At 68.6% G+C, this 57,671-nt stretch carries 45 protein-coding genes, 1 tRNA gene and 1 pseudogene (2 of these 47 running past the window's edge); 23 read left to right on the top strand and 24 right to left on the bottom strand.

Annotation, left to right across the window (positions count from 1 at the left end; translation table 11 throughout):
- A protein-coding gene (locus ACI2LP_RS06950; protein ID WP_404723490.1) for a response regulator crosses the window boundary here: on the bottom strand, positions 1-413 show its 5' portion. Its footprint begins 310 nt before the window's first position; only the first 413 of its 723 coding nucleotides appear in the window; its start codon is at positions 411-413; its stop codon lies off the left edge, out of view.
- A gap of 307 nt (positions 414-720) precedes the next feature.
- On the opposite strand from ACI2LP_RS06950, the gene ACI2LP_RS06945 reads away from it, so the two are divergent.
- Genes ACI2LP_RS06945 through ACI2LP_RS06930 form a run of 4 tightly spaced genes read left to right on the top strand, consistent with a single transcriptional unit; the run spans position 721 to position 4,855 of the window.
- Positions 721-1,716 (top strand): alpha/beta fold hydrolase, encoded by a 996-nt coding sequence (locus tag ACI2LP_RS06945; RefSeq protein WP_404723489.1) that lies wholly within the window; start codon positions 721-723, stop codon positions 1,714-1,716.
- On the top strand, positions 1,709-2,878 hold the full coding sequence (locus ACI2LP_RS06940) for an acyltransferase (RefSeq protein ID WP_404723488.1): 1,170 nt from the start codon (positions 1,709-1,711) through the stop codon (positions 2,876-2,878). The genes ACI2LP_RS06945 and ACI2LP_RS06940 overlap by 8 nt, the downstream gene beginning before the upstream one ends.
- Positions 2,871-4,187 carry a sensor histidine kinase gene (locus ACI2LP_RS06935; protein ID WP_404723487.1) on the top strand — a complete coding sequence of 439 codons (1,317 nt, stop codon included), beginning with the start codon at positions 2,871-2,873 and terminating at the stop codon, positions 4,185-4,187. Before ACI2LP_RS06940 ends, ACI2LP_RS06935 begins: the two co-directional genes overlap by 8 nt.
- Positions 4,184-4,855: a response regulator gene (locus ACI2LP_RS06930; RefSeq protein WP_404723486.1), complete on the top strand. Its 672-nt coding sequence runs from the start codon at positions 4,184-4,186 to the stop codon at positions 4,853-4,855. Before ACI2LP_RS06935 ends, ACI2LP_RS06930 begins: the two co-directional genes overlap by 4 nt.
- A 118-nt stretch (positions 4,856-4,973) precedes the next feature.
- On the opposite strand, the gene ACI2LP_RS06925 is transcribed toward ACI2LP_RS06930, so the two are convergent.
- From ACI2LP_RS06925 to ACI2LP_RS06910, 4 genes are all read right to left on the bottom strand, one after another.
- A complete protein-coding gene (locus ACI2LP_RS06925; protein ID WP_404723485.1) occupies positions 4,974-6,269 on the bottom strand; it encodes an FG-GAP repeat domain-containing protein in 1,296 nt (431 codons plus the stop codon).
- A gap of 216 nt (positions 6,270-6,485) precedes the next feature.
- Entirely contained in the window at positions 6,486-6,875 is a 390-nt protein-coding gene (locus ACI2LP_RS06920) for a TraR/DksA family transcriptional regulator (protein WP_404723484.1), read from the bottom strand.
- Between the two features lie 190 nt (positions 6,876-7,065).
- Positions 7,066-7,290, bottom strand: coding sequence for a cold-shock protein (locus tag ACI2LP_RS06915; RefSeq protein WP_404723483.1), 225 nt, complete (start codon positions 7,288-7,290; stop codon positions 7,066-7,068).
- A 487-nt stretch (positions 7,291-7,777) separates the two neighbouring features.
- The gene (locus tag ACI2LP_RS06910; RefSeq protein WP_404723482.1) at positions 7,778-8,386 is read right to left on the bottom strand and encodes a TetR/AcrR family transcriptional regulator; all 609 of its coding nucleotides are present in this window, start codon (positions 8,384-8,386) and stop codon (positions 7,778-7,780) included.
- 129 nt (positions 8,387-8,515) lie between these two features.
- Here ACI2LP_RS06910 and ACI2LP_RS06905 point away from each other — a divergent pair, with 129 nt between their 5' ends.
- The gene (locus ACI2LP_RS06905; RefSeq protein WP_404723481.1) at positions 8,516-9,277 is read left to right on the top strand and encodes an SDR family NAD(P)-dependent oxidoreductase; all 762 of its coding nucleotides are present in this window, start codon (positions 8,516-8,518) and stop codon (positions 9,275-9,277) included.
- 43 nt (positions 9,278-9,320) lie between these two features.
- The gene (locus ACI2LP_RS06900; protein ID WP_404723480.1) at positions 9,321-10,010 is read left to right on the top strand and encodes a type 1 glutamine amidotransferase domain-containing protein; all 690 of its coding nucleotides are present in this window, start codon (positions 9,321-9,323) and stop codon (positions 10,008-10,010) included.
- 213 nt (positions 10,011-10,223) lie between these two features.
- Here the strand turns inward: ACI2LP_RS06900 and ACI2LP_RS06895 are convergent, their stop codons facing one another.
- Both ACI2LP_RS06895 and ACI2LP_RS06890 read right to left on the bottom strand, forming a co-directional pair.
- Positions 10,224-10,691 carry a cupin domain-containing protein gene (locus tag ACI2LP_RS06895; RefSeq protein ID WP_404723479.1) on the bottom strand — a complete coding sequence of 156 codons (468 nt, stop codon included), beginning with the start codon at positions 10,689-10,691 and terminating at the stop codon, positions 10,224-10,226.
- Between the two features lie 255 nt (positions 10,692-10,946).
- A complete protein-coding gene (locus ACI2LP_RS06890) occupies positions 10,947-11,123 on the bottom strand; it encodes a CocE/NonD family hydrolase (protein WP_404723478.1) in 177 nt (58 codons plus the stop codon).
- A gap of 105 nt (positions 11,124-11,228) precedes the next feature.
- On the opposite strand from ACI2LP_RS06890, the gene ACI2LP_RS06885 reads away from it, so the two are divergent.
- A complete protein-coding gene (locus ACI2LP_RS06885) occupies positions 11,229-11,618 on the top strand; it encodes a helix-turn-helix domain-containing protein (RefSeq protein ID WP_404723477.1) in 390 nt (129 codons plus the stop codon).
- A 62-nt stretch (positions 11,619-11,680) separates the two neighbouring features.
- Here the strand turns inward: ACI2LP_RS06885 and ACI2LP_RS06880 are convergent.
- Positions 11,681-11,753, bottom strand: a tRNA-Arg gene (locus ACI2LP_RS06880).
- 316 nt (positions 11,754-12,069) lie between these two features.
- On the opposite strand from ACI2LP_RS06880, the gene ACI2LP_RS06875 reads away from it, so the two are divergent.
- From ACI2LP_RS06875 to ACI2LP_RS06860, 4 genes are all read left to right on the top strand, one after another.
- A complete protein-coding gene (locus ACI2LP_RS06875; protein ID WP_404723752.1) occupies positions 12,070-13,671 on the top strand; it encodes a dynamin family protein in 1,602 nt (533 codons plus the stop codon).
- Between the two features lie 5 nt (positions 13,672-13,676).
- Positions 13,677-15,461 (top strand): GTPase, encoded by a 1,785-nt coding sequence (locus tag ACI2LP_RS06870; RefSeq protein WP_404723476.1) that lies wholly within the window; start codon positions 13,677-13,679, stop codon positions 15,459-15,461.
- Between the two features lie 131 nt (positions 15,462-15,592).
- Positions 15,593-16,144: a single-stranded DNA-binding protein gene (locus tag ACI2LP_RS06865; RefSeq protein WP_404723475.1), complete on the top strand. Its 552-nt coding sequence runs from the start codon at positions 15,593-15,595 to the stop codon at positions 16,142-16,144.
- A 310-nt stretch (positions 16,145-16,454) separates the two neighbouring features.
- Positions 16,455-17,795: an LAETG motif-containing sortase-dependent surface protein gene (locus ACI2LP_RS06860; RefSeq protein ID WP_404723474.1), complete on the top strand. Its 1,341-nt coding sequence runs from the start codon at positions 16,455-16,457 to the stop codon at positions 17,793-17,795.
- A 147-nt stretch (positions 17,796-17,942) separates the two neighbouring features.
- On the opposite strand, the gene ACI2LP_RS06855 is transcribed toward ACI2LP_RS06860, so the two are convergent.
- Entirely contained in the window at positions 17,943-18,701 is a 759-nt protein-coding gene (locus ACI2LP_RS06855) for a hypothetical protein (protein WP_404723473.1), read from the bottom strand.
- 238 nt (positions 18,702-18,939) lie between these two features.
- Here ACI2LP_RS06855 and ettA point away from each other — a divergent pair, with 238 nt between their 5' ends.
- The 3 genes from ettA to ACI2LP_RS06840 are packed head-to-tail and all read left to right on the top strand — an operon-like array spanning position 18,940 to position 21,716.
- On the top strand, positions 18,940-20,604 hold the full coding sequence (gene ettA / locus ACI2LP_RS06850) for an energy-dependent translational throttle protein EttA (protein WP_360875998.1): 1,665 nt from the start codon (positions 18,940-18,942) through the stop codon (positions 20,602-20,604).
- Between the two features lie 9 nt (positions 20,605-20,613).
- Positions 20,614-21,054: an acyl-CoA thioesterase gene (locus tag ACI2LP_RS06845; RefSeq protein WP_404723472.1), complete on the top strand. Its 441-nt coding sequence runs from the start codon at positions 20,614-20,616 to the stop codon at positions 21,052-21,054.
- Entirely contained in the window at positions 21,051-21,716 is a 666-nt protein-coding gene (locus ACI2LP_RS06840; RefSeq protein WP_404723471.1) for a hypothetical protein, read from the top strand. The genes ACI2LP_RS06845 and ACI2LP_RS06840 overlap by 4 nt, the downstream gene beginning before the upstream one ends.
- 41 nt (positions 21,717-21,757) lie before the next feature.
- Here ACI2LP_RS06840 and ACI2LP_RS06835 read toward each other — a convergent pair whose 3' ends face one another.
- Entirely contained in the window at positions 21,758-22,162 is a 405-nt protein-coding gene (locus ACI2LP_RS06835) for a globin (RefSeq protein ID WP_404723470.1), read from the bottom strand.
- 184 nt (positions 22,163-22,346) lie between these two features.
- On the opposite strand from ACI2LP_RS06835, the gene ACI2LP_RS06830 reads away from it, so the two are divergent.
- On the top strand, positions 22,347-23,333 hold the full coding sequence (locus ACI2LP_RS06830) for a methyltransferase domain-containing protein (protein WP_404723469.1): 987 nt from the start codon (positions 22,347-22,349) through the stop codon (positions 23,331-23,333).
- 73 nt (positions 23,334-23,406) lie between these two features.
- Here the strand turns inward: ACI2LP_RS06830 and ACI2LP_RS06825 are convergent, their stop codons facing one another.
- The 13 genes from ACI2LP_RS06825 to ACI2LP_RS06765 all read right to left on the bottom strand — a co-directional run bounded on the left by ACI2LP_RS06825 (position 23,407) and on the right by ACI2LP_RS06765 (position 41,304).
- Positions 23,407-24,609 carry an FHA domain-containing protein gene (locus ACI2LP_RS06825; protein WP_404723468.1) on the bottom strand — a complete coding sequence of 401 codons (1,203 nt, stop codon included), beginning with the start codon at positions 24,607-24,609 and terminating at the stop codon, positions 23,407-23,409.
- Positions 24,610-24,689: 80 nt separating this feature from the next.
- Complete coding sequence (locus ACI2LP_RS06820; RefSeq protein WP_404723467.1) at positions 24,690-26,048, bottom strand: VWA domain-containing protein; 1,359 nt, start codon at positions 26,046-26,048, stop codon at positions 24,690-24,692.
- Positions 26,049-26,181: 133 nt separating this feature from the next.
- Positions 26,182-27,594 (bottom strand): protein phosphatase 2C domain-containing protein, encoded by a 1,413-nt coding sequence (locus ACI2LP_RS06815; protein ID WP_404723466.1) that lies wholly within the window; start codon positions 27,592-27,594, stop codon positions 26,182-26,184.
- Between the two features lie 3 nt (positions 27,595-27,597).
- The gene (locus tag ACI2LP_RS06810; protein ID WP_404723751.1) at positions 27,598-30,252 is read right to left on the bottom strand and encodes a tetratricopeptide repeat protein; all 2,655 of its coding nucleotides are present in this window, start codon (positions 30,250-30,252) and stop codon (positions 27,598-27,600) included.
- A 50-nt stretch (positions 30,253-30,302) separates the two neighbouring features.
- On the bottom strand, positions 30,303-31,643 hold the full coding sequence (locus ACI2LP_RS06805) for a hypothetical protein (protein ID WP_404723465.1): 1,341 nt from the start codon (positions 31,641-31,643) through the stop codon (positions 30,303-30,305).
- A gap of 104 nt (positions 31,644-31,747) precedes the next feature.
- Positions 31,748-32,755 (bottom strand): glutamate ABC transporter substrate-binding protein, encoded by a 1,008-nt coding sequence (locus tag ACI2LP_RS06800; RefSeq protein WP_404723464.1) that lies wholly within the window; start codon positions 32,753-32,755, stop codon positions 31,748-31,750.
- Positions 32,756-32,766: 11 nt separating this feature from the next.
- Entirely contained in the window at positions 32,767-34,158 is a 1,392-nt protein-coding gene (locus ACI2LP_RS06795; RefSeq protein ID WP_404723463.1) for a hypothetical protein, read from the bottom strand.
- A 366-nt stretch (positions 34,159-34,524) separates the two neighbouring features.
- Positions 34,525-35,508: an N-acetylglucosamine kinase gene (locus ACI2LP_RS06790; protein WP_404723462.1), complete on the bottom strand. Its 984-nt coding sequence runs from the start codon at positions 35,506-35,508 to the stop codon at positions 34,525-34,527.
- Positions 35,499-36,764: a 6-phospho-beta-glucosidase gene (locus ACI2LP_RS06785; RefSeq protein ID WP_404723461.1), complete on the bottom strand. Its 1,266-nt coding sequence runs from the start codon at positions 36,762-36,764 to the stop codon at positions 35,499-35,501. Before ACI2LP_RS06785 ends, ACI2LP_RS06790 begins: the two co-directional genes overlap by 10 nt.
- 8 nt (positions 36,765-36,772) lie before the next feature.
- Positions 36,773-37,666 carry a carbohydrate ABC transporter permease gene (locus ACI2LP_RS06780; protein ID WP_404723460.1) on the bottom strand — a complete coding sequence of 298 codons (894 nt, stop codon included), beginning with the start codon at positions 37,664-37,666 and terminating at the stop codon, positions 36,773-36,775.
- Positions 37,667-37,669: 3 nt separating this feature from the next.
- On the bottom strand, positions 37,670-38,638 hold the full coding sequence (locus ACI2LP_RS06775; RefSeq protein WP_404723459.1) for a carbohydrate ABC transporter permease: 969 nt from the start codon (positions 38,636-38,638) through the stop codon (positions 37,670-37,672).
- A 22-nt stretch (positions 38,639-38,660) separates the two neighbouring features.
- Complete coding sequence (locus ACI2LP_RS06770) at positions 38,661-39,998, bottom strand: ABC transporter substrate-binding protein (protein ID WP_404723458.1); 1,338 nt, start codon at positions 39,996-39,998, stop codon at positions 38,661-38,663.
- A 103-nt stretch (positions 39,999-40,101) separates the two neighbouring features.
- Positions 40,102-41,304 carry an ROK family protein gene (locus ACI2LP_RS06765; RefSeq protein WP_404723457.1) on the bottom strand — a complete coding sequence of 401 codons (1,203 nt, stop codon included), beginning with the start codon at positions 41,302-41,304 and terminating at the stop codon, positions 40,102-40,104.
- 489 nt (positions 41,305-41,793) lie between these two features.
- Here ACI2LP_RS06765 and ACI2LP_RS06760 point away from each other — a divergent pair, with 489 nt between their 5' ends.
- The 8 genes and pseudogenes from ACI2LP_RS06760 to ACI2LP_RS06725 all read left to right on the top strand — a co-directional run bounded on the left by ACI2LP_RS06760 (position 41,794) and on the right by ACI2LP_RS06725 (position 56,850).
- A complete protein-coding gene (locus ACI2LP_RS06760) occupies positions 41,794-45,354 on the top strand; it encodes a LamG domain-containing protein (protein WP_404723456.1) in 3,561 nt (1,186 codons plus the stop codon).
- Between the two features lie 204 nt (positions 45,355-45,558).
- Positions 45,559-51,966 (top strand): RHS repeat-associated core domain-containing protein, encoded by a 6,408-nt coding sequence (locus ACI2LP_RS06755; protein WP_404723455.1) that lies wholly within the window; start codon positions 45,559-45,561, stop codon positions 51,964-51,966.
- A gap of 34 nt (positions 51,967-52,000) precedes the next feature.
- Positions 52,001-52,438: an SMI1/KNR4 family protein gene (locus ACI2LP_RS06750; RefSeq protein ID WP_404723454.1), complete on the top strand. Its 438-nt coding sequence runs from the start codon at positions 52,001-52,003 to the stop codon at positions 52,436-52,438.
- A 516-nt stretch (positions 52,439-52,954) separates the two neighbouring features.
- Entirely contained in the window at positions 52,955-53,632 is a 678-nt protein-coding gene (locus tag ACI2LP_RS06745; protein ID WP_404723453.1) for a hypothetical protein, read from the top strand.
- 353 nt (positions 53,633-53,985) lie between these two features.
- A pseudogene (locus ACI2LP_RS06740) lies at positions 53,986-55,235 on the top strand (helix-turn-helix domain-containing protein).
- Between the two features lie 131 nt (positions 55,236-55,366).
- Complete coding sequence (locus ACI2LP_RS06735; protein ID WP_404723452.1) at positions 55,367-55,657, top strand: hypothetical protein; 291 nt, start codon at positions 55,367-55,369, stop codon at positions 55,655-55,657.
- A gap of 52 nt (positions 55,658-55,709) precedes the next feature.
- Positions 55,710-56,132 carry an ATP-binding protein gene (locus ACI2LP_RS06730; RefSeq protein WP_404723451.1) on the top strand — a complete coding sequence of 141 codons (423 nt, stop codon included), beginning with the start codon at positions 55,710-55,712 and terminating at the stop codon, positions 56,130-56,132.
- Between the two features lie 121 nt (positions 56,133-56,253).
- On the top strand, positions 56,254-56,850 hold the full coding sequence (locus ACI2LP_RS06725; RefSeq protein ID WP_404723450.1) for a Uma2 family endonuclease: 597 nt from the start codon (positions 56,254-56,256) through the stop codon (positions 56,848-56,850).
- A 59-nt stretch (positions 56,851-56,909) separates the two neighbouring features.
- Here the strand turns inward: ACI2LP_RS06725 and ACI2LP_RS06720 are convergent, their stop codons facing one another.
- A protein-coding gene (locus ACI2LP_RS06720; RefSeq protein WP_404723449.1) for a mechanosensitive ion channel family protein crosses the window boundary here: on the bottom strand, positions 56,910-57,671 show its 3' portion. Its footprint extends 303 nt past the window's final position; the window shows 762 of its 1,065 coding nt (coding positions 304-1,065); its start codon lies beyond the right edge, outside the window; the stop codon is at positions 56,910-56,912.

Below are 57,671 nucleotides of genomic sequence, written 5' to 3'. Positions count from 1 at the left end.
CCGGCGGCGACCAGGTGCAGGGCACGCAACAGCCGTTCGGGTGCGGTGTCCTTGAGGAGAAAGCCCGAGGCGCCGGCGCGCAGCGCGGCGTAGACGTACTCGTCGATGTCGAAACTGGTGAGCGCCAGCACTCGGGGCCGGGCGCCCTCAGGGGCGGCGGAGAGAATGCGCGTGCAGGCTGCGACACCGTCGAGCTCGGGCATCCGCATGTCCATCAGCACCACATCGGGCTCGGCGCGGGCCGCCTGGGCGACGGCGTCGAGCCCGTTCACCGCCTCCCCGACGACGTCAAGACCGGGGGCCGCGCGAATGAGCGCGGCCAGCCCTCCGCGAATCAGATCGTGGTCGTCGGCGATCAGCACCCTCGCCGGGCCTTCGTGCGGCACGGGTAAGGCATGGCTGCTTCCGGTCATGGTGCTCTCCCCCTGAGCGAGTCCGGCTGTGCCTCGGGTCCATGGTGCGCCGCAACTCGCCTCGGGAGGCGGCCGGTTGCTCCCTTCATCACAGGATTGGTGCAGAGTCACAGTCTTGCGACGATCCCCGCCCGGCGCCGACGGCACCTCGTGGCCGCACAACTCGCCGTGCTGACGCGCCCCTACCCGTAGTACTTCAGAGCCAGGCGGAAGGTGCACTCCCCGGCGGGACGCCGACTACCAGGCGTGATCCATAACTTCGGTACCGGAAGCACGACGGACATCCGGTACGGAAGGACCAACCTCCATGGCGTCCCGCCCGCGCAGCAGCAACTCGTGCAGCAGCAACCCGCGCAGCAGCCGTCTGCGCCGCGCCCTGCTCGCCGCGCTCGTCACCGTCTCGGTGGCGGTGCCGGTTGCGGGTGCGGCCCGCCCCGCGGCTGTCCCGGCGCCCGCCCCGGCTGTCCTCGCCCCGCTGCGAGCCGCGACCCCCGCCGCCCTCGACGAGCGGTACGCCGCCACCCGCGACGACATCCGAGCCGCCGAGCGGATGGCAGCGGGCCACGGAGACCGGAGGCGAGCCGCCGTGCTGCGCGCCTTGGCGGACCCGGTGCGCCACTTCCTCTCCTTCGACGGCCGCGACGGCGGCCGTACCGCCGAGGTGTTCGGTGACCTCTCCCGGGCCGAGCGGATCGCCGTGCTGGTGCCGGGAGCGGACACCAGCCTCGACAGGTACGAACGCTTCCGGGCCGGCGCGGTGGCGCTCCAGCAGGAGCTGGACGGCAGGACCGCCGTCGTCGCCTGGCTCGGCTACGGGACGCCGGGCACGGTGAGCCTCGAGGCACTGACGCAGGGGCGGGCCGATGAGGCGGCTCCTCAACTCAAGGATTTCGTACGTGAGTTGAGCGCTGCTGCCCGGCCTGTCGCCCGGACTTCGCTGCTCTGCCACTCCTACGGCTCGGTCGTCTGCGCCCGGGCCGCCTCGGGCCTGCGGGTCGCCGACATCGTCCTGTACGGCAGCCCCGGCACCGGCGCGGACAATGTCGCCGCGCTGCGCACCCGGGCCACCGTCTGGGCGGGCCGGGGCGGCAACGACTGGATCGCCGACGTACCCCACACCAGGCTCCAACTGCCGTTCATCACCGTAGGCCTGGGGGCCGACCCGGTGTCGAAGGGGTTCGGCGCCCGCATCTTCGACGCCGGCGACGGCGGCCACAGCGACTACCTGAGGCCCGGATCCGTATCGCTGGCGAACATCGCCCGGATCGTGAACGGACAGACCCCGGAGGCTCCCCGTGCGTGAGCTCGCCCGTTGGATCGACTCCGCCACCCCGCCCGACCGCGACCGCGCAGTCGACGCCCTGCGCGCCCTTGCCATCCTCGGCGTGGTGCTCGGCCACTGGCTGGTGACCGCCCTGGTTGCCGACAGCGGCACGGTGCATCCGGCCAGCCCACTCCAGTACCGACCCCATCTTGCCCCGATCTCCTGGGTGTTCCAGACCTTGGCGGTCTTCTTCCTGGTGGGCGGGCAGGTGGGCGCGAAGAGTTACGCGTCCGCCCGCACCCGAGGCCAGACGTACGGCCGGTGGCTCGGCGCCCGGACAGGGCGGCTGTTCCGGCCGGTGGCCGCCGTGCTGGTCGTGTGGACCGTGGCGGCGGGCCTGATGCTCGCCTCCGGGGCGCGGTTCGAGACCGTGTACGCATTGGGCAAGCTGGTGCTGTCCCCGCTCTGGTTCCTGCTGGTTTTCGCGGCGCTGACGGCGGCGACCCCGCTGGTGGCCAGGCTGCACCCGCTGTGGCCGCTCGCCGTGGTGCTCCACGTCGACCTGATCCGGTTCGGCCTGGACGGCACCTCCCGGTACGAATGGCTCGGCTGGATCAATGTGGCGGCCGGCTGGCTCGTCCCGTACTGCCTGGGCGCTGCCTGGGCCCGGGGCGCCCTGAGGATCCGTACGACCGGCTGGGCGCTGCTGCTCGTCGGCGCCGCGGCCACCAGCGCACTCGTCCTCTGGGCCGGCTATCCCGCGTCCATGGTCGGGGTGCCCGGCGCCGGGATCTCCAACCTCAACCCGCCTACCCTGGCCGCCGTCACGTTCGGCCTTGCCCAGTGCGGGGCGGCCCTGCTGCTGCTCGGTCCGCTGCGGCGGGTGCTGCGGCGGCCTGTCGCATGGGCGGGGGTGGCGCTGGTGAACCTCTCCGCGATGACCGTCTTCCTCTGGCACCAGACCGCGATGATCGCGGTCACCGCCGTCGGCCTGCTCGCGGACACGGCTCTGCCCGGACTGCACACCGTCCCCGACGGCTCCGGCTGGGTGCTCGCCCGGCTGGCCTGGCTGCCGGTGTTCGCCGTGGCGCTGATGGTGTGCCGGGCGGCGTTCCACACCTACGAACAAGGGAAGCGGGGTCGCACCACGGTGGTGCGCGAACGGCGGCCCGCACGGACGACGGAGGTGCGGAATGCCTAGGGTTGACCACGTGAAGACGGGGGACAGAGAGCGGTTGGCCGCCGCAGTGCGCTCGGTGCCGCGCGTCCTGCGCGCGGACCTGTGGACGGTGGCGCGCGACCCGCTGCCGCGCCAGCGCTGGCTGGGCCGGCTGCCGCACGGCCACGCGGTGCTGTTCGCGGTGCTCATGGGCATGCTCATGATGTCCGAGTACGAGCAGGTGTACGAGCCTGCTCCGAAGACCATGTGGCTGCTCGTCGTGCTCCAGGTGGCGACCGTCCCCCTCGCGTTGTCCCGCCCGGTGGCCGCCTGGTGGCTGTCGACGATCGTGCTCTTCCTGACCGCGCAGGTCGCGGAGGGCAGAGTCGGCCACGACATGGTGTGGCCCTGGAGCATCGGGGGGATCGCACTGCACACCCTCGTGCTGCTCCTCCTCGCGCTGCGGGTCCGTCCCCGGATCGCCGTCGAGGCACTGCTGATCACCCTCCTTTCGGGCCTGATCAACATGGCTTTCGCAGCCCATGACCACAACCAGGTCCTCACACGGGGCACCCTGGCCTTCGCGACCGCGGTGGTGGTCGGCGCCTCACTGCGCATCAGCCGAGTGGCGCAGACGCGACTGGTCGAGCAGGAAGTGCTGACCGCCGAGGAGCGGGCCCGGCGCACCCTCCTGGAGGAGCGCGGCCGGATCGCCCGCGAGCTGCACGATGTGGTCGCCCACCACATGTCGGTGATCTCCATCCAGGCGCAGGTCGCCCCGCACCTGGTGAAGAACCCTCCCGAGGAGCTGAGGGAGAACCTCGCGGGCATCCGCCAGAACGCTGTCGAGGCGCTGACCGAGCTGCGCCGGGTCCTTGGGGTGCTGCGGTCGGAGGATCCCTCGGCCGAGGGCGTACGGCACGCACCGCAGCCCACCCTCGACCGGCTGGCCGAACTGGTCGACAACGTACGGGGTGCGGGTCTCACGGTCAGCGTCGAGACAACGGGCGAGCCGCGCCCGCTGTCACCCGGTGTGGAGCTGTCGGCGTTCCGCATCGTGCAGGAGGCGCTCAGCAACGCGATGCGGCACTCGCCCGGCGCTCAGGTGCGGGTGGCCATCGGACATCAGCCGTCCGGGGTCACGGTCCGGGTCACCAACGCCGCGCCGGACCGGCCCGCCCCGCCCTCGCAGGGCACCGGACACGGTCTCCTCGGCATGCGGGAACGTGCTGCCATGCTGGGCGGCGAACTGGCCAACGGGCCCACGCCGGACGGCGGTTACGAAGTGACCGCGATCCTCCCCGCCGACGCCCCCGAGCCATCCGCCCAAGCTGCCGGGGGAACCCCATGACGACCATCCGTGTCCTGATCGCCGACGACCAGATCATGGTCCGCCAGGGCTTCACGGTGCTGCTCAACGCCGAACCCGGCATCGAGGTGGTGGGCCAGGCCGTGGACGGCCTCGACGCGGTCGCCAAGGTCGCCGAACTCGCCCCCGACGTCGTCCTCATGGACATCCGGATGCCCGAACTCGGCGGCATCGAGGCGACCCGCCGCATCACCGGACCCGACGGGTCCGCCGCCAAGGTGCTCGTACTGACCACCTTCGACCTCGACGAGTACGTGTACGAGGCGCTGCGCGCGGGCGCGTCCGGGTTCCTCCTGAAGGACGCCTCGGCCGCTGAACTCGCCCAGGCCGTACGGGTGGTGGCGGCCGGTGACGCCCTCCTGTCCCCGAACATCACCAAGCGCCTGATCACCGAGTTCTCCCGGACGGCCGGCGCTCCCCGTGCCCCGCTCAAGGAGCGCCTCGGTGATCTGACGGAACGCGAGACCGAGGTCCTGTCCCTGATCGCGCAGGGCATGTCGAACGCGGAGATCGCCGGGCGGCTGGTGGTGGCGGAACAGACGGTGAAGTCCCATGTGAGCCGAATCCTGGTCAAGCTGGGCCTTCGCGACCGTACTCAGGCGGCGGTCTACGCGTACGAAACGGGACTGGTGCGCCCGGCCGGGTACTGACCCGCTCGACTCGCCCCGCAGAGGCCCAGCCCTCCATGCTCGGAGCTCCTGTGCATGCCAACGGCCTGCCCGGCCTGTGTCGGGGCAGGCCGTTGCCGCGGTGGCATGGAGCGGTGCACTACATCCAGGCGGTGTACGGGTACGAGTCCGCCGCGGCGTACGACCGCTGCGCCAACGGGCTCGTCGCGATGCCCGTGCCCCGGAACCACCACAGCGCGCCGGCCTTGTCGCGGACGAGGAGGGCGCCCTTGCCGATGTCCGAGCCGTCGCCCGGCGCGATGATCGCGGTGTACGCGTTCCAGCCGGTGGCCACCTTGATGCGGGGGGCGTACGGCCTCGCCGCGTCGCCGGTGCCCCGGTAGAGCCACAGCACGCCGGACGTGTCGCGGGCGAACAGGTCCGCGATGCCGTCCTTGGTGACGTCGATGCCACCGGTCAGGGCGTTGTAGATGTTCCAGCCCGAGCCGACCTTGGTCCGCGCCGCGAACGGCTTCGACTCGACGCCCGTGCCCCGGTACAGCCACAACACCCCTGCCCTGTCACGGGCGATGAGGTCCGCGTGACCGTCACGGGTGACGTCGCCGGTGCCGCGCACGGAGGTGTAGCTGCTCCAGCCGGTGCCCACGCGCACGCGGGGCTTGAACACGGCGGAGGTCCACTTCTTGCCCGAGGTCGGGTAGTACCACAGGAGGCCGGAAGGCTCTCGGGCCACGACGCCCCCGCCCCGGTTGTCCATGCCGATCGGGGACAGCTTGGTCAGCGCGTCGAAGCCGTTCCAGCCCGAGCCGTGGTCCTGGCGCCAGCTCTTGAGGAGCGACGGGAATTCCACCGGAAAGGTCTGGTGCGAGTAGAGCCGGCCAGCCGTGTCCCGGCCGAGGACGCGGTACGACATCTCCACCGGATTGTCGCTGAGCACCGAGAAAACGCTCATGGCCTTCGTCTTCTCGGTGCTGCCCGTCGCCTGGAACGAGGCCTGCGCCTCGACCTTCCACGCCTCGATGTCCGCAGCGGCGCTCAGGGTGTACGTGAGAGTGCTCTCGCCCGCCCCGACGTCGCAGACCACGAGGCGTTCCGTGTTCGGGTACGGCTCCTCGCGGCACGAGGCGTTCGGGCCGCCGTCGACCTGGCCTCTGCGGAGGTCGGCGGCCTCCGTGCCGATGTCCCAGAAGCGGTAGCCCTCGCCCGGCTCCATGAACAGCGTGAACCGGCCCTTCACCGGCACGTTCACCTTCACGGTGTGCGCGACCGAGCCGCCGGCGGCGATGTCCGGAGTATCGAGCGTGATCGTGGGCGGCCCCGGGGCGACCGTCGGTGCGGCGTGCGCCAACCCGCCGCTCGCCAGGAGCGCCGCGGCAGCCGCCACCATGACGGCGAACCGCCGCAGGACGCGCCCGGAGTGTCGCTGCCAACGCATACGTCTCCTCTGCTGTTCCCCCGCCCGGCGGTCGACCGCCGGGCCCTTGCACAGAGGAGACCTGCTGGTTGATCACATGGTTGTACGCCTCAAGGCCGCGGCACCCGGACGGCCTGCGTGGAGCAGTCCTCGCTGCACCTGCCTCCGGGCGCATGGCCGGCACATCGAGGTGCGCTTACGCGCCCGCTTCCCGCGACCGTCATGGGGACGCCCCGGTCAGCGGGGGCGGGCCGCGGCACAGCGCACGCAGGTGCTCGCCGCCGGGCGCGCCTCCAGACGTTCCGCCGGGATCGGCTCGCCGCACCCCTCGCACCGCCCGTAATCGCCTCGCTCAAGCCGTTCCAGCGCCCGATCCAGCTCGGCCAGGTGGTCGCGCGCCTGTGCCAGCAACGCGGCGACATGGGCCCGCTCGAAGGCAGTGCTCGACCCCTCCGGGTCGTGCTCGTCGTCGACCGCCACCAGGGCATTCGCTTCGACGATCGCGTCGAAGTCACGGCTCAAGGCCGCGATCTGCGCGTTCGTGCCGGCCCGCTCGGCCGCCAGCCGCTCGCGGACGGACGCACGCTCGATCGGCGGGAAACCGGCATCCGACGACGGTTCGCTCACCAAAGCGACAACATCAGCACTCGGGTTCGCATTCCGCGCACCCCACGCCATGGGTGCCGGTCGTCAGATCAGGTCCCAGGGGACCTCGGCCCAGGCGGTGTTGTACGTCCGGGGCACCTGACCTGGATGTCTTGGCTCCTGTGCCTTGGGCTTTGAGATTTCCTCGAGACGCATTCGACCGGCGTGATTGTCAGGCCGACCGAGGCACGATGCTCACAGCGCGGTAGTCGTACCCGTCCTGTTTGAAGCCGGGGGCATCCCACGTGAGGTCCACCTGCTGCCCGGGCGACAGCGTGCGGAAACCCGCCATTTGGATGGCGGAATAGTGGCCCCAGCACCCGCCGGGAGTCTCGGGAGAGTCGAGCACGCCCCACCCTTCCTCCTCACGCCACTCGCGGACGGTCGCAGTCACCATGGTGGCAACCTTACGGGGCCTGGCGGCTCCGACGGGACGCTGAGGAGCTGAGCTGTGACCTCCTGCTTCGCCTCCGCCAAGTCAGTAGGTGTGGAGCGGCAGCGGGCCGGCGGCCGCGGGTCTGCACGCCCCAGTTGGTCGATCTTGCCTTGCCGCGGCAGTCGACGGCGACCCTATGGATGCGTCATGGATGGCCCTCCGAGCCAGCGGCGTGAGCCGGCCGCGGACCGGTGAGGGATGCCACAAATGGGCCGGCGAGTGGCGCGCGAACGCTGAGGGGGCTACCGTCGACAGGGAGAACGACCGGTCTTCCTACCTCTTGTGGAACGGCTCTCGGCCTTCCGGGCGGGACTGCCTCCATGCAGAGATCTGTTGGTGGGCCCCGGTGCACGTCGAAGAGAGATCAAAAAGTTCTATGAAAGCAAACCGCGCCCCGGCCTGGCCGGGGCCTCGCAGAGGGCCGCTGTTTCGCGCGGCCCTGATGGGGTCAGCCGTCCGATCGGATGAGCCGGACCGCGTTCAGCAGGGTCTTGTGGGCGGCCGTCGAGTCGTCCAGGTAGCCGGCGGCCATCGCGCCGTCGTACAGCATCAGCAGCGCACCGGCGGCCGACCTCGGGTCGGCGTGACCGAGCCGGGTGAGCAGATCCTGGAAGAGGGTGCGGATCCAGTCCCGATGGGACGTCACCAGGCCACGGACAGGATGGCCGGCGTCCGGGTACTCGGCGGCCGCGTTCATGAACGGCGATCCGCGAAAGCCGCGCTCGCGGGCGTGCTCGGCGATGGCATCGAAGATCAGGTCGATCGCCTCCGCGGGCGGGTGCCCGGCGGCCAGTGGTTCGGCCACCTCACGGTAGTAGGCGTCCTTGGTCAGAAGGTAGGCCACGACCAGGTCGTCCTTGGAGGCGAAGTGCCGGTAGAAGGTCGCCTTCGTCACCCCGGCCTCGGCGATCAGCCGCTCCACGCCGATCGCGCGGACGCCCTCGTAGTAGAACAGCCGCGACGCGGCCCGGACCAGGCGTTCGCGAGGCGGTAGTTCTCCCTCGGTCTTGGTCTCTCGACGCGTGCTGTCGGTGGTCTTCTGCCCAGTGCTGCTCACTTCCCCATTGTGCCCTCGGCCCTGCCTTGAGCGGTCTCCACCCCCGTACGGCCCACACCCATAGGGCCGTCCTCCCCTCTCCCGTACGGCCCGCAGCAGCGTGGCCGTTCATCGAAAGGCTTTGAACCCATGAATCGTCGTCTTGAAGGAACCGTCGCCCTGGTCACCGGAGCATCCAGCGGTATCGGCCACGCCACCGCGTTGGAGCTTGCCCGCGAGGGCGCCTCCGTGGCCCTGGTCGGCCGGCGCGAGGACCGGCTCACCGGCCTCGCCGCCGAAATCACCGGCGCCGGTGGAAAGGCCCTGGTCGTGCCCGCCGACATCACCACCGCCCAGGCCGCCGCGGAAGCGGTCGAGCGGACCGTCGAGGGCCTGGGCCGCCTGGACACGCTGGTCAACAACGCCGGCCTCATGCTGCTCGGGCCCGCCCCCAGTGCGGACCTGAACGACTGGCGGCGCATGATCGACATCAACCTCATGGGGCTGATGTACACCGCCCACGCGGCCGTCCCCCACCTGGTCAAGGCCGCCGCCGAGGAGCCGCGTCAGGTCGCCGACATCGTCAACATCGGCTCGCTCGCCGGCCGCAACGCCTACGCCATGTCCGCCGTGTACAGCGCCACCAAGTTCGGCGTCGGTGCCTTCAGCGAGGCACTGCGTCAGGAACTGGCACGGCAACACGTCCGCGTGTCCGTCATCGAGCCGGGCAGCGTCGACACCGAACTGCGCACACACAACCCGGCCGCCATCCAGCAGCACATCGTCGCCGCCCTGGGCGACATCGAGCGGCTGCAGAGCCAGGACATCGCCGATACCGTCGGCTACATCGTCACCCGCCCCCGGCACGTGGCCGTCGCCGAGCTGCTCGTACGGCCCACCGAGCAGGCCTGAACACCAAGCCCGTGGCCAACTCCGCGGCAAGCAAGGAGTCGTGATGGTGATGAGGCGGATCCTCGCCGTGGTAACCAACCAGGCGACCTACGGGACGAGCCCCCATCGGACCGGACTGTGGATCGGAGAGCTGGTTCACTTCGACGTTGGGGTCCGCCAGGCCGGCTTCGAGGTCGACCTTGTCAGTCCAGAAGGGGGACCGGTGCCGCTGGATCCGCGCAGCACCAAATGGGCCGACAAGGCGGTACGCGACTACATGAACGATCGCGCGTTCATGTCGAGCCTGGACCGCACCCCCAGGGCGGCCGACATCGACCCGGCCCGGTATGCCGCGATCTTCTACACCGGCGGGCACGGCGTCATGTGGGACTTCCCCGCCAATGCCGCGCTCCAGCAGGTCGCGCGGGAGATCTACGAGAACGGCGGCGTGGTCTCCTCGGTCTGCCATGGTGCCTGCGGACTGCTGAACATCACGCTCTCCGACGGCTCCCTGCTTGTCGACGGCCGCACGGTCACCGGGTTCTCCACTGCGGAGGAGCGAGTCGCCATGGTGAAGAAGCGGGTGCCGTTCTTGCTGGAGGAGGAACTCCGCAAGCGGGGCGCGCACTATGCCGGGAACACCATCCCTATGACCCCCTTCGCCACCGCTGACGGCAGGCTCGTGACGGGACAGAACCCCTACTCCACCAAGGCCGTCACCGCCAAGATCATCGAGACGCTGCACCGCCTTTGATCGGTCAAGGCAGCCGCCGTGCGGGCCACGGCCGCACGCTCCCTCAGCTCGTGGGCGGTTGCCGTCAAACACTGCCGTCAAGACAAGGTCAGAGGCCTGGGCGGTGATGACGACTACCCGGCTCCTGCTGCACGATCACCACGCTGAGCGGGCGGGCCGTCCTGCCGTTGATGCGGGACGGCGGGCGGAGGCGGACGCGGTGAGGGCGGATGGTCAGCGAGGTGGTCCGATGATGCGGTTGCCGCGCAGGGCGGCGGCTTCGGCGAGCTTGGCTTTGGTGATCTCGAACCCGTCGGGGCGGGGGGTGGTGACGTCACGTCCGGCGTGCCGGAACATTTCCTCTATGCCCGCGGGGGTGGCGATGAGGAGGAGGTCTGCGCGGTCGGACGTGATGCGGTAGCCATGGGGGATGTTGCGGGGCAGGTAGACGACGCCGCCTTCGGACAGTTCGTGGCGTGCGTCTCCGACCCACACGAGTGCCTCGCCCTTGAGGAGGAGGAACACCTCGTCCTCGCGGGTGTGGAGGTGGAAGGGCGGGGCCTCGTCCTTGGGGATGTCGAACCGTCCGACAGTGAGCTGTCCTTCGGTGGCCTGGCTGTCGAGCAGGATCGTGAACAGCCCGCCGTCGAGCCATTCAAGGGTCTGCTGCTGGTCGGGTTGGGCGAGGTAGGCCATGGTCATAACGGGCTCCGGGGTGGGTGCGGCGGCTCGCGTGGGGCGAGTTCGGCGGGGAGGAGGCCGACGCCGGCGTCGGCGACGACCTGGACGCGGGGCCCTGTTGAAGGGCGGTAAGCATGGGGTAGACGCTGCAGACGTCGTTGGTGACGCCGACGATCGCACTACGAGCTCTTCGGATGGCCTGAGCCGGGCGTCAGGATCGGCGCAGTGACGTGATCACGAATGCGGGGATCACCGCCGCGCCGACGAACAGGTGCATCAGGGCCAGCAGGAGCTAGTCGGATGTCGTGACGCCGGCAGGTACAGCAGGTCCTTCTGGTAGGGCGCTACCGCGTACAACGCCGGGAACGGGCCGTCCCCGTCGGGCACGTACACATCGACGCAGATCCGGACGCCGTCGGACGCCGCGATCCACTCATCCTTGAAATCGCGCATGATCAACTCCTAATTTCCTCGCATGTGGAAACTAATTTCAGCATATGCTGAAACTGTCGCGGACGGAAAGTCTCTTCACTGACCTGTTAGGGAAGGTGATGCGGTGTGACTGGGCGAGGTCTCCGGGGAGAGCGCGGAGAGCAGGCGGACAAGATCATCACCGCTGCCCGCAGATCCTTCGCCACCCGTGGCTACGCCGCGACCTCACTGCGGTCGGTCGCCCAGGACGCCGACGTCGACCCCGGCCTGGTGCACTACTACTTCCGCACCGAGACCGGGCTGCTGGAAGCGGTAATGCAACCCCCGAGGCGTTCGGCGCAGCCGTGGCCGCCGCCGAGCAGCCCATACACCAGCGCGGACGCGCGTTCGTGCAGGACACCTTTCCTGCAGGCGCAAGGCCGCAGAATCCCGGTGACAGCCGGACGGCGCCGGACCACGCTCGTGATCACCGAGAGCGGTCGGGTGCTTACGCGTCCGCTACGCCCGCCCCGCTAAAGTGCCCCTGAGCAGCAAAAAGGCCCTCCCGGGAGGAGGGCCGAACCATCGCGCCGATTGTGCGCCCCCGGCAGGACTCGAACCTGCGGCCAAGCGCTTAGAAGGCGCCTGCTCTATCCACTGAGCTACGGGGGCCGGATCGTGGCCTCGGTGGCCTGGAGCCCCTGATGGGTGGTCCGTGACCTTGCCGGGGACAAGGATAGGGCTCCGATCGCCTTGACCCGGTTGCTTCACCTGCGTGGCACGATGTGGAGGTTCGGTGAAGCGAACCGATAATCGCAGGCAGGTGCCTTTCCCGCACCGCTTTTGACGCCTCACGTCTCGGGTGTTGTGCACTCGTTATGCCTGCGCCCCACTCGTCCCGTCTGTCCCGTGCGTTCGACCGGCGCGCAGAGAGTGCCATACGCTTCAAAATCCCACCAGAATTGGGCATTCTTCGCATGTGGTGACCTTGGATGCACGGCCTCAGCTGATTGACGCACTATCCGCCCTCCGCGACCGTGTCGCCGCCGTGCGTCTCCCTCTCCCCCTTCCCGGTGCTCCGCGTGCCCGGCAGACACGTGATGAGCTGCTCGCACAGCTCGACGACTATCTCGTGCCCCGGCTCAAGGAGCCCGAAGCGCCCCTGCTCGCTGTTGTCGGCGGGTCCACCGGGGCCGGGAAGTCGACGCTCGTCAATTCCCTTGTGGGCCGGCGGGTCAGCGAGGCCGGGGTGCTGCGGCCCACCACGCGGATTCCCGTGCTCGTGTGCCATCCGGACGATCACCACTGGTTCGCGGGGATGCGGGTGCTGCCCCAGCTCACCCGCGTATGGCTGCCGCAGCAGGACGAGACCCAGCCGGCGGAGGACGGCGGGCGCGCGGCCGGGGAGGAGGGATCGTTGCGGATCGAGACCGCCGTCACGCTGCCCCGTGGTCTTGCGCTGCTCGACGCGCCCGACATCGACTCGCTCGTCGTCGAGAACCGGCTGCTTGCCGCCGAGTTGATCTGCGCCGCCGACGTCTGGGTGATGGTGACGACGGCCTCGCGGTACGCGGACGCCGTGCCGTGGCATCTGCTGCGTACTGCGAAGCAGTACGACGCCACGCTGGTCACGGTGCTCGACCGGGTGCCGCACCAGGTCGTCGAGGATGTCTCGCGGCAGTACGCGGCCCTGCTGACCAAGGCCGGGCTCGGCGAGGTGCCACGGTTCACGATCCCGGAGCTGCCCGAGTCCGCGGGCGGCGGCAGCGGGCTGCTGCCCACCACGGCCGTGGCCCCGCTGTTCGCCTGGCTGGCCCACCGGGTGCAGGACCCGGCGGCCAGACAGCAGGCCGTGGGGCGCACGGCGGCGGGCGTGATCGACTCGCTCAATGCGCGGATGCCCGAGCTCGCGGCGGCCGTGGCCGGGCAGTACGCCGCGGCGCTGCGGCTCACGGCCACGGTCGAGGAGTCGTACGAGAAGGAGCGCGAACGGGTGCGCAGGCAGCTCCGGTCGGGCGCGGTGCTCGCCGGGGACGCCCGGACCCGTTGGCGCGGCTTTCCGCGTGACAGTTCCGCGGGCGAGGTGCTGGACTCCCTGGTCGGCAGCCTGTCCGCGCTGTTGCAGTGCGCCGTCGCCGCCGCCGACGAGCGCGTGCAGGAGGCCTGGCGGCGGGAGCCGGCCGCAGGGGCAGTCGTCGCACAGGGGCGGCTCGATCTGGAGGCGGCTGAGCGGATCGGGATCGCTGTACGCCGCTGGCGGCGGGAGCTGGAGGAGCTCGCCGACGAGGAGGCGCGGCGGCTGGAGCGGACCGTGGCGCCCGACCCCGAGACATTGGCCGCGCTGGTCGCGGCCGCGCTGCTCGGCGGGCGGCGGGCCCGCGGCGCGGGGGAGCGGCTCGCCGAGCGGATCGGGGCACAGGGTGCGCTGCGGCTGCGCGACAAGGGCGGCGAGCTCATGGCGACGTACATCGACGGCGTGCTCCACAGCGAGCGCGACCGCCGTCTCGCACCCCTCGACGCACTGGAAGTGACCCCCGAGCCACAGGCCGAGCTGATCGCCGCGCTGTCCGTACTGCAGAAGGAGAGGTGACGGCGGTGACCGCCATCACTGACGACGAGAACGAGACCGGCGACCGCTGGGACGACGGGCTGATCGCCCGCCGGGCAGGCGGCGCGGACGCCACAGTGGCGGAAGAGGAAGCAGCGGAGACGGAGGCCGAGGAGGAGGACGAGCCGATCGGCGGGGCGTACGTCGGGCCGCTGCGAGTACGTCTCGACGCGCTGCGCGAGCTCGTCGGTCTCTCACGCACCCGGCTGGACGGGAAGACCCTTGCCGAGGCGGGCCGGGTCCTGGACGAGGCCGCCGCCCGCCAGCGGCTCTCCTCGCGGCACACCGTCGTCGCCATCGCGGGCGCAACCGGGAGCGGGAAGTCCACGCTCTTCAACGCACTCGCCCAGGTGCCCATCTCGGAAACCGGTCTGCGCAGGCCCACCACCACAGGACCGATCGCCTGTGCCTGGTCGGAGGGCGCAGCCGGACTGCTCGACAGGCTCGCCATCCCGCCGCGCCTACGGCGCAGGCCCCTGGCGGGCGGCGACGAGGAGCTGTCCGGTCTTGTGCTGGTCGATCTGCCCGATCACGACTCGGCGGTGGTCAAGCACCGGGAGCAGGTGGACCGGGTCGTGGCGCTGGTGGACGCGGTGATCTGGGTGGTCGACCCGGAAAAGTACGCGGACGCCGCACTGCACGAGCGGTATCTGCGGCCGCTCGCCGGGCATGCGGAGATCACCTTCGTGGTGCTCAACCAGGTGGACCGGCTGCCCGGCGAGGCCGCCGACCAGGTGCTCGACGATCTGCGTCGGCTCCTTGACGAGGACGGAATCGCCCTTGGCGAGCACGGTGATCCGGGTGCCACCGTGCTCGCGCTCTCCGCGCTCACAGGGGAGGGCGTTGACGAACTGCGCGACCTGATCGGGAAGTTCGTACAGGAGCGTGATGCCGCCGCGCGACGGCTGTCCGCCGATGTGGACGCGGCCGCGGCGAAGCTCCGCGGCGTCTATGTGGCCGACGGGCGGACCGGTCTCGGTGAGCGTTCGCGTGAGGACTTCGCGGCCCGGCTGGCTGAGGCGATCGGCGCGAAGGCGGCCGGTGAGACGGCGGAGCGCGAGTGGCGCAGGCACGCGAGCCGGGCGTGCGGAACGCCGTGGCTGCGGCTGTGGCGCTGGTACGAGGGCACGGGCCTGCCGGGGGATGCCGTGTCCGGGGCCGCGACGCCGGTGGAGGACGAGCTCACCGCGCGGCAACGGGTCGAGCAGGCGGTGCGTACGGTCGCGGACGAGGCGGCCGCGGGGCTGCCGGCGCCGTGGGCGCAGGCGGTGCGCGAGGCGGCGGTGCGGGGGGCAGAGGGGTTGCCGGAGGCGCTGGACGAGCTGGCGGCGGGCGAGGCGGAGGTGACGAGCGGGCGACCACTGCGGCCCGCTTGGTGGCCGGCCGCGGTACTGGCGCAGGCGTCGATGACACTGCTTCAGATCTACGGCGGGCTGTGGCTGGTCTGCCAGATCATCGGCGTACTGGAGCCTGGGCTGCTGCTTCCGGCGATGCTGATGCTCGCGGGGATCGTGGGCGGTCCGCTGGTGGAGTGGGCGTGCGCGGCGGCCGCTCGGGGGCCGGCGCGGCGGTACGGGCAGGATGCGCAGCGGCGGCTGAGGGAAGCAGCGGCAGGATGCGGGCGGGCAAGGGTGCTCGATCCGATCGCGGGGGAGCTCATGCGCTACCGGGAAGTGCGGGAGCAGTACGCGACGGTGTCGGGGAAGGCGGGGGCGGGCGTCGGCCCGCGGCCCTCCGTGGGCGGCGGTGGGACGGTACGGCTTCTGGGGTGACGGAGTTGTCCACAGCGACGCTGTCGTCCACAGGCGTCAGCGGGTTCTTCCCGTCCGGTCCAGCATGGAGATCGGTCAGTACGGACTGGCCGAGGTAACCGGACGGGGAGGTGGCCGTCGTGAACGACACGATGGTGACGGTGGTGGGCAATGTCGCCACGAATGTGGAGTACCGGGAGACGGCGACAGGCGGGGTGGCGCGATTCCGATTCGCGGTGACGCCGCGACGGTTCGACCGGCAGAGCGGAAGCTGGACGGATGGACACACCAGCTTCTACACGGTGTTCGCCTGGCGCTCTCTGGCCATCAATCTCGCCGGATCGGTCTCGGTCGGTGAACCTCTCCTCGTTCATGGGCGGTTGAAGGTGCGTGAGGAGGAACGGGACGGGCAGCGCAGGACGTCGGCCGAGATCGACGCGGTTGCGGTGGGGCACGATCTGACGCGCGGGACCGCGGCATTTCGCCGCGTGGTGAAGGCGGAACCGAATCCGAGTGCGCGTCCTGCGGAACGCCCTGTGGCGCGTCCTGTGGAAAGGACCGCGGATCGGGCCGGCGAACGGACCGGGGAGGGCTCCGGGGAACGGACCGCGGAAAGTGCCTGGGATCGTCACGCTGAGCGCCCCTCAGAGCACCCTGCGGGACATTCCCCGGAGGTGCGTATGGCGCCGACACCCGTGGCCTGACCTGGAGTTGTGGAGATTTGTCGATTCAGGAAGGGGGGAACGGCGATGGCCGGACAGTTCGCGATAACGATTCCGAGTCGGAATGGTTGTCTGACGGTATGACGGGGGACTGGGGTGCGCGGCCTCTCTAGGATTTCGGCGTACTCACGGGGCACTTGAGTCTGCAGGCGAGGCACTCCCCCCACGCGTCACGCGCGAAACGCGCACGCGACCACGGCCTCGCCCGGAGGGGAATTCTGTGTTTGCTGTGTTCTCTGCGTCAGCTGTACGCAGGCGGGGCGCTGCTCGTCGGCTTACTGCCGCGGCGTTGATGGCGGGCGTCATTGCGACGGGCTCCATGGCCGGTGCGGGAACGGCCGCCGCCGACGACGGCGTTCAGCACCAGGGCGGCGCAGTCGCCACTCTCGACGGGCTGAAGACCTTCGACCGGGCCGTGCTCCGCACGAAGGGCAAGACTCACGAAATACCCGCCGGGGTGTTCGAGATGACCGTCGACGGCGGCGGCCGGCTGAAGACGTACTGCATTGACATCCACAACCCGACCCAGGACCAGGCCAAGTACCTGGAGACCCCCTGGAACCAGACGTCGCTGGGCGGCAACAAGGACGCGGGCAAGATCCGCTGGATCCTGCAGCACTCCTACCCCCAGGTCGACGACCTGGCTGCGCTGGCCAAGGAAGCGGGCACCGGACAGCTCTCCGAGCGGACCGCCGCAGCGGGCACGCAGGTGGCCATCTGGCGCTACTCGGACGACGCGGACGTCGATGCGCTCGACCCCGCCGCGGAGAAGCTTGCGGACTGGCTGGAGAAGGAGGCCAAGGACGTAGCCGAGCCGAAGGCCTCGCTCAGCCTGGAGGGGAACTCCGTCTCCGGCAAGGCGGGCGGTCGGCTCGGCCCCGTCACGGTCCGCACCGACGGGGGGCAGGTCACCGTGACCCCGCCCGCCGACGCGGCCGCCAGCGGAGTCAAGATCACCGACGTGGCGGGCAAGCCCCTCACCGCCGTCGTCAACGGCGCCCAGCTGTACTTCGACGTCCCGGCCGGCGCCGCGGACGGCTCGGCCACGTTGACCGCACAGGCCACCACCTCCGTCCCGGTGGGCCGGGCGTTCGCCGGGGTGACCAAGAGCCAGACCCAGATCCTGGCCGGCTCCAGCGAGTCCACGGTCTCCGCGAGCGCGACGGCCACCTGGGCGAAGGCGGGCGCGATACCGGCGCTCTCGGCGAAGAAGAACTGCGCCAAGGGCGGCGTGGACATCACCGCCAGCAACAAGGGGGACGCTGCATTCACCTTCGAGCTGATGGGCTTCAAGCACACGATCCCGGCCGGTGCGTCCAGGACGGTAACGATCCCGGTCGCCGAGGACCAGGCGTACGACTTCACGATCACCGGGCCCGGCGGCTTCAAGAAGACCTTCAAGGGGGTCCTCGACTGCAAGACCAAGGGCCCTGCGGGCCCGGACACCCCCTCGTCCCAGCCCAGCCCGGCCTCGGCCGGGGGCACGGCCGCCGGCCTTGAGGGCGACCTCGCCGAGACGGGCAGCTCCAGCGCCACCCCGATGATCGCGGGCATAGCGGTCGCCCTCGTCGTGATCGGCGGCGGCGCGATCTTCTTCCTTCGCAAGAAGAAGCCGACGGACACCGAAGAGTGAGCGCACCTGAGCGCAATGTGACGCTGCGCTGACGACGGCCCCGGTATGCCTGCGCCTGCCGGGGCCGTTGCCGTCGCTGGGGCGAGTCCGTAGAGAAAGGCCGCCTCACGCCGCGTGGGCCGCCTGGGGGCCGTCGAAAGTTGATCCTCACCGAGGATCCCAAGGGCACGTTTTGTTTGAGGTGCGCTCCACATGGATCTCATCGATCTGGACAGCACCCCCGATGGAGCCAAACAGGTTCGAGTTCCAGCCCTTGCGGTCGCCGCGCAGCGTGAGAGCAAGGATGCTTCCAGCGGCTACTGGCAGCAGGAACACGTTGATCCAGAACTGTTTGCCAGTGTCTCCTGGCAGGCCCACGCCATACACGGGCGTTTGCCACGTGCCGTTCGCCAGGCTCGCCCGCTGCAGGTTGTAGAGGCGAGCGGTGTTCGGGGCGCCCCTTGCGTCGGACAGGTTTGCCACCCAGATTTCGTAGCCAAAGGGGATCGTGCCCTTCCCCGACACCGAGGTGCAGGTGCCGACGGCGGCGTTCTGGGCGGGCTGAATGCTCTGCCTCAGTTGAGCGACAGCTTTGTCCAGATCAACCTCTAGTGCCGTTGCCTGACCGGCCGCCGTCGGCTTTGCATCGGTGCCACCAAGTAGTGAGCGTCCAGGCCAGAAGAGAGCGACGCAGAGTGCAGTGATCACAGCGGTTGCGCCGAGCATCAACTTACGAGTCAGGTCGGCCCGGCTGATCGTGAGGAACTTCCAAACGAGTCCACAACTCGCTGCGCCCGCGACGGTGATGGCCAACGGCCGCGCAGCGTCCGGCAGATCGGTGAAGGCGCCGGCGAGGATGGTCGCTGCCGAGAGGGCGTTGGCCGTGACACTGGAGATGATCAGCGCGCGGTCTGTTGCTGTGGTCATGGTTTCGGTTGTAGCGGAAGAGGGAGCTGGCAAGTGCCCTATGTGTGCGACTGACTCCCCTGTGTTACTGAATCAGGACTGATCGCCTGCCCCCTTCCGGGGCGAGGGCTCGCGAGTGCCGGGGCAGCCGGTTTTCAGGCCGGATCAGAGCCGCTGACAGCGCTGGTTTCCATCGGGGGATGGACGTACGGCAAGATGGGGTGTATCTGCCCACCCACTTCTTGCCGGACGGTTTCTCTTGGCTGAGTACATCTACACGATGCGCAAGACGCGCAAGGCGCACGGCGACAAGGTCATCCTCGATGACGTGACGCTGAGCTTCCTGCCCGGTGCGAAGATCGGTGTGGTCGGCCCCAACGGCGCCGGTAAGTCCACCGTGCTGAAGATCATGGCCGGTCTGGAGCAGCCCTCCAACGGAGACGCGTTCCTCTCGCCCGGGTACACCGTCGGCATCCTGCTGCAGGAGCCGCCGCTCGACGAGTCCAAGACCGTCCTGGAGAACGTCGAGGACGGCGTTCGCGAGGTCAAGGGCAAGTTGGACCGGTTCAACGAGATCGCCGAGCAGATGGCGACCGAGTACACCGACGCGCTGATGGAGGAGATGGGCAAGCTCCAGGAGGACCTCGACCACTCCAACGCCTGGGACCTCGACGCCCAGCTGGAGCAGGCCATGGACGCGCTGGGCTGCCCGCCCGGTGACTGGCCCGTCACCAACCTCTCCGGTGGTGAGAAGCGCCGTGTGGCCCTGTGCAAGCTGCTGCTCGAGGCCCCCGACCTGCTGCTCCTCGACGAGCCCACCAACCACCTGGACGCCGAGTCCGTGCAGTGGCTGGAGGCGCACCTCGCCAAGTACCCCGGCACTGTCGTTGCCATCACCCACGACCGGTACTTCCTCGACAACGTCGCCGAGTGGATCCTGGAGCTCGACCGCGGCCGCGCCCACCCCTACGAGGGCAACTACTCCACCTACCTGGAGAACAAGTCCTCCCGTCTCAAGGTCGAGGGTGCGAAGGACGCCAAGCGCCAGAAGCGTCTGAAGGAAGAGCTCGAGTGGGTCCGCTCCAACGCGAAGGGGCGGCAGGCCAAGTCCAAGGCCCGTCTCGCCCGTTACGAGGAGATGGCCGCCGAGGCCGACAAGATGCGGAAGCTGGACTTCGAGGAGATCCAGATCCCGCCGGGCCCCCGGCTGGGCAGCGTCGTCGTCGAGGTCGAGAACCTCTCCAAGGCCTTCGGCGACAAGGTCCTCATCGACGAGCTCTCCTTCTCGCTGCCGCGGAACGGAATCGTCGGTGTGATCGGTCCGAACGGCGCCGGCAAGACCACGCTCTTCAAGATGATCCAGGGCCTGGAGCAGCCGGACTCCGGTGCGATCAAGGTCGGCGAGACGGTCAAGATCTCGTACGTCGACCAGAGCCGCGCCAACATCGACCCCAAGAAGACCCTGTGGGCCGTCGTCTCCGACGAGCTCGACTACATCAACGTCGGCCAGGTCGAGATGCCGTCCCGCGCCTATGTGTCGGCGTTCGGCTTCAAGGGCCCGGACCAGCAGAAGCCGGCCGGTGTCCTGTCCGGCGGTGAGCGCAACCGCCTCAACCTGGCGCTCACCCTGAAGCAGGGCGGCAACCTGCTGCTCCTCGACGAGCCCACCAACGACCTCGACGTCGAGACGCTCTCCTCCCTGGAGAACGCCCTGCTCGAGTTCCCCGGTGCGGCCGTGGTCGTTTCCCACGACCGCTGGTTCCTCGACCGCGTTGCCACGCACATCCTGGCGTACGAGGGCGACTCCAAGTGGTTCTGGTTCGAGGGCAACTTCGAGTCGTACGAGAAGAACAAGGTCGAGCGGCTCGGCCCGGACGCGGCCCGTCCGCACCGTGCCACGTACAAGAAGCTCACCCGGGGCTGAGGTTCACCAATGGCCCGTCATATCTACCGCTGCCCGCTCCGCTGGTCGGACATGGACGCCTTCGGGCATGTCAACAACGTCGTCTTCCTGCGCTACCTGGAAGAGGCGCGGATCGACTTCATGTTCCGGCTGGCGCCCGGGGACGGCTCTCCGTCGTTCTCGGGCGGGTCCGTTGTGGCCCGGCACGAGATCGAGTACAAGCGGCCGCTCGTCCACCGGCACGAGCCGGTGATCATCGAGTCGTGGGTGACGAAGATTGGCGCGGCTTCGCTGACCATCGCGTACGAGGTCAAGGACGCCGAGGGTCCCTCGCAGGTCTATGTGCGGGCCTCGACCGTCGTCGTGCCCTACGACCTCTCCGCCGAACGTCCGCGCCGGATCAGCGCGGAGGAGAAGTCCTTCCTCCAGAAGTATCTGGACGACGCCGATGACGGTGCCCTCGCCGCATGAGCGTGCCCGTGCAGAGTCTGCACTTCGCTGATGCGAGGGAGGCGGAGGATCTCGCCGCCTTCCTCGCCCGGCTGATCCACTACGACCGCGCTGCCGCCGTCCGGCTCCAGGCCGGCGGTGGCGCGCTCGCCGTTTTCGGACGCCCGCCCTCCTTCGAGGTGCTCGCGATCCGTACGGCACGGCTCGGCGACCCCGTCGAGCTGGATGTCACCGTCTCCGCGGGTGAGCTGCTCGAGTCCCTGGAAGGCGCGGAGTTCAGCGTGCCCGCCCCCGTCACCGGGCCGCCGTGGGCCGGACTGCTGCCGCCGCGCGGCGGCTGGCGGGAGCTTCCAGGGCTCCCTGAGGTGACGGCGATGCGTGGCGCTGTCGCCGCTGCCGTCGCCGAATTCCGCACCCGTGACGAGCAGTTGCCCGCCGAGCGCCGCACCCGCGCCGAGCGGGACCGAATCGGGCGCGAGATCTGGTCGCGCACCGTCGGCACCACTGGGCTGCCGCTGCGTGCCGTACACGCCGCCCAGTCGCTCGGCTTTCTGCGCCCGGATGTTCCGGTTGCCCTGCTGTCCACGGGCGCATGGCTCAGACTGCGTACGCCCTTCGGGTCGATCGCCGTACGCACCAATGGTCTTGGCGGCCTGAGCGTCACCCCCACCCGGCACGGTTGACCTCCGCCGGCCCGGCGCTCAGCCGGCTCAGCCAGCCGTGTTCAGTCGGCGGTGTTCACCATCGAGGCGGCTGCGTAGGTGAGGTAGTCCCACAGCTGCTTCTCGTGCTCCGCGGAGAGTCCCAGCTGGTCGACGGCCGTACGCATGTGCTTCAGCCAGGCGTCGTGCGCGGCCTTGTCGACGGTGAACGGCGCGTGGCGCATCCGCAGCCGGGGGTGGCCGCGATGGTCGCTGTAGTGGCGTGGGCCGCCCCAGTACTGCATCAGGAACAGCACGAGCCGCTCCTCGGCCGGGCCCAGATCCTCCTCCGGGTACATCGGCCGCAGCAGCGGGTCGTCGGCGACGCCCTGGTAGAAGCGGTGGACGAGGCGCCGGAAGGTCTCCTCGCCGCCGACCTGCTCGAAGAAGGTCTGCTGCTGAAGCGTGCCGCGCGGAATCTCGTTCACGTGAATAAGCCTCGCAATGTGTCTCTGGTCAGCCCCGAGGTGTGCCGGCCGGGGTCCGGGGTTGTCCCCCGGGGAGTGCGGCACACGTACATCGTCTCAGACGGACCAGCCGAGGACAGAGGCCCTGGGACCCACCCCCTCCCGGGTGCTCGCGCCGACGGCGGCCCCGCAGGACAGTGGATGCATGAGTACGGAGCTGGAGCGGTTCGCCGAGCCCGCCGCCGAGGCGCGGCGCTCGCTGGTGCAGACGATTGTGGCCGAGGGCGGGCTGGGCGATCCGGCCTGGCGGGCGGCGTTCGAGGAGGTGCCGCGTCATCTGTTCGTGCCGTACTACTTCGTGAGCCGGGCCGGTGCGTACGAGCGTCTGTGGTGTGAGGACCCCGATCCGCGGCGCCGTGCCCGATGGCTGAGCGAGGCGTACATGGACGGGCCGCTCGCGACCCGGGTGCGCGACGGCCGGCTGATCTCGTCCAGCAGCCAGCCCTCGCTGATGGCCCGGATGCTCGAAGAGCTGGAGGTACGGGACGGGCACGCGGTCCTGGAGATCGGCGCGGGCACCGGCTACAACGCCGCACTGCTCGCGCACCGGCTCGGCGACGAGCTGGTGACGACCGTCGACGTGGACCCGGAGATCACCGAGTCGGCGCGCACGCATCTGGCGGCCGCGGGTTACCACCCGGCCGTGATCACCGGGGACGGCGCACGTGGCTGCCCGGCACGCGCTCCCTTCGACCGCATCATCGCGACCTGCACGCTGCCGTCCGTGCCCTTCGACTGGCTGCCGCAGTGCCGGCCGGGGGCCCGGATCCTGGCCCCGCTGTCCACCGGGCTGATCGCGCTGCGGGTGCGCGACGACAACCGCGGCCGGACCGCGGAGGGACGTTTTCTGCGGACCTCGGCGTACTTTGTGCCGCTGCGCGGCGGTGAGGCCGTACGGGAGGGGCACATCGGCGGCCTGCCGAGGCGCGCCATCGAGAACGACCTCTTCCGCTTCCTGCTGACGCTGACCGCGGGGAGCCTCGATCCGCGTGAGGCGCTCTCGCTGTGGGAGCGTGAGCGGCGGCCAAAGCGGGACCGCTTCGGGGTCACCGTCAGGGGCCACCACCAATGGGCGTGGCTGGACGAACCCGAGGGGCCTTACGCCTGGCCGCTCGGGCATCCGTCCAGTTAGAGGCCCGTGTTACAGGCCCATGTTGGAGGCCCCCTGCCGGCGGCCCGTGTGGAGGCCGCCTGAACGGTCGCGGCTAGCCGCGCCGGATCGTGATCGTCGTCCAGGCTCCGACGTGCACCCGGTCGCCGTCGTTCAGCGGGATCGGGACATACGGCTGGATCGGATCCTCGGCGCCGTTGAGCGTGGTGCCGTTGGTGGAGTTCTGGTCGACGACGGCCCAGGAGCCGTCGGGCTGCTGGACCAGCACCGCGTGCTGGTGCGAGACGCCCGGGTCCTCCGGCGGGACGGACAGGTCGATGTCCGGGGATTCGCCGGTGGAGTGCCTGCGGCGGCCGATGGAGATCTGGTTGCCGACGAGCGGGAGGTGCTGCTCGGGAGAGTACGCAGGCAGGTTGAGGCCGCTGGCGTCCGGGCCGCTGCGCTGCATCATCGCCATGAAGTACTCGCGGTCGGGCCCGATCACGGCCGTCCAGCCCGCGGGGGCCTCGCCCCGGCCGGCCTGCTGGTACGGCGGCTGCTGGGACTGCTGGTTCTGCGGGGGGCCGGGCTGCTGCGCGTACGGGGGCGGCTGCTGTTGATACGGCTGCTGCTGGAACGGTTGCGGCGGCTGAGGAGCCTGCGGTACCTGGGGTTGCTGCGGCGCCTGCGTATGCGAGGGCGGCGACAGCATCCAGTCGTCCCCGCCGCCCGTCTGCTGCGGCTGCGGCGGCGCGGGCGGAGCCGACTGCTGATACCCGGGCGGCGCAGGCGGTCCGGGCTGCCCCGGCGGCTGCTGGAAGGACGGCGGAGGCGGCGGACCCGGCTGCTGGAAGGACGGCTGCTGCGGCGCCGACGGATCGTTCGTCAGCGGCTCGGCGGGCCTGTTCATCTGCGAGGGCCGCGAGCTCTGATACTCGTACGGATCATGCTGCCGCGGAGCAGGCGGCGGCGGTCCGGGTGCCGGCTGGGACTGGAAGCCCGGTGGCAGGTTCAGCCCGCCGACCGGCTGCTGGGGCGGAGCCACCGGGGTGTACGACGTCGCCGTGTGCGTGAGGAAGTTGTACCGGCACTCCTCGCAGAACGGGGCCATGGCCTCGCGCGGGGTGCGGCACTGCGGGCAGAGCTCGGCCTGAGCGGTGGCGTTCGGGTCGCCGGGGCCGGGGTAGCCGTAGGCCGGCGGCGGGGGAGGCGGCGGCGGAACGGCACCCGCGGGAGCGCCAGGACCGGCCATGCGGTGGCCACAGACCTCGCACCAGTCGTCGGAACCCGACTGGTGTCCGTTCGGGCAGGTCGGCATGTCGGCGCTTCCCCCTCTCCTCGTCCGGCCCGAGGGCCGTTTCACATCTGTGTTTCTCGTGATTCCAGGCGTGCGGCAGGCTACTTCTTCACGCGAACCGTCTTGGTGGAACGCGTTTCGAGGGTCATCTCGTCAGCCTCCGCGACCTTCGCTTTCAGTCGCACAGTACCCGTCGCCGCATCGACGACGTCCACCACCTTCGAAAGCAGTTTCGCAGTGTCTTCGTTCCCCGAGTCCGCCGCGAGCTGCACCGCGCGGCCCAGCTTCGCCGTCGCGCCGTCGATGTCACCCGACTTGCGGGCATCCAGCCCCTGTTGGATGACTTGTGCCAGTTCGGCCTGGCCTGTGTAGTGCGCGACCTGGGGGTTGATCGAGGTGGACGCCACCATGTCGTCCGTCCACACCGCGCGTACCAGCCCCTGCGACAGCACTTGCGGAGTACCACCGTCCGCGGCCGGAACGATCAGCGAGACCCGGGCCGCCAGCATCTCCCGGCCGATTCCGGCCTCCGGCACCTTGACGCATACGTGGTAGTCGCGGGACTCGTCGCCCCAGGAACCGGTCGGATAGTCCCCGGACCGCGGCCCGGACTCGGTGCGCCGCCCGGTCAAGTCCTCGACCGTCGGCGCCACTTGCTTGACGAACTTGATCTCCACGCCGACCGGCGTCCACAGCCGCAGCGCAACGTCCGCGACCTCCTTGCCCATCGCGTTCTCCATCATGCCGGTGAAGTCCGCGGCCAGCTCGTCCGGGTTCGCGACGATGTCGGCGGTGCCGAGGAGTGCGGAGGCGATGCCGGTGACCTCCTTGACCTCCCAGTCGGTGCCGACCCCGCGGGCGTCGCAGGTGAAGCGGCCCGCGCTGGCCTCCAGACTCGCCTGCAGATCCTCCGGCGACTCGTGCTCGTTACGGCCGTCGGTGAGCAGGATCCCGTGCCGGATCGCCCCGTCAGAGGTGGCGAGCAGCCGGTCGGCCAGTCGCAGCCAGGTGCCGATCGCGGTGCCGCCGCCCGCGGTGAGCCGCCGCAGGGCGTCCTTGGCCTGGGCACGGGTCCCCGCATCGGCGACCGCGAGCCGGCCGCCTCCCGGATAGACCTCGCTCGCCACATGCGTACCGGCGACCACGGCGAACGCAGTGCCGTCGCGCAGGGTGTCGATGGCGGCGGCCGTGGCATCGCGCGCATTGCGCATCTTGGTCGGGGGATAGTCCATCGAGCCGGAACAGTCGACCATGATCACCACAGCGGCGCCCGGCGACTGTGCCGGTATGGCGGAGGGGGAGGCGGCTGCGCCGGTGAGCGGAACCCGGCCGCCGGTGCCGCCTCCGGTGGAGGTGACGGTGACGATCGCGTTCACCTCGCGGCCGCCCTCGGGCAGATATTCGTTCTGATACACCTCGACGGAGAACTGCGGCACCTGGGACTTGGAGAAATTGGCCATCGGATCGGCTCCTTGAGGCTCCACTCGGGCAGAGTTGGTCAGCGTGAAATGACACGGGCGTCCGCGGGCGCGAGCGTGGCGGACCGTTTCGGCGGACGGAAGAAGTGGACGGAAGAGGCGGACAAATAGGGGCTCAAGCCTTGTCGTAGGCCGATCCTGCCCCTTGCTGCGGCACGGTGAACGGCAGGACAGCCACTGTTACGTTGTCGTGGCCCCCGCCGTCGAGCGCGTGGCCGACCAGAACCTGTGCGCTGTGCAGTGGCCGGTCCGCGGCGTCGGCCGGGATCGACCGGGCCATGTCCTCGGCACCCTCCGCGTAGTTCCACAGGCCATCCGTACAGACGACGACCACACCGGAGCGGTCCGGCTTGAACGACGCCGTGTGCGGCTCCAGTTCGTACGCATCGGCCCCGAGCCAGCCCGTGATGGCATGGGCGCGCTCGTCGGCGTACGCCTCCGCCTCGCTCATCAGGCCTGCCGCCACCATCTGGGCGGCCCAGGAGTCGTCCTCCGTCAGCCGGGCGGGCGGGCCACTGCGGTCGTCGGGCACCCAGTAGGCGCGGCTGTCACCGACCCAGCCGATCACCAGCAGGCTGCCTGCGGCCACCGCGCCGACGATGGTGCACGCGGGCGCGTTCTGATGGCGGTGCGTATCGTGCTCCATCGCCCCGCCCTGGCCGGGGTCCGCGGCAAGGGAGTTGACCGCCTCGGAAGCGGCGACGATCGCCTCGTGCATGGCCTGCTGGGGGTGGGTGCCGCGCGGCAGTGTCTCGAGCAGCAGCTCGTTGGCGGCGCTTGCGGCGGCCTCGGAGGCATCGTCGGGGCGGGTCGCCGACGACACCCCGTCGCAGACGATGGCGACGACGGCGGGCGAGCCGTCGGGCAGGGCCGTGGAGGAGACCGCGAACGAGTCCTCGTTGCGATGGTGGCGCAGGCCGCGGTCGCTGACCGCCGCGACAGAGCCGAGTTCCTGCTCCATGTGATCGCGCTCGCGGGGCTGGGCGTGGCCGCAGTTCTCGCAGTAGCCGTCTGTGTCGACATGGCCGGCGCGGCAGGCCACGCACACCTTGCCTCCGGAAGGGGGAGTGACGGGGTCCACGGCGCGTGGGTCGGTGGCGACGGCGCTGCCCGGGTCCGGAGCGGCGAGCTCGAAGTCCCCGCCGGAGTCGGGCGAGGCGCTGGGCGAGGCCTGCGGCGAGGCGTCGGGTGAGGCGTTGGGTGAGGCGTTGGGCGAGGATCGTGGTGAGGAGCTGGGCGGGCCGTCGTACCGTACGGCCGAGGCGGGCAGCGGGCCGCCGCCCGAGTCCGTCCCCGGCAGATCGCCGGGCCGTTGCACCGGCGCGGGCATGCCGGAGCTGTCCGTCCCGCTCGCCGTCGGCCACGCGACGGGCGCGCCGACGGCCATGGTGGGACGGTCGGGCTGCGGCGCGGGCGCTGCGGCGAGGTTGTACCCGCACGCACCGCAGAAGAGGTCACCTGTCTCCAGCGGTTCCGCACAGCCGGGGCATGTCGACCCGGCGGCCGGCCGATGCATCTGCGACGCCATCAATCACACCCACGTCCGGGGGCGGAAGCGGTTCGCCCGCTCCACCAGCTCTATCCGCTCCTCGCCGCGCTGGGCGAGCCGGGCGAGCACCCGGTAGGAGCGTTCCAGCCCGAAGCGCAGGCCGCGCTCGTCCAGTTCACTGCCGAGCAGCACGGTCTGCGCGCTGCCCGGATGCGGTGCGTGCGGTGCGTTTGGCACGGACGGCGGGGCTCCGGGACTACCGGAGAGTACCCAGTCGAGGGCCGTGCCGAGTACCTCTGTGGACAACTGCTCGCGGCGCACCGCGTCCAGACCGAAGTCTTTCAGGGCGTCCACCTGCGCCGCGGCCGCCGACAGGTCGTCGATGAGAGGGTCGTGCGCGGCGCGTCGCCGCAGCCGCGCCCGTACGGCGGCGACACGGGCGGCCGTGTAGTGGATCGACGCCTCCGGCACGGACTCCAGAGTCCGTACGGCTCCGGCGCGGTCGCCTGCCGCGAGCTGCACCCGTGCCAGGCCGAACGCTGAGCTGACATAGCTCGGGTCGGTCGTCCACACCAGGCGGTAGTACTCCGCGGCGTTGTCCAGTTGGCCGAGCACCTCGGCGCAGACGCCCAGTGCCAGCTTGGGCGCGGGCTCGCCGGGAAACGCGTCGTAGATCGCGTCGAAGGAGAGCGCCGCGACCTCGTTGTCCCCGGACACCAGGGAGGCGAGGCCGCGGTACCAGACGATCCGCCAGTCGTCGGGGTGCTCGCTCTCCAGGGTGGCGAGCGCCCTCGCGGCGGAGTCCAGCTCGCCCATCTCCAGCCGGGCGCGCAGCTCGCGCAGCCGGGTTTCCGGGGATGCGGCGGACACCGTATGCAGCGCGGCGATCAGCTCGGCGGGCGCGGAGGCCAGCAGACCTGCCAGGAACCCGGCGTTGGGGTCATTCGGATCGACGCGTGGCACGGGCAGGGCGAGGGAGGTTGCCCGGGCGTCGAGGGGCGCGAGGTGGGGAGCGAGGGCGGAGGCATTGGCGGCTCCGCCGCTCACGATCCCGGCGCCACCCGGCACCGGCGCACCGCCCCCATTCCCGGCCGTGCCGGGCCCGTATCCGCCATGCCCGTATCTGCCGGCTCCGCCGCCCTGTTGGAGGGCTTCCCCGCCCACCCGCGCACCCGGCACCAGCGGGCCGCCCGTAATCCCGGCTGCGCCGCTCACGATCCCGCTGCCTCCGGCATGCTTGCCGCGTCCGCGGCCGGAGGTCCCCTCAGCGCGGGCCCCCAGCTGCGAGACATCCCCTGTCAGCTCCGCGAACAACTGTGTGTCCGTCACCCGCAGTTCCGGCCCGAACAGCGTCGACAGCGATGGCCGCGGCCGGCCCGTCTGGATCGCGACGACCTCCCTCAGCACCCCCGTCAGCTGCTCCGCCATCTCCTGCGCCGAGGCGAACCGCCGTGCCGGATCCGGGTCCGTCGCCCTCACCAGGAGCCGGTAGAAGGACTCGTACGTCTGGAAGACCTTGATGTTCTCGGGGTCCGGCAGGGAGTCCACGAACACATTCGTGTAGCCCTGGAAGTCGAACGTCAATACGGCCAGCGTGCGCGCGACGGTGTACAGGTCGGAGGCGATCGAGGGGCCGACCTCGGCGACCTCCGGGGCCTGGTATCCGACCGTGCCGTAGATCGCGGACTCGTCGTCGTCCATCCGGCGGACCGCGCCCATGTCGATCAGCTTGAGCTGGTCCTGCTGCTGGATGGCGTTGTCGACCTTGAAGTCGCAGTACAGCAGGTTTCTGCTGTGCAGATGCCCGAGCGCCTCCAGCGCCTCGATGCCGTACGCACACGCCTGATCGACCGGCAGCGGATCGCGCTTGCCCACCGGGTTGCGCCGCTCGTTGGCGATCTCCTTCAGCGACTTGCCGCCGACGTACTCCATGACGATGTATCCGTCGAGCGAGCCGGTCCGCTGGTCCAGATGCTCCACGAAGTTGTAGATGCGGACGATGTTGGAGTGCTCGATCTCGGCCAGGAAGCGGCGCTCGGAGATCGCCGCGGCCATCGCGTCCTGGTCGCCGGTGTCCAGCAGGCCCTTGAGCACCACCCACCGGTCGGAGACCGCGCGGTCGACGGCCAGATAGACCCAGCCCAGGCCGCCGTGGGCGAGACAGCCCACCACCTCGTACTGCCCGTGCACGACGTCGCCCTGGGCGAGCTTGGGCACGAACGAGTACGGGTGGCCGCACTTGGTGCAGAACCCTTCCGTACGCCCCGGCCGCTCTCCGCGCGAACGCCCCACCGGCGCCCCACAGTCGGAGCGCGAGCAGAACCGCTTGCGCTCGGGGACCTCGGGGTTCTCCATCACAGCGGAACCCGGATCGGGTCGCGGTACCTCCGGCACCGTGACCAGGCCCGCGCCCAGCCGGTTGCGTCCGGACGCGCCCGTGGAGCTGCCGGAGCTGCGCACCGACACCGAGCGGGTCGAGGTGCTGCTCCCGGTCAGCGAGCGCGAAAGCCGCCCGGAGACGGAACGGCGCGAGGTCGACGAACGCGACGAGGCACGCGAGGAGCGCGAACTGCTCCGCGCGGAGCTGGACCCCCGGCCGCCGCCGGTCATGCCGGTGGGCTGCGAGGACACCATGCCGTTCGACGAGACGACGGGCGCGAGCCCGCAGGTGTCGCAGTACAGCTCGCCGCTGCCCATGTCCTCGTAGGAGCCCTCACAACCGGGGCGCTGGCACTGCTTGTTCTCGCTCACGAATCCCCCCTGCGGTCATTGGGCCCGCTCGGTCCCGGCTGCCTCGGCCCCAGTGCTTCCGCGGCTGCCTGCTGATAGCGCAACACCGACTGCTCGGCGACGCGCAGATCGCACGGCGCGCTCCACAGCATCCGGCGGGCCGCGTCGTACCGCTCGATCAGCAGCGGATCCTCCGCTAGGCCGTGCCGGGCCACCTTCGCCTTGTACGCGTCCAGCCGGCCGCGCAGCTCGGCGCGGACCGCGAGGGGAGCGGTGACCGCCGTCAACGACTCGCGGGCGCGCAGCAGCTCGTCCTCGGCCTCGCGCTCCAAGGACTCCAGAAGCGGCGAGAGCCGGTTCCACTGGGAGTGCCTGCGGTATTCGGCGGCGGTAGCGAGTCGTTCCTGCAGTGCGGTCGGCGGTCCGCTGACCGCGGGCACCTCGGAGGCCGCGATCTTCGCCAGCACCTCGCCGCGCGCGGAGCGCGCCTCGGTCAGCGTCCGGTCGGCGCGCGAGAGCACGTCACGCAGCCGGATCAGCCGCTCCTCGGAGTCCTGCCGGACCCGCAGGACGGCCTCGATCTCCCGGCGGATGTCCTCGAGGGCGCGCGCCGCACGGTCGTAGCGGTCGGTGTCGGGGCGGCCGCCGCCCGGCGCCGAACTGCCGGGCGCGGACCGCCAGAAGGCGAGCGGGTCGGAGATCACCTGTGCGCGCAGCGTGGACAGCTCATGGGTGATCGACTCCAGTTCGTCGCCGGACGGGTGTTCCCCGGGCCGTACGCCGACGGAGTGCGCGAGTGAGCGGGTGCGCTGCAGCTCGGCCGAGAGCAGATCTATCCGGGCTGGCAGCGCCGACCACACCGAATCGGCCGTGACCACCATGTCCAGCGAGCTCGCATACAGCTCGTTCATCCGGGCGACGAGCTCTTCGAGCGTGAACTGCTCGGACAGCTTGGCGGGTCCGTTGATCGAGGGCGAGGGGTGGGCGGCGGAGCTGGCGACCGTGACGCTGCGGCCGCGCAGCCGGTCGGTCAGCTCCACCAGGTCGTCCCGGCCCGGCCAGCGCCGCCCGGCACGCAGCTCACGGGTGTCGTCCAGGGCGGCGCTGTACGCGTCGAAGTACCCCCACAGCAGGCTGATCGCCTGCTCGGTGGAGGCCCAGCGGTCCTTGGTGACGCCCGTGAGCTCGGCGCCTTCGAGGAGTCTGCGGCCCGCGTGGTCCTGGAGGGCGAGGAGCGACGTCTCGATCGCCTCGTGCTCCGCACCGAGCCGCGCCAGCGCACGGTCAACCTCGTCCCGGTCCATTACCGGCCCCGGGGGTCCCCCCGCGAAGCTGGGGGAGGATCCCGCCGCGCCCATCGATCACCTCTCCGCTCTTCCCTGCAGGACAATTGTGCAGCCGTGCGGCCTCTTCAGCCGCTCTGCCTGTTCAGCCGTTCTGCCTGTTCAGCCGTGCGGCTCGTTCAACTCCGGTACTTCGGCGCGGGCGGCCCGGCTATCCCGGGCAGATCGGCGGCCAGCCATTTGTTGTACGCCTCGGTCCACGGGCCCTTGCGATAGTTGTCGAGCACGTTGTTCACCCGGCGCACCAGGTCGTCCTTGCCGAGCTTGGTGGCAACACCGTAGAACTCTGTGGTGAAGGGCTTGCCGCCCTTGAGCTCGACCGCCGGGTCCTGGGCCGCCTGGCCGGCCCCGAGGGCGTTGTCCGTCACGACCGCGTCGACAAGGCCGAGCTGGAGCCGCACCAGACAGTCCAGCTGGTTGGACACGGTGAGCACGTCCTCGTCCCCCGGCTGCCCGTCGTGCTCGTCCTGGAACGTGGCGCCGAAGGACTTCTTCTCCAGCTCTTCGTAGGCCGTCGAGCCCTCTGCCGTGCAGACCCTCTTCCCGGCGAGGGACTTGTCGTACCCGGTGATGGACGAGCCCTTGGGAGCGAGGACCTGCTGGCCCGACTGGAAGTACGCCGTGGAGAACGCGACCTGCTTGATGCGGGCGCAGTTGATCGTCATCGTGCGGACGACGATGTCCACCGTGCCGTTGTTCAGTGCGGGGATGCGCTGGTTGGTCGGGATGGCGCGGAAGATGACGGCGTCGGGCTTACCGAGGATGTCCTTGGCGATGGCATGGGCGAGATCGATGTCGAAGCCCTCAAGACCACCGGTGGCCGGATTGCGGTAGCCCCAGCGGTAGCTGTTCTGGTCGACGCCGACGATCAGTTTGCCGCGCTGCACGATCGCGTCGATGTTCGGCCCGCCGGCTGCCGATGACGGCAGGGAGCGTTCCGGTTCCACGCAGCTGTCCGCCTTCGCCGGCGTGGTGCGGGCCGCGCCCTGGCCGACCGACTCGGAGCCGAGGGCGTCCGCGCCGCTGCGGGACAGCGGCAGCAGCGTGACGGCAGCGGTCAGCGCACAGGCAGCGGCCATCCCCGCGACGCCGCCCCAGCCGCGGAACCTGGTCCTCGTGCTCGTCATCTCTCCCCCTCTCACCGGTACTCCGAAAGCCTGCGGTTGATGCCGATCACGGCGCCCGCTCCACCCAGCACCGCCAGAGCGGCTGCACCGATCGGCAGCCCCGTCAGCGCGCCGCGCCCGTCCTCGGCGGCACGGGTGAACTCGCGCTGCTCGTGCCCGAGCGCCTTCGCCAGCGCCTCGTCGACCTGGTCGAAGGACTGACCGGTCGATGCCTTGGGGCCGATCACCTTGTCCAGCGCGCCGACGTAGTCACCGGCCTTGTCGGTCGTGCTGGCGCTCTTGTGCCGGACCTTCCACTCGGACACGCTCGCGACCGCTGCCTCGACGGGATCGCGGCCTTCCGTGTCGTCGGCGAGCTTCTGTGCCTCGCTCAGCTGAGTGCCGAGCTTGTCCATGCCCGTGCTGTAGTCCGTCTCGTACTTGTCGCTCTTGCCGTCGTCGGTGAGCACCGCACCCCGCGCCACCAGGGTGAGGTTCTCATTGGCGCGTGCCTTCAGGGAGTTGATCCGCGCGTCGTTGAGGACCTTCAGGGACTTCTGGCCGTGCGCCTTTGCGTCGTTCAGCTCGGCGCGGGCCACCGTGTGTCCGACGGCCAGCCACAGCAGGACGACGGTGGCGGCGGCAGTGGCGGCGAGCAGGCCGTGGTTGAACACCCTGTTCGTACGCTGGTAGTTGCGGCGCTGCGCCCAGGCCAACGCGGCCAGCGCGACCAGGCCGACCGCGAGCGAGAACAGGGGCCAGAAGCGGGCGTGGTCGTCGTCCTCGTCGAGCCTGGCCGTCTCGGCGTCGTACAGCTTCTGGGCGGCGGGCAGCAGCTGCTTGGTCATCTGCTCGTTCGCATACCGCAGATAGGCGCCGCCGAGCGGCAGGCCCTGGCGGTTGTAGGCACGGGCCGTCTCGACCAGGCCCGTGTAGCGGGGGAGCTGCTCATTGAGGGTGGCTATCTGCCGCCCGGACTCGCTCGCACTGTCCGTGTTCGTGGCGGCCTTGACCAGCAGCTTGGAGGCGAGGGCGATGTCCTTCTGATACCGCTCGCGGGCAGCGGGCTCCTTCTCGGCACCGGCCAGGAAACCGCTGGAGGCCGCCGTGTCAGCGTCGGCCAGGGATCGGTAGACGGACGCGGCGTCCGCGCTCAGCGGCTGGCTGCGGCTCACCACATCGTCGGCCGCGGACGCCCGGTCGGCGATCTCGAGAGCGGTCACCGCGCCGAACGCGATCACCAGCGCTGCCAGAACAGCCCCGATGATCTGCAGCCGCCCGGGCTCGGTCGTCGTCGCCGTCCGCAGCCGCTCCTTGCCCTCGGCCCAGACGCCGCGGTGGGCGGGCGGCCGGCCCGGCGGCTGTGCGGGCGCATGCGTCGGTGCCGACTGGGGCGCGCTGCGCACACTCGGTGGGTATGTCACGTGACCTCCCCCTCGGTCCCTGACGTCGGCCCGCCCCCCGGCGGCGGGTTGGGGATGTCCCCCGGCCAGCAGTATGGCCGCAGTGACCGACAATCACAGCAGGATTGACTGGATCTTGTTCCTATCGCTTCGATTCAGGATCCCGCCAGCCCGAACTCCCCACCATGAATACGCTTCTCTGCGTAGATCGGTTCCCGTCGCACGGACGCTGCCCAGGTATTGGCGAGCCCACGCCTTTCAGGCAGTAAGTCGCCCATGCTCCCGATCCTGATACCGGGAACACGGGCGACACATCCCAATGAACGTGGCGTCAGGTCCTGTCCGGCCGATCTTGCCGGGCTCGCGTGCCCTGGCACGCGCATCTGCCTAGCCGTAGTGCGCGCGCAGCCTGGCGCGTGCCTCGGCCGATGCCCCGACGTGATCGAGCCCCAGCAGCGCCGCACCCAGTACCGGCGGCGCCGTCACCACCTCGATGACCGCCTTCGGCGCCTTGGCCGCCAGCAGCTTGCCGATGTGCTCGTCAAGCTCCGGGTGCCGGGCCGCGAGCACGCTGCCGCCCAGCAGCACCGGCGCCTCTTCATCGAGCAGATCGAGCCTCGCCAGCGCCACCGTGGACATCGCGACGACCTCCTCCGCAAGCCGGTGCACCAGCGAGCGGGCGATCGGATCGCCCTGCGCACTGGTCGCGAAGAGGACCGGAGTCAACTCATGCTTGCGCGTCGACGCGATGTGCCCCAGGTGCAGCGCCTCGATCAGGGCGTACATGGAGTCCAGGCCGAAGTGCGCGGGGAGCGTGCGCGCGAGCGCCGTCGGCTCACCGCGCCCGTCCTCTGCCCGCGCCGCGAACCACAGCGCCTCCTCGGCCAGCCCCGAACCGCCTCCCCAGTCCCCGGAGATCTTCCCGATCGCGGGGAAACGGGCAGTACGGCCGTCCGGCAGCATCCCCACGCAGTTGATGCCGGCCCCGCACACCACGGCCACGCCTCGCGGCTCGTCGACCCCGGCGCGCAGTATCGCGAAGGTGTCGTTGCGTACCTCGGTCGTACCGCCCCACCCGCGCTCGTGCAGAGCGGCCGTCAACTCCCTTTCCTCCACCGGTAGATCGGCGTTGGCAAGACAGGCCGACACATGCTCGACACTGTCGATGGCCTCACCCTGGGCACGCGCCTTGGCCAGCGCCTCGCCGACCGTCGAGCCGAGCATGTCGAGCGCCGCCTCGACGCCGACCTTCGGCGGCTGGAAGCCGGGCCCGCGGGACGACACGAGCACAGATCCGTCGGTGCCGATGACGGCCACGTCGGTCTTGCTGTTGCCCGCGTCGATGGCGAGGACCGATGCGTTCACGCCCACGTGAGGTGCTCCCGGTTGTGCGCGATCAGCTTGTCGGTGAGCGCGTCCGCGTACTCGTACTGGCCGACGAGCGGATGCGACAGCAGCGCCTTGAACACGCGGTCGCGTCCGCCGCGCAGTGCGGCCTCCAGCGCCAGGTCCTCGTACGCCGTGACCTGCGCGATCAGCCCCGCATACAGCGGGTCGAGCTCCGGCACGGGCAGCGGAGTCGGGCCGTGCGAGCCGACCGCGGCCTGCACCTCGATGACGGCGTCGTCGGCGAGGAAGGGCAGGGTGCCGTTGTTGACGGTGTTGACCACCTGGTACGGGCTCCCGCCCCCGCCGAGGAGTGAGGCAGCCAGATCCACGGCCGCCTCCGAGTAGTAGGCGCCGCCGCGCTTGGCAAGCAGCTCCGGCTTGGTGTCGAGCGCCGGGTCGCCGTACATCTCGAGCAGCTGCTTCTCCATCTCCGCGACCTCGGCGGCCCGCGAGGGCTTCGTCCTCAGCTCTCGTACGACCTCGTCGTGCGCGTAGAAGTAGCGCAGATAGTACGAGGGCACCACGCCGAGCCGGTCGAGCACCTCGCGCGGCAGCCGCAGATCGTCCGCGATCGCGTCACCGTGCCCGGCCAGCAGCTTCGGCAGCAGGTCCGCGCCCTCGGGACCGCCGAGCCGCACACCCGTCTCCCATGTCAGGTGGTTGAGACCCACATGGTTCAAGTGCACATCGGCCGGGGCGACGTCGAGGAACTTCGCGAACCTGCGCTGGAAGCCGATGGCGACATTGCACAGCCCGACGGCCTTGTGCCCGGCCTGCAGGAGCGACCTGGTGACGATGCCCACCGGGTTGGTGAAGTCGATGATCCAGGCGTCAGGGTTGCTGCGCCGCACCCGCTCGGCGATGTCGCCTACGACCGGGACGGTGCGCAGCGCCTTGGCGAGACCGCCCGCGCCCGTTGTCTCCTGTCCGACACATCCGCACTCCAACGGCCAGGTCTCGTCCTGGTTGCGGGCAGCCTGCCCGCCCACGCGCAGTTGGAGCAGCACCGCGTCGGCGTCCGCGACGCCCGCGTCCACATCGGAGGTGGTGACGATCTTCCCGTCGTGGCCCTGCTTGGCGAAGATCCGCCGGGCCAGCCCGCCGACGAGCTCCAGGCGGTCGGCCGCGGGGTCGATGAGCACGAGTTCACTGATCGGGAGGGTGTCCCTCAGCCGGGCGAAGCCGTCGATCAACTCTGGGGTATAGGTGGATCCGCCACCCACGACTGCGAGCTTCATGGTCACTCTTAGCCCTTCACTCCGGTCAGTGTGACTCCCTCGACGAATGCCTTCTGGGCGAAGAAGAAGACGAGGATCACGGGGGCCATGACCAGCACGGTTGCGGCCATGGTCAGATTCCAGTCGGTGTGGTGCGCTCCCTTGAACGACTCCAGGCCGTACGACAGGGTCCAGGCCGCCGGGTTCTCCGAGGCGTAGATCTGCGGGCCGAAGTAGTCGTTCCAGGCGTAGAAGAACTGGAACAGCGCTACGGCGGCGATGCCCGGCTTGGCCATCGGCAGCACCACCCTGAGCAGCGTGCGGAACTCACTGCAGCCGTCGACCTTCGCGGCGTCCAGATACTCATTGGGGATGGTCAGCAGGAACTGCCGCAGCAGGAAGATCGAGAACGCGTCGCCGAACGCCATCGGGATGATCAGCGGCCACAGCGTGCCGGCCAGGTCCAGCTGCTTCGCCCAGAACAGATACATCGGGATGATGACCACCTGGGGCGGCAGCATCATCATCGAGATGACGAGCATCAGGGCCAGGCGCTGCCCGCGGAAGCGGAACTTGGCGAGCGCGTACGCCACCGGGATCGAGGACACCACCGTGAGGACTGTGCCGAGACCGGCGTACAGCAGCGTGTTCTTCCACCAGGTCAGAAAGCCGGGAGTGTCCAGCACCCGGCGGTAGTTGTCCCACTGCCAGGTGTCGGGGACGAGATCGCGGGTGAGTGCCTGTTGGTCGCTCATCAGCGAGGTGAGGACGACGAAGACGAACGGCAGCACGAAGAAGAGCGCGGCCGCGATGCCCAGCGAGTGCACGGCGATCCAGTGCAGCGTTGCCTTGCGGCGCGCGGTGCGCTCGGCACCGGCGACGCTCATGACCGCGGGGGCGGGCTTGTCGAGAATCTGCGCCATGGCTCAGTCACCCACCTGTACGAGGCCGCCGCGCCGCCGCATCAGGAACGCGGTGAAGACCATCGAGAGCACGAACAGGACGAGCGCGACGACCGCCGCGGCGCCGTAGTCGAAGCGCTGGAAGCCGACGTTGTAGACCAGCTGCGGCAGCGTGAGCGTCGACTTCTCGGGGTATCCGGGCTCGAACTGCTGCCCGCTGCCGCCGATGATGCCGGAGGCGACCTTTCCGGCCACCAGCGGCTGTGTGTAGTACTGCATCGTCTGGATCACTCCGGTGACCACGGCGAACATCACGATCGGGGAGATGTTCGGCAGGGTGACGAAGCGGAAGCGCTGCCAGGCCGTGGCCCCGTCCAGCTCCGCCGCCTCGTACTGCTCCTTCGGTACGTCGAGCAGTGCCGCCATGAAGATCACCATCAGGTCGCCGATGCCCCAGAGCGCGAGCGCGGTGAGGGCCGGCTTGGACCAGCTGGGGTCGGTGAACCAGCCGGGGGTGGGCAGCCCGATCGCGTCGAGGACCGAATTGACCGGTCCGGTACCGGGGTTGAGCAGGAAGACGAAGGCGAGTGTCGCCGCGACAGGCGGGGCGAGATAGGGCAGATAGAACAGGGTCCGGAAGACCCCAGCGCCTGTCCTGATCTTGGTGATGAGCAGTCCGATGCCGAGGCCGAAGAGGACCCGGCAGCTGACCATCACCAGCACCAGCCAGAGCGTGTTGCGCAGGGCGGGCCAGAACATCGGGTACTCGGTGAAGACGTACGTCCAGTTGTCCAGGCCGTTGAAGATGGGGGGCCGGAAGCCGTCGTACTTCATGAAGGAGAAGTACACGGTCGAGATCAGCGGGTACGCGAAGAAGACGCTGAAGCCGATCAGCCAGGGCGACATGAAGGCCGCGGTACGCAGTGCCTGTTTTCTGTGCTTCGCAGCAAGGCCGGACCGCCGGCGCTTCGACCGCAGCGTGTGCGTAGTCACTGTCTGTCTTCTGTCTTCTCGGCTACTTCTGCTTCGCGATGTCGGTGTCGATCTGCTCGGCCGTCTTTTCCAGACCGGCCTGCAGGTCCTTCGCCTTCCCGGACTCGTACTGGTAGCCGAAGTCCTGGAAGGTCACCTGGTACGCGCCGCCGTCGACGTTGGCCGGCGTGGTGTTGGACTTCGGGTGCTGCGCGATGTCGATGAAGGTCTTGAAAGCCGGGTCGATCTTCAGCTTCGGCGAAGTGAGCGCGTCGATCGTGGAGGGCACGTTGTGGATGCCGTTGGCGAAGGCCACCACCGCGTCGGTGTCGGTGGTCATGTACTTCACCAGCTCCCACGCGGCGTTCTGCTTCTTGCTGGTGGAGGCGATGCCCATGATCGTGCCGGAGAGGTAGCCCTTGCCGTAGTCGGCCACCTGGTCGTCGGCGACGGGCAGTGGCGCGGTGCCGATCTCGAACTTCACCTTCGCGTCCTTGGCCATGCCGAGTCGCCACTCGCCGTCCAGCTGCATGGCGACCTGGCCGGTGTGGAAGGGGTGCTTGGCGCCCCACTCGTCACCGAAGGTGTTGCGGTACTTCTCCAGCTTGGTGAAGCCGCCGAGCTTGTCGACCAGGCCCCTCTGGAAGGTCAGCATCTTCGAGAAGGCGGGGTCCTTGACGATGTTGGACTTGCCGTCGGCGCCGAAGTAGGTGGGGCCCCACTGCGAGACGTAGTGCATGGGGGTGGTCTCGTAGCCGTGGTAGTTCGGCATGAAGCCGAGCTGTTCGTACGAGTCGCCCTTGGGCTTGGTCAGCTTCTCGGCGACCTTCTCGAACTCGCTCCAGGTCTTCGGCGGGGCGGTGATGCCGGCCGCCTTGAAGGCGTCCTTGTTGTAGTAGAGGCCGTACGCGTCATTGAGCAGCGGCAGCGAGCACTGGTTGCCGTCGAACTGCGTGTAGTCGAGCAGCGGCTTGTGGAAGACCTTGGCCGGGTCGATCTTCGACTTCTCCAGGAAGGGCTTGAGGTCGACGAAGGCGCCGGAGGTGCAGAACTTCCCCACGCTGTCGGTGGTGAAGGAGCTCACGACGTCCGGGGCGTTCGAACCACCCGCTCGCAACGCCTGGTTGATCTTGTCGTCGGTCATATTGCCGACGATCTTGACCTTGATGTTGCTGTGTTCCTTCTCGAAGCGGGTGACGTTGTCCTGGATCGCCTTGACCTCGCTGGGGGCGCTCCAGCCGTGCCAGAAGGTGATGGTGGTCCTGGCGTTGGGGTCGTCGTTGGCCGCGGAGTCGCTCGAGCCCGTACAAGCCGAGGCGAACAGGGATATGGCGGCGGTCGCGGCGAGTGCGGCTGCCGTCTTCCGGATGCGTGTGGACATGACGGTGTCTCCCTGTGACGGGTCGAGGGCTCAAGAGGAAGGTGGCGGGAGGTGCTTTCAGCGAGAGGTGTTCAGCGCGAGATGTTCAGCGGGAGGTGTTCGTTCAGCGAGAGGTGTCGAAGACTTCGTCCCGCGTGGTGGCCAGGGCGCTCTCGAGCGCACCTCGCAGGACAGGGTGTTCCCGTACGGAACCGAGTACGAGACGGGGCCGTGGGGCGGCCAGTTCGGTGAGCTCCGCGAGTACGCGCTCGCGCAGCGGCTCCCCGCCGGCGGCGATCACTTCGCCGGACAGGACGACGAGTTCGGGGTCGAGTACGGCGACCATGGAGGCGAGGCCGGTGGCAAGCCCGGTCGCGTACGCGTCGAGCAGCTTGCGGTACGCCCCCGAGTCGGCCTCGGCGGCCCGGGCGACAAGCTCGGTGGCGACCTCGGCGTGCGGCCCGTGGGCGACGCCGCCGATGCCGAGCTCGCGCGCCAGCCGGGGCAGCGCCTGGGCGCCGGCGAGCTCCTGGAACCCGCCGCTGTTCGCCTTGGTCACCTGGCGCACGAGCGGGGTGCCGGGCACCGGCAGGAAGCCGACCTCACCGGCGCCGCCGGTGAAACCGCGGTGCAGCCGGCCGCCGATGACGACCGCGGCGCCGAGGCCCTCCTCGTTCCACAGCAGCACGAAGTTCTCATGGCCGTGCGCGGCGCCGAGCCGCTGCTCGGCGACGGCGACCAGATTGACGTCGTTCTCGTACTCGGCGGGCATCGGCAGCACGGCGGCGAGCTCGTCGAGGAGGGTGGGGGAGTGCCAGCCGGGGAGATGCGACGCGTACCGCAGCCGCCCGGTGGACGGGTCGAACGCGCCGGGCGTACCGATGACGAGCCGGTGCACATCGGAGCGGGTGACCCCGGCGGCCTTCACCGCCCCGTCGAGCGCCTCGGTGACCTGCCGCACGACACTCTCGGCGCGGCGGCCCGGGGTCGGCAGCTCGAACTCGCCGACGGTGGCTCCGGTGATGTCGGCGACGGCGGCGCGGATCCGATGCGGCGTGACATCGAGCCCGGCGGCGAAGGCGGCGCGCGCATTGACGGCGTACAACTGGGCGTTGGGCCCGGGCCGCCCCTCGGTGGTCCCGGTGGCGACGACGAGCCCCGCGGCTTCGAGCCGGGCGAGCAGCTGGGAAGCGGTGGGCTTGGACAGACCGGTCAGCTTCCCTATCTTGGTGCGTGACAGCGGCCCGTGCTCCAGCAGCAGATCGAGCGCGGCCCGGTCGTTCATGGCGCGCAGTACGCGCGGTGTACCGGGAGTGGTTCCGGCCACGACGGATGCACCTGCCCTTCGGCTGCCTGCTTTCCCACCCGGTCCTTTGCTGGACTGTTAGGAAAGTTTCCTATTCGGTTGGGAGGAAGGTAAGCCGCATGTCGGGCGGGCGTCAATGGTCAGAGCTTTTTAGGCGGCCAAAGCGTTACCTGCGGACGCATCCGCCCGCACCGCTCACCCCAGAGGCTTTGGCGGGATTCTTGCTGGTCTGGACCGGTCCGTGGTGGGGTCAGGCTCCTGTCAAGCTCGACATGTTGCCTGATTTCGATTGTCAGGGACACGCAGGAGTGCCTAGGCTGGATCAGTTGATCTTCACGGGATCAGCCATTTGTGATGGGCCTGGGGAGGCCCGTAGGGCGGGGGAGAAGTATGGCTTCGCGGGCTCTGGGCGGCAGACGCTCGGTGATCGTGGCGTTGGCCTGTGGGCTTACGATCGGCTCATTGTCGGCGCCCGCGCTCGCGGCAGCGCCCGTGCAGTCGCCAAGGGCCGTGGGATCAGCCGATCAGCGTTCCGATTCCGCGCTGGCGGCGAAGTCCGGTGAGCCGGTCGAGGTGGTCGAGGAGCGCACCGAGTACACAACCACGATGGCGAACCCGGACGGCACCTTCACGCTGACGCAGTCGACCCGGCCCCAGCGGGCGCGGTCCAAGGACGGAGCGTGGCGGGGCATCGATGTCACCCTGGAGCGCCGGTCGGACGGCACGGTCGGTCCCAAGTCGACAGTGGTCGACCTCGCCTTCTCCGGGGGCGGCAAGGCTGAGCCCATGATCAGCCTCGGTGGCAAGCGGGGTTCGATGTCCCTGGGCTGGCCGGAGTCCTTGCCCGAGCCGCAACTCTCCGGAGCCACCGCCACCTACCCGGAGGTCTTCAAGGGCGTCGACCTGAAGCTGACTGCGACGGCTGAGGGCTACCGCGAGGTGCTGGTCGTCAAGTCGGCCGAAGCAGCTGCCAACCCCGAGCTTGAGCAGATCAAGCTGACCCTGAAGAGCGACGGCCTGGACATTGCGGCGGGTGCGGGTGGCGGTCTGCGGGCCATCGACGCGGACGGCAATGCAGCCTTCGCCGGACCGGCCGGCGTGATGTGGGACTCCGCTGGCGATGCCGGCGCTCAGACGCAGTTGATGAACGCGGCCGAGGAGCCGGAGCCGGAGGACCCCAACCGCCCGGGCGCGGGTGACGCTACGGCGGAGCTGCCCGTGCAGCTGGAAGGCGCCGCAGTCGCGGTCGAGCCGGACCTGGGCTTGTTGCGGGGCAAGGAGACGGTCTACCCGGTCTTCATCGACCCGCCGATGGGCCTGGCGCTGCAGGAACGCACGGTGCTCTCGTCTGACGGCGACCGGTTCTGGGACTTCGACGGCGACCACGGAGTGGGTAACTGCAGCCGTCTCGGTCCCTGGTACTGCGGTACTGACTACACGAACCGCATGTACTTCGAGTTCGCCCCGACGAACCTGGCGGGCAAGTACGTCGTGGACGCGGTGTTCCGCGCGTACGAGACCTGGTCGTTCTCCTGCGCCGCGCACGAGGTGGACCTGTGGCGCACCAACAACATCTCCGAGGGCAGTACTTGGCCCGGGCCTGCGCATCTGGACAAGATGGGCGACCGCAACATCTCAGCAGGGCGCGGCACCAACTGCACTCCCGAACAGCCGGACAGCTGGGTCGAGTTCCATGACAACGCGGCAGAGAGCGACGAGAATCTGACGTCCACGGTGCGGTCGTTCGCCGACGGAAAGTTCTCGCGGCTGACGTTGATGTTGCGGGCGCAGAACGAGAGCGACCCGGACGCGTGGAAGCGGTTCGACGACAATGCCGAGTTGCAGATCAACTATGTGCCCAAGCCGGGCCTGCCAACGCCGTATGGGGTGATTCCCGGGTACGGAATCTCTCGCCACTGCAACCCCGTGAACGACCCGCTGACCGTCACGCGTCCCGATCCAATGGTCGAAGCCGGGGTCCAAGCGCTGGTGCAGCCCGCGTCCAACGGTTTCAAGGGATCCCTTCGGGCTTACTTCTACGCTGAGCGGTACGACCCGGTGGCCAAGAAGTACGTCCACACCTGGGATGCCACCTCGCCCAGCACCGGCTACGACCCAGACGGCACGCTGGAGTCGGTGAGGATGACAAACCGGGCGGAGAACATCACGTACCGGGTCAAGATGCTCACTCAGTCGTACTGGACACACGAGGGCACAACGTCCGTCATGTCCTCGGCTTACACGCCTTGGTGTTACTTCAAGACCGTATTCGACGCGCCGAAGGCACCTCAGGTGACTTCGAGCGACTACACAGGCTGCACCAGTTGCGAGGGTGAGGGAGCTCCGGGCGAGCCCGGCAAGTTCACCTTCAAACCGAATGCGGCTGAGACCGCCACGATCACTGGCTATCGCTTCTGGCAGGTGACACAGGCTGACGGGGAGACACTGACGCCCGAGAAGGCTGTGGACTACCCCATCACCCCGAACACGGCTGGCGAGCAGCGGCTGTTTGTTCAGGCCAAGGACGTTCGTGAACGATGGGGCGATATCGCGGCATACGTATTCAAGGTAAAACCAGCTCAGGGTGAGGTAGGGCGCTGGCGGTTCAACGAGCTCCCGGAGATGCGGAGCGACTTCGTGTCGTCGGACAGCGCGACCGTTGGCGTACGCCATGATGCCGCGCTGACTGGTGGTGCGACTTGGTCGAATCGCGGCAGGAGAGGCCAACTCGACTACTCGCTCGACCTGACCAGTACGGACCCGGCCAAGCAGCAGGCATACGCATCCACGTCCGCACCGGCGATCAACACGCGGGAGTCGTTCACCGTCTCAGTTTGGGCCTATCTGACCGACGCGTCGTCCAACCGCGTCCTGCTTTCCGCCCCTGGCGACGAGGACAGCGCGTTTACGCTCTACTACTCCTCCGGATACAAGAAGTGGGCGTTCAACAGGGGAGCCCAGGACAAGACCGACACGGCGGACGTCGTCTCGTACAGCGATGCGGCGAATCCGCCAGTGGGGGTGTGGACGCACCTGGCCGGCGTGTTCGACAAGCACAAGAACGAAGACAAGACGGACGACACCATCCAGCTCTTCGTAAACGGCCGTCCCCAAGGCAGCCCCGTGCGGCTCACTGGAGCTGCCCCGGCGTACGAGCCCTGGGCGACCACCACCGGTCTGCAGTTCGGCCGGACCAAGGCCACCGGCACCTACCAGCAGTACTTCCGTGGCCACTTGGACGAGGTTGCAGTGTGGCAACGCGCTCTTCTCGCGAAGGACATCCGGGCAGAGTCGGAGCTGAAGCGGGACGGTGTGCCGACGACCGAGCTCATCGCGGACTGGAATGCCGAATTGGCCACCGGAACCGAGATCCAGGATCGGAGCCACTATGCGAGAACCGGTCTGAAGCTCTCGGCCGAAGGGGCTCAGCTGAGCACGAGCCAGGCTGACGGCACCACCCTGCTCCTGGATGGGGAGAAGGGGTATGCGTCCACGACGGGACCGGTCGTGGACGAGACCGGCTCGTTCACGGTCTCGGCACGCGTTCGGGTGGACAGCGCCAAGTGGGAGGCCAAGCCGATCGGCTACCGCGGGATGGTGGCGGGCCAAAAGAACGCGGGAGAGTCCTCCTGGGCGTTGTGGCTCGACAAGACCGACTTCGACGAGGACGGGCTTGCCTCCTACATGTGGCGATTCGAACGCACGTCAGTGGACGGCACGGGCAAGGTGACGGCAAAGGCGGAAGTTCCGGCGGACGATGTCCTGGAATCCAGCGGGTTCGATGTCCCCGTCGATGTGACTGCTGTCTTCGACGCGGCTCAGACCGATCCGGCTGATCCGAACGGCACGCCGGGCAAGCTCCGGCTGTACATCGGTGCCGCACTGCAGCTGTCGAATCCTGACGCGGGCCTGACTTCTGGGGCGCAAGGTACGGGCGAACTGGCCGCGGGCCGGGGCGCCAGCGCCGGGACAACCGGGCACTACTTCCCCGGCAGCCTGGACCAATTGCGCATCTGGAGCGGCGCGATGACGGCGAACGGGGTCAATTCCGCCATCGTCGGCACCACGTAGCAAAGGCTTCATGGCCGGGCGGTGAAGGGTCACCGCCCGGCTACGCCACCGGGCAACACCGGAAGCCTCAAGAAATTTCAAAGATGGCCCCCCTGTCCAGCACGGGGCGGAGCGCGGCCGAGACCGCGGCTAACGGGAGCGGAAATGATCCAGCAGGGGAAGCCACGTCGCGCAGGCAGGGCTAGACCGGGCAGCAGACGTTGGATGCAGCGCATCGCGACGCTCACCGGATTCTTTCTCGTGCCAGGCCTGCTGACGCCGGCCACCTTCGTAGCGGAGGCCGAGCCCCTGGGCACGTCCAAGCCACCCTCCCACCGCGAGGACAATGTCCGGCCGATCCCTCCAAAGGCCGACAAGAAAGCCGCAGGCGCCTTGCGGCGAACCGCCGAAGCGCGTCGCCGGGACACCCAGCGAGCCCGAGCCGACCAGAAACGCGATGTCACCTGGCCCTCGGCGGGCACTGCCGAACTGACCCTGCCCGTCAAGGGATCAGCCGCCGCCGCTCCCGGCTCGCTGCCCCTCACGCTCGGGCAGCCGGTCGCCGCCAAGGGGGCCAAGTCCAAGCCTGCCGCCGCCCGGTCGTTGAAGGTCCGTGTCCTCGACCAGAACGAGGCGACCAGGCTCGGAGTGAAGGGCGTAGTACTCACCACCACCGGACCGGCCAGTGGCGGCAGTGCCCAACTCGGTGTGGGCTACGCCAAGTTCGCCTCGGCCTACGGCGGTGACTGGGCCGGTCGCCTGCAAGTGCTTCAATTGCCCGCCTGTGCCTTGACTACCCCGGGCCAGGCCAAGTGCCGCAAGCGCACCCCGCTGAAATTCACCAACAAGCGCGCCGACCAGCGCCTGCTCACGCAGCTCACATTCAGCCCGTCAACGGCCGGCGGTCAGACGATGGTGCTGGCGCTTGCCGCCGGTACCAAGTCCGGCTCGGGCGACTACAAGGCCACCCCACTCGCGGCGTCGTCGACGTGGGAGGCGGGCGGCTCGTCCGGCACGTTCACCTGGTCGTATCCGCTGCGCACGCCTCCAGCCGCTGCGGGCCCCGTCCCGGATCTGCAGATCTCGTACGACTCCGGCAGCGTCGACGGCCGTACCGCGTCCACGAACAACCAGGGCACGGCCATCGGCGAGGGCTTCGACATCACCTCCTCCTACATCGAGCGTAAGTACGGCTCGTGTGACGACGATGGTCAAACCGACAAGTTCGACCTGTGCTGGAAGTACGAAAACGCCTCCTTGGTCCTGAACGGCAAAGCCACCGAACTGGTCAAGGACGACACCAGCGGCCAGTGGCGGCTGAAGAACGACGACGCCTCCACCGTTATCCACCACTCCGACGCCGGCGGCGCCGACAATGGCGACGACAATGGCGACGACAACAAGGAGTACTGGACCGTCATCACCGGTGAGGGCACCAAGTACCACTTCGGGCTGAACAAACTGCCGGGGGCGACCACCGAGGCCACCCAGTCGGTGTGGACGGTGCCGGTCTTCGGTGATGACGCGGGCGAGCCCGGCTACAACCAGAGCAGCAACTTCGCCGGCCGGGCCGAGAAGCAGGCCTGGCGCTGGAACCTCGACTATGTCGAGGACACCCACGGCAACGCCTCGTCCTACTGGTACTCGGCCGAGTCCAACCACTACGACATGCTCGGCGACGACACGACGGGCACGGAATATGTGCGCGGCGGCATCCTCAAGGAGATTCGCTACGGGCAGCGCAAGGACACCCTGTTCGCCTCCCCGGCCGGCTCGAACCGTGTGCTGTTCGACTACGCAGAGCGCTGCGTCGCGTCGGGCACAGGTTGTGACTCGCTGACCGAAGACACCCGGGACAACTGGCCGGACGTGCCCTTCGACGCGGAGTGCAAGGCCGACCTGAAGTGCACGGGCAACGTCGGCCCCAGCTTCTACACCCGCAAGCGCATGACCGACATCACCACTCAGGCCTGGGATGCAGCCGCGACAACTCCCACCTATGTTCCGGTGGACTCCTGGGAGTTGAAGCAGACTTACCTCGATCCGGGCGACACGGGCGACTCCACCGATCAGTCGTTGTGGCTGTCCGAGATCCGCCACACGGGCCAGCGCGGCACTGCGATCACGCTCCCGCCCGTGACGTTTGGACACGAGTACCGCCCGAACCGCGTCGACGGTGCGAGCGACGACATCCTGCCTCTCAACAAGCCGCGCTTGTACACCATTACGTCCGAGGCCGGAGCGCAGACGATCGTCAATTACATGCAGGCCGACTGTCTCGCCGGCCAGGCCAAGCCGAAGGTCGACTCCAACGCGCGCCGCTGCTACCCGGTCTACTGGTCGCCCAACGGTGCCAAGGACCCGACCCTGGATTGGTTCCACAAGTACCCCGTCGAGTCGGTCCGCACCACTGCCCCGAACAGCGGCTCGGAGGCTGTCCAGCACACATACACCTACGCGGGCGGCGGCGCCTGGCACTACAACGACGACCCCATGACTCCGGCCAAGGAACGTACCTGGTCGATCTGGCGCGGTTTCGAGAAGGTCACCCACCTCACAGGCCTGCCGGGCAAGACCCAGTCAAAAACTGCCACCGTCTATCTGCGGGGCATGAACGGTGACCGCGTCCTCGGCTCGGACGGTAAGACCCCCGACGCAGACCAGCGCAAGGCCGTCACGGTCACGGGCATCAAGGCCCCGGAACTCACCGACAGCGAGCAGTACGCCGGTTTCACCCGCGAATCGGTCACGTACAACGGCGCCCAGGAAGTCTCCGGCACCGTCAACGATCCGTGGTCCAAGCGCACCGCTACGCAGCACAAGTCGTACGCCGACACAGAGGCACACTTCCTGCGCACAGGTGCCACCCACTCCCGCACCAACATCACCAGCACCGGCACGCCGAAGGACCGCGTTCGCACCATCGAAACGCACTACGACGCGTACGGCATGGCCTACCAGGTCGACGACAAGGGCCAGGACGACCTCGACTATGACGAGAAGTGCACCCTCACTTGGTACGCCCGCAACGACGCCGTAGGCATCAACTCCCTGGTCTCCCGCACCCGCACCACAGCGGGAATCTGCGTCCTCGACGCCCTGTTGAAGCTGCCCACCGACTCCAGCAGCCCTGGCCCTGTCATCTCTGACACCGCCACCGCCTACGACTCAACAACGTGGTCGGCTTCGCAGGAACCGCAGGTGGGCGAGGCCCGATGGACAGGCCGCGCCAAGGGCTACGGCCTCGACGACCAGCCCAGCTGGCAGAAGACGGGCACCATCACCTACGACGCCCTCGGCCGCCCGCTCACGGTCAAGGACACCAACGACACCACCGTCACCACCAGCACGTACACCCCGGCGGCGACTGGCCCTCTGACGTCCACCACGGCCGCCAATGCCAAGGGGCACACCACCACCACGCTCGTCGACTTCGCTACCGGGGCGTCCAAGAAGGTCACTGACCCCAACGGCAAGGTCACCGAGTCCAAGTACGACGCGCTCGGCCGAGTCACCGACGTGTGGCTGCCCAATAGTTCCCGTGCGGCCGGGAAGAAGGCCAACTACGTCTACAAGTACAGCCTTACCAACTCGGCTCTCCCCTGGGTGTCCACGGACACCATCAAGGGCGACGGTTCGGGCTACAACACCACGTACGAGATCTATGACCCCTTGCTCCGCCCGCGCCAGGTCCAGACGGCGTCGCCTTCCGGCGGCATGACGGTCACGCAGACCGTGTACGACGAACGCGGTCTCGCAACCATTTCCCAGTCCGACATCTGGGACCACGACACCGCGCCTTCGGGGACGCTGGTCGAAATCGACGGTGGTCAGCCGCCTCTGCAGACCACCACCACGTACGACGGTGCCGGCCGTGCTGTCACGGCGGTCACCAAGGTTCGAAGCACCGACCGCTGGACCATCAACACCACATACGCCGGCGACACGGTGACCACTAGCGCCCCAGCGGGAGGCCAGGCCACCGCCGTGGTCACCAACGCTTTGGACCAGACCACGGAACGCCGGGAGTACGGGGGCCCCGAGCCGACGGGAACCCCCACCAAGACCTCCTACACCTACACCCCGGCCGGTCAACAGGAGACAATCACCGGTCCCGACCAGGCCAAGTGGAGCTACAGCTACGACCTGTTCGGCCGTCAGACCAGTGCCACCGACCCCGACAAGGGCACCAGTGCCACTTCCTACAACGATCTCGACCAGGCCGTAAGCGCCACGGACGCCCGCACCAAGACCCTGGTTACCGAGTACGACATTCTCGGCCGCAAGACCGGCCTGTGGGACGGCACGAAGACCGACTCCACGAAGCTGGCAGCCTGGACCTTTGACACCCTCGCCAAGGGTCAGCAGGACACCGCGGTCCGCTACGTGGACGGCGCGGGCACCACCGGCAAGGCCTACACCAGCAAGGTCACCGCCTACGACCCGATGTACCAGGTCACTGGCAGTCAGCTGATCCTTCCGGACAGTACGAAGGAGCCGCTGGTCGCTGCCGGCGTACCTCAGACCCTGTCCTTCTCCGGCAGCTACTACCTCGACGGCACCCCCAAGCACACCCTTCACCCCGCCGTCGCGGGACTCGCCAGCGAATCGGTCGCGTACGGCTACGACTTCAAGGGGGTGGGCCTCCAGTACACCTTGACGGGTACCAGCGGCTACCAAGTCGGGGCCTCCTACTCGCCACTTGGCGACACCTACCGGCTCGCGATCGGCACGGACACCTCTAAGGTGATCAACCTTGACTACGAGTACGAGGACGGTACCCACCGGCTCAAGCACTCCTGGGTCAACGACCCTCAGCGCGCCTACCGGCTGCAGGATCTGTACTTTGCACAGGACGACGCGGGGAACGTCACCTCGATCTTCGACAAAACGGACCTGGGTGGCACCGGCAAGACAGACTTTCAGTGCTTCGCCTACGACGGCCACCGCCGTCTGACCGAGGCTTGGACTCCGAAGACCGCAGATTGTGCGGTGAGCGGCCGCACGACGGCGAACCTGGACGGCGCGGCGCCGTACTGGTCCAGCTACACCTTCAATGAAGCGGGGCAGCGTAAGTCAGAGACCCAGCACACGACGTCTGGCGATAGCACTACCGCGTACACCTACGGCACCGCCCGCAACCAGCCCCACCCGCTGGCCAAGACAGTCGTTGGCGCCAAGACCAATAGCTACGTGTCTGACGAGGCGGGCAACAGCACCAGCCGCCCCGGCACCCAGGCGCAGCAGGCCCTGACCTGGAACACCGAAGGCGAGCTCGTTGGCACGACCGAACCCGCCGCCGGTACCAAGCCCGCCACCGGCACGAGCTATCTCTACGACGCGTCCGGAGAACTCCTGATCCGCCGCAACACCACCGGCGACGGCGACACGGTCCTCTACCTCGGCGGCAACGAAGTCCGCCTCACCACCAAGGGTGCGACGAAGACCCTGTCAGGTACCCGCTACTACTCAGCGGCTGGCCAGACAATCGCGGTCCGCACCGCCACGGTGGGCACCACAGGCACCAAGCTCAACTTCCTCGCCGGTGACCACCACGGCACTTCCAGCTTGGCGTTCGACGCGACTACGTTGGCGGTTACCAAGCGCTACACGACGCCATTCGGCGCCCCGCGCGGCACGAAGCCAACGGCGTGGCCCGACGACAAGGCATTCCTGGGCAAGCCGGCCGACACCACCACCGGCCTCACCCACGTCGGCGCCCGCGAATACGACCCAGGTATCGGGCAGTTCATCAGCGTCGACCCGCTCCTCGAAACCGACAAGCCTCAAAGCCTCAACGGCTACAGCTATGCGCACAACAGCCCGGTCACAAACTCCGACCCCAGCGGACTCGGCGTTCCTGAGTGCCACACAGGTGTCATCACGGGGTGCAACAACGGTGTCCCGGACGACGACTCGGTATACCACCCTGGGAAGGAACCACGTACCTGCAACAGCAACTGTGGCGGGGATACGGGGGGCACGCATCAGAGCAGCAGCGAGCCGACTCCTTCGCCTAGCCCTGGTGCGTCACCTTCACCCGGCCCGTATGGTCCCGGGATAGATGACCCCGTGTTGAACTTCGTCCGCGGCCTGATCCCGACTGGTCCTCTCGTCTATGCACTACTAGGAGACTGGGATGAGGCATGGAGAAGACTGAAGCATGAAGATACGTGCCCGCCAGGCCGACTTGTGTGCCAACCGGCTACTGGCGTGGTCGCTGTTGGGCCTGGCGGCGTCTTGGGGCGGGGGGCTATCGCCGGGTCTATAGTTGAGGGCGCCATCCCGACCCGGGTGCCAGCCTCTGTTGGCTCAAGCACCAGCAGTAATTACAGAAGTACTTTCTTTAAGGCTAATCCGTCTCTTAAGGGAAAAGTTTGGGTTCATCACGCTGTTGAGCAGCAAGTTCTGTCGAAGTATCCGGGGCTCTTCTCCAAGAGTGAGATTAACTCGCTCGAAAACTTGAGGGGAGTCCCCAAGAGTGTGAATGGCGACCTGCACTTGGGTCGGATTAGGGTTCTGTGGAACGGCTTCTACAAGACCAATAAAAATCCGACGCGTCAGCAAGTTCTCGACTATGCGACTTTTGTCGATGATTTTGTGGGAAATGAGTTCTCTCCTCGAATTCGTTAATGCGGCGTAACTTTGTCTTGAATGGAGGTGTGGAATGTGGATTGAGTTTATCTCGTCCCTCTCTGCTGAGGTTGAGTTCGCGGATCCGGTCAACCCTGAGTCTCTTGGTGCCGCAACAGCGGCTCTGGAGGAGTCAATCCCTGAGGATTTGAGGTCGCTTCTCTCCGAGGCGAACGGAGTCACGGACGAGTATGGGACTGAGTTTATTTGGTCCGTAGAACAAGTCGTGGCGAGAAATCGGGAGATGCGGGGCACTGTCGATTTTCGAAGTCTTTACATGCCATTCGATCCATTGCTTTTCTTTGGGGATAGTGGAGGGGGTGATCTATTTGCTTTTGTTCAGCGTCCATCGCGTTCGGATATTTTCGTCTGGCAGCATGAAAGCGATAGTCGACTCTGGGTGGCTAACGATCTGAGGGATTACCTCGGTCGTTATCTGGCAGCCGCAGGTGAGGACTGGTACGCTTCCTGACTGGCCTGCCATGTAAGCAACGGACTCGCCCCGGGGCGTAAGTCGCATCTGGTGACAGCTGGACGCGGCGCCCGCCGAGAACTCATCGCATTGGATCGTGAGCGAGAGGCTATACAGGCGTGCGTTATTGACTGACGATGCGCTCGCCGTGTGGAGTCCAAGAGATTGAGCGAGCGCCGCACGCGGCTAGTGTGCGTCGTCCTATACCTGGTCGGGCGCCGGAGTGCCGAGCAAAGTCCGGGCTCCCGTGCACAGGTAGGCGCAGAGGGCGAGTGCGAGATTGCTGATCAGCTCTGAAGGCCCGTGCTGTGCAGGAAGCATCTGCAAGTGAGGCCTGACGGACGCTTCTGACGACGTAAAGGCTTGCGGGTCTGCATGCGCCTCGCCGCTGGATCAGCCCGCGGCTGTGCTAAGACCTGGCTGGGCAGAAGTCCCCTTGGCGCGATTCTTGGGAGTAATTGACCTTGTTTGTAAGAGGGATGAGTAGGGAACCAGGGATACCGCAGCGTGTGCTGCTTGGTGGCAATGGCCTTTACGGCCGGTTGCGGTGGTGCTGACGGCAAGGCCGAGGAGGGCGAAGGGCCGCAACAGCTCGCTGTACCGAGTACAGGAAGCGGCAAGGCGCTGGGACAGCGGGAGTTGGAGCAGGCTGCCGTCTCGCAGAAAGATCTTCCTGCGCGTACGTTCGATGCGCTTCTCGATCCGATCTCGACCAAGAGGTCAGCAGTGGATCCGGCTTCGTGCCAAGCGGTCGCGGACTCGGCCGGCCTGTCCAGCTGGGTCCTGCCCAAGGCTCGTGTCAAGCAGGTGATTGGCTCCGCGAAGGGCGACCACGGAGGTTCCATGGCGCTGGCGTCACATACGCCGGCGGAAGCCTCCAGGATGATCCAGCAGGTACGGGCCGCAATGCGCTCCTGTAACGCGTTCACGCCGGCGTTCGGCTTCGCCTACGAAGGCGTCACTGAGCTTCCGGATCCCAAGCTTGGGGACGAGTCCGTTTCCTTCCGGCTGCTCCAAGTGGTCTCGTCGGAGGGAGAGAAGCCTCTAAAGGTGCCAGTGACCGTCATCGTGGTGCGGATGGGTGCCACCCTCGCAACGTTCCAGGCGGCCAACTTCGAGCGCGACGGGCAGGCTGTCGTTCCGCGGGATGTCGTGGACGAACAGCTGACTAAGCTCGCCAACGTTGCTCGGTAGCAGCCGGTCTGCTTCAAGTGCCTGTCCTGGGCTCCCACCTCGTAGGGGCCCCCGGGTGATTGTCGCTGGTGTGATCACGGCGTATGAGTCGTCCTGGATTGCTCCGTTCACCGGGCTTGGTCCACGTCAGGTACGACTGCGAGGACGGCACCAGGCGTTCGGTCTGCTCCTACGCCACTGACGACGTTGGCCGGATCAGTGAGCCCCTGCCCGTAGCGAAGCGTCATTTGGTGCCGCGGTCACTTGGTCGTGTGCCAGAGCCTGGACGTGTGAGGATCGTCGATCTTCGTGCCGTTTTGAGCCTCGCGCCGTACTCTGCCTGTGACCTGGGTTGCGCAGAGAGAGGCAAGGCCATGCCGTCCGATGTCACCCCCGACCCCTTCGTCGAGCCCATCGCATTCGGCCAGCGGATGCAGGTCCTGCGTACCCGCCGTGGCATGAGTCGCACTGTGCTTGCCGGGCTGGTCGGCAAGTCCCCAGCTGGGTGAAGCAGGTTGAAGGTGGGCAGCTGCACATGCCCAAGCTCCCCATGGTGTTGCGGATCGCCGAGGCGTTGCGCGTGCGGGATCTCTCGGAGCTCATGGGCGAGCAGTCTGTGCCAACTGCCTTGTTCGCCGGTCCGGGGCATGCACGACTTCCGCAGGTGCGTGCGGCTATCGATGCCTATCCGTTCGTGGCTGACCACGAGGCTCCATCCGCCGCCTACATGGAGGCTCGCCTCGTGCGGACCTGGCGGGTGCGGCACTCGTCGCCGAACCATCGAGACGTCATTGGCTCTCTGCTGCCCGAGTTGATCCGTGATGCACAGCTCGGCGTGCGGCAGTCCGAGACGGCGGCCGAGCGGCGCGGCGCGCAAGCGCTGCTCTCGCAGACGTACAGCTTGTGCCAGTTCTTCATCGCCTACCAGCCCGACGCTTCACTGCTCTGGCGTGTAGTCGAGCGCGGGATGGTCGCGGCTCTGGAATCGGAAGATCCGCACACGCTCGGGGTGGCAGCGTGGCTGGCCGCGCAGGCGCACCGTGACAGCGGCCCGGGTCACTTCGAGGCGGCGGATGCGGTGACCTTGGAGACCCTCCGCTACCTTGAGCCGCTCCTGTCGGATGCGGGTGATGATGTGCTCGCCATTGCGGGCGCTCTTCACTTCGAGGCGGGATACACGGCAGCGCGCCGTGGCGACACCGGCTCGGCGTGGGGGTACTGGGATACGGCACGTGCCATGGCCGAGCGTCTGCCGGCCGACTACTACCACCCCGTGACGTCGTTCTCGCGCGCCATCATGGGTGCGCACGCGGTGACCGTCGCTGTTGAGCTGCACGCAGGTGGGGAGAGCGTCAGGCAGGCCGCTGTAGCCGAAGCGGCGACCATTCCGTCTCGCCCCCGGCGGGCTCGGCACCGTATTGAAGAGGCGCGTGGATACCAGTTGGACGGACAGTCCGAGGCGGCCTTGGCGGCTTTGGACAAGGCGTTCGAAGCGGCCCCGGAGACCATGCGCTACAACGGCTACGCGCGCCGAATCCTCTTGGAGGAAGCGGAGTCGAAGAGCCCGTCCCAGCGGCGACGAGCCAGCGAACTCGCGATGAGGGTAGGCATGTTGGCTGCTTGAAAGGGTGGGGCAGGAACTCTGCCCCTTCCCCCTGTCCAGGAGACCTACGGTCGGTAGTCGTACGACTACCGAAGCCCCCCGCGGCCGCGATCACGGCCCGGGCGAGGTCCCCCTGAAGGAAGCAGTTCGACATGCCGCTCCGTATCGCCCGTATCTTCGAGCAGTTGCTGAGGCTGCGCCCGGCCCACGGTCACCACAGGGCGACATGGCCGACGCACTTCGCCGTAACACCACCCCTGCTGGAACCTGCTGGTCCTGCTAGTGCACCGGATCTGCTGAGGGGCGAGGACTCCGCGCTCGTACGCCCCTACCTCGTCGCCCACGAGCAACTTCTGCGAAGGCAGCACCGCAGGGTGTTGTGGTTCGCTTCGCACGGGATTGACCTCGACAGCCGGGACATCCACGGGCTGGGGGTCGCCTGATGAGCATGGTCCCAACCGAGCGACCGCAGCCCTGGGCCGACGCGGAGCGCTCATGACGGCGCTCCAGGCCGAGGACTGTCTCGACTACACGCCGAATGCCCGCAGCGTCAGCCTTGCCCGCCGTCGCACGGCGAGACTCGTCGCAGACTGGGGACACGCTGAGCTCGCGGGCGACGCGGCGCTGCTGGTGAGCGAACTGGCGACCAATGCCTTACGGCACGGCTGCCTGCGGGGTCGACTCTTCCGGGTGAGGGTCGTCCTCAACGCCGAGATTCTGCGTATCGAGGTCAGCGATCCCCGCGGTGAGCGGCTGCCGAATCCTCGCCTGCCCACCGACGCGGAGCAGTGCGGGCGCCGGCTTCTGCTTGTCGGTGCGCTGGCCGACCGGTGGGGGACCGAGCTGCGGACCGTCGGCAAGACGGTGTGGGCCGAGCGGGCTCTGAACCGCCACCCAGCGCATGCGCCCGGCGGGTGACGCGAGGTGGCGGGGGCGGAAGCGCTCGTCGGTCGGGGTGTCTCGCCTCAGGAAGGTCTGCGGCGGGAGTGTCGGCTTCCGTAGTCTGGGGACAGGTCCCGCCAGAGCAGGAGGAGGCGCCGTGACCGTGACTGCTGATCGGCCGCAGATACTGCCGGAGGAGTTCGAAGCCGCATCACGTGCCCTGGCACGTGAGGTCGAGGGGCTACGGGCGGAGTTCATTCACGGCAAGATGGGGGTCAAGCCGGTGCCCGATGGTGATCATGAGCGCATCATTCAGTGGCTCACCAGGATCTGCATGCAGCATCGGCCGGAGCTGTGGCTCTCGACAGGGCAGGGCCTGAGGATCGAGACCTACCGCAAGGGCCACGCTCGGCCGGATGGCACCCTGGCCGACTCGGAGGCCTTCGTCGGGGCGGGCGAGTGGGCTGATCCCGAGCCTGTGCTCATGGCGTTGGAGATCACTTCGTACGACACCGACACCGACACCGACACCGACCGGCGCGACCGCGTGGAGAAGCCGCGTGCGTACGCCGAGACGGGGATCCCGGTGTACCTGCTGATCGACCGCGACTCCTGCGAGATCAAGGTCCACAGCGAGCCGGACGGTGTCCGCTATGAGCACGTACTGACGGTGCCGTTCGGCAAGGTCGTCACGTTGCCCGATCCGATCGGGATCACCCTGGATACGGAGCCGCTCACGAGCTGGGTTCGCTGACGCGGACATGAACGGGCGCCCCCACCGCGACGGTGGGGCGCCCGTTCCCGTACGCAGTCCTACTTCGACATATTCGCCGACGGAGTCAGCGGCGTCGCCGCCATCGACTGCGGCGACGTCGTCGACGCATACGCCGAAGGCGCCGCCATCCCCGCCGTCGGGTCCGCCGGCGCGGTCTCCTCCGGTACCGGCGGGAGGCCGCCCACGATGCGGATGTCCGCCGCGTCGAAGGCCCGCTTGATGCGCCAGCGCAGCTCGCGCTCCACGCCCAGCGCCTTGCCCGGCATCGTCTTCGCCGCGACCCGCACGGTCATCGAGTCCAGCAGCACCTCGTTCAGGCCCAGTACCTCGACCGGGCCCCACAGCTGCTCGTTCCACGGGTCGGACTTGGCCAGGTCGTCCGCGACCTCGCTGATCACCGAGCGGACGTGATCCAGGTTCTCCGAAGAGCGGACCATCACGTCGACCGCTGCGGTGGCCCAGCCCTGGCTCAGGTTGCCGATGCGCTTGATTTCACCGTTGCGGACGTACCAGATCTCGCCGTTGTCGCCGCGCAGCTTGGTGACGCGCAGGCCCACCTCGATCACCTCGCCGGAGGCCACGCCCGCGTCGACGCTGTCCCCGACGCCGTACTGGTCCTCCATGATCATGAAGACGCCGGAGAGGAAGTCGGTGACGAGGTTGCGCGCTCCGAAGCCGATCGCGACACCCGCCACACCCGCGGAGGCCAGCAGCGGTGCCAGGTCGATCTTGAAGGCGCCGAGGATCATCAGGCCCGCGGTGCCGAGGATCACGAAGGAGGTGACCGAGCGGAGTACGGA

It is taken from the genome of Streptomyces sp. NPDC019890 (assembly GCF_044903445.1).
GTDB lineage: Bacteria > Actinomycetota > Actinomycetes > Streptomycetales > Streptomycetaceae > Streptomyces.
Note: the sequence above shows the minus strand (reverse complement) of the source record. Positions and strands in the feature narration are given on the sequence as shown.

Bases quoted from the DNA above. Each gene is read 5' to 3' on its own strand.
- ACI2LP_RS06945 (WP_404723489.1), top strand. From the start codon at position 721: ATGGCGTCCCGCCCGCGCAGCAGCAACTCGTGCAGCAGCAACCCGCGC.
- ACI2LP_RS06935 (WP_404723487.1), top strand. From the start codon at position 2,871: ATGCCTAGGGTTGACCACGTGAAGACGGGGGACAGAGAGCGGTTGGCC.
- ACI2LP_RS06930 (WP_404723486.1), top strand. From the start codon at position 4,184: ATGACGACCATCCGTGTCCTGATCGCCGACGACCAGATCATGGTCCGC.
- ACI2LP_RS06925 (WP_404723485.1), bottom strand. From the start codon at position 6,269: ATGCGTTGGCAGCGACACTCCGGGCGCGTCCTGCGGCGGTTCGCCGTC.
- ACI2LP_RS06915 (WP_404723483.1), bottom strand. From the start codon at position 7,290: ATGGTGACTGCGACCGTCCGCGAGTGGCGTGAGGAGGAAGGGTGGGGC.
- ACI2LP_RS06905 (WP_404723481.1), top strand. From the start codon at position 8,516: ATGAATCGTCGTCTTGAAGGAACCGTCGCCCTGGTCACCGGAGCATCC.
- ACI2LP_RS06900 (WP_404723480.1), top strand. From the start codon at position 9,321: ATGGTGATGAGGCGGATCCTCGCCGTGGTAACCAACCAGGCGACCTAC.
- ACI2LP_RS06895 (WP_404723479.1), bottom strand. From the start codon at position 10,691: ATGACCATGGCCTACCTCGCCCAACCCGACCAGCAGCAGACCCTTGAA.
- ACI2LP_RS06890 (WP_404723478.1), bottom strand. From the start codon at position 11,123: ATGCGCGATTTCAAGGATGAGTGGATCGCGGCGTCCGACGGCGTCCGG.
- ACI2LP_RS06865 (WP_404723475.1), top strand. From the start codon at position 15,593: ATGGTGACGGTGGTGGGCAATGTCGCCACGAATGTGGAGTACCGGGAG.
- ACI2LP_RS06860 (WP_404723474.1), top strand. From the start codon at position 16,455: ATGGCGGGCGTCATTGCGACGGGCTCCATGGCCGGTGCGGGAACGGCC.
- ACI2LP_RS06855 (WP_404723473.1), bottom strand. From the start codon at position 18,701: ATGACCACAGCAACAGACCGCGCGCTGATCATCTCCAGTGTCACGGCC.
- ACI2LP_RS06845 (WP_404723472.1), top strand. From the start codon at position 20,614: ATGGCCCGTCATATCTACCGCTGCCCGCTCCGCTGGTCGGACATGGAC.
- ACI2LP_RS06840 (WP_404723471.1), top strand. From the start codon at position 21,051: ATGAGCGTGCCCGTGCAGAGTCTGCACTTCGCTGATGCGAGGGAGGCG.
- ACI2LP_RS06830 (WP_404723469.1), top strand. From the start codon at position 22,347: ATGAGTACGGAGCTGGAGCGGTTCGCCGAGCCCGCCGCCGAGGCGCGG.
- ACI2LP_RS06825 (WP_404723468.1), bottom strand. From the start codon at position 24,609: ATGCCGACCTGCCCGAACGGACACCAGTCGGGTTCCGACGACTGGTGC.
- ACI2LP_RS06820 (WP_404723467.1), bottom strand. From the start codon at position 26,048: ATGGCCAATTTCTCCAAGTCCCAGGTGCCGCAGTTCTCCGTCGAGGTG.
- ACI2LP_RS06815 (WP_404723466.1), bottom strand. From the start codon at position 27,594: ATGGCGTCGCAGATGCATCGGCCGGCCGCCGGGTCGACATGCCCCGGC.
- ACI2LP_RS06810 (WP_404723751.1), bottom strand. From the start codon at position 30,252: ATGGGCAGCGGCGAGCTGTACTGCGACACCTGCGGGCTCGCGCCCGTC.
- ACI2LP_RS06805 (WP_404723465.1), bottom strand. From the start codon at position 31,643: ATGGGCGCGGCGGGATCCTCCCCCAGCTTCGCGGGGGGACCCCCGGGG.
- ACI2LP_RS06800 (WP_404723464.1), bottom strand. From the start codon at position 32,755: ATGACGAGCACGAGGACCAGGTTCCGCGGCTGGGGCGGCGTCGCGGGG.
- ACI2LP_RS06785 (WP_404723461.1), bottom strand. From the start codon at position 36,764: ATGAAGCTCGCAGTCGTGGGTGGCGGATCCACCTATACCCCAGAGTTG.
- ACI2LP_RS06780 (WP_404723460.1), bottom strand. From the start codon at position 37,666: ATGGCGCAGATTCTCGACAAGCCCGCCCCCGCGGTCATGAGCGTCGCC.
- ACI2LP_RS06770 (WP_404723458.1), bottom strand. From the start codon at position 39,998: ATGTCCACACGCATCCGGAAGACGGCAGCCGCACTCGCCGCGACCGCC.
- ACI2LP_RS06755 (WP_404723455.1), top strand. From the start codon at position 45,559: ATGCAGCGCATCGCGACGCTCACCGGATTCTTTCTCGTGCCAGGCCTG.
- ACI2LP_RS06750 (WP_404723454.1), top strand. From the start codon at position 52,001: ATGTGGATTGAGTTTATCTCGTCCCTCTCTGCTGAGGTTGAGTTCGCG.
- ACI2LP_RS06735 (WP_404723452.1), top strand. From the start codon at position 55,367: ATGCCGCTCCGTATCGCCCGTATCTTCGAGCAGTTGCTGAGGCTGCGC.
- ACI2LP_RS06730 (WP_404723451.1), top strand. From the start codon at position 55,710: ATGACGGCGCTCCAGGCCGAGGACTGTCTCGACTACACGCCGAATGCC.